Genomic DNA, 50,298 nt, shown 5'->3' on the forward strand with positions numbered 1-50,298 from the left:
CCGCCCATTTTGCTATTCGTTTTAACGAGGATCTTAAATGTTATCATCAACGGAAGCTAATGTTTCCTTTTTAAGCTTGTTTTAATATCGATGTGTCAAGATAGTCAGGTTTTAATAAAAGATACTGAGGCTGATTGTATGAGGCATCCAATATTTCACAAGTTTATTTCGAAATTATTAAATTCCCCCAATTCTAAATGGGATTAGAATTATTATTTTGGTATCATTAAATCGAAGTTACAGAGCGAGCTTGTGAAACGGATAATCTTAATCTGTTGAAATATTTTATCATTGCCACAGAATATCATGTCTATCAGCCTCTTTTTTTACGGACGGTAAATCCCCCCTAATAGAAGAGCGCTTCACATACTGCAGCTAAATTTAACCAATTAGTAATAGTAAAATATTTAATTGAAGAAGAAAAAGGATGTGACCCAAACCAGTTGTTGCCTGGTGGACTCACGCCGTTTCAAGAGACAGCTTATGTGGGTCAGCTGAAGTTGTTAAGTATTTAATTTCTCATCCAGAAATTAGGCTGGATGAGGTGGGAGAACAGGATCACTAGGATCGCTTCGGCACAGCGTTGTTATAATGCATTCTACGCCTGTAAGCAAGTAGAAGCGGGTTTAACCGAAGCTGGCGCGAAGGTTAATAAGGGCGCCCAGCGAGCAGTCACTGGAATAACTCGAGCTCCGATAAAAACAGCCGCAACGAGATTTGGGGCGGCACAAGAGCTGACACCATTGATGGGGGCGGTTAACTGATTATTTTCTCTCAGGGGTGTGAAAAATAAGAAGGATGCGTTAGTTCAACGGGAGATTCTGATCATGCTGTTGGACGCCGGTGCGGACCCGAATCTAAACCCGTTGCTATGACATTGCTACAACGTGTTATTCAATATCACGATCTCGAGATCATAACGTAATTGATTCATCACGGAGCGGATGTGAATCAAAAAGGACGTAACGGAGCTATTGCATTGATGATAGCGAGTCAAAGGTGACTTGAGGAGGTTGTTGATCAACTCATTCAAGCAGGTGCAGATGTTAATCTAAGCACTACATTGTAGTACTCCTTTGTGCTTTGCATGTAATCGGGAGTCTGTGCGCATGCTGAGAAGTCTCATGAGGGGGGCAAATCCTAATGCGTCAATAGTGATTTATCTACGCAATAGGTTTTTTGAGGGTAATCCGGGAGAGCGTCCTAATTTTTGACTCCACTTAGAATGCTGAAATGTAAACTGGATGCGCTTTAAAATAGACGCCACCTGACCGGTGTGCAGGAAGGACAGCTGGCTAATTTAAGTGAGATTTATGATCTTTTATCACGGTGGGTAATTAAGAATAACCGTGCAGTTAGCAGCACCCAGAAATCCTGATTAAGAAACTATCAATGAATCATCTCACTCCCCGGGTAAGTACGTGTAAATTTATGTGACGGAGACGAATATATTGAATGATTTTCACGGGAATGAAACATTAAGGTCGAACACGGCATTGAATAGCCGCGAGTTGGACCTTCTGTTGGGCGAGTTGTTTCAGAAGCGAAGGAGTTAGGTAAAGAACGCGCATGGCGACAGCCCCGCTGTCGAGCTGCAGAATCAAGGTATTGCCTGAGATATTCATCACATGACAGTGAGGTACGAGTTCTTTGGGGAGAAAGCGAGCCAGTAGCTTTTCGAGTGTCGCGATTTGATTGGCTTTTTGGGCAATCGTTTTGAGGTGCCCTGTTTGAAAACAGCGACTGATTCGCTTAGGATCCTCGGGCGGTATTTGGTTCATTTTATTAAAGAAAATTCCACTTTTTTGTTGAATGATATACAATGCCGTCTATGCTTGGCAACATTATCAGGAAAGCTTTCGGTACGCGTAATGAGCGTTTGCTCAAAGGCTATTCCAAAATAGTATCAAGAATTAATGCCCTAGAGCCAGAAATCCAGGCCTTTTCCGCTGCCGACCTTCGCGCTAAAACCAATGAATTCAAAAAACGCTTAGTCGATGGAGAAGGGCTCGATGCTTTATTGGCGGAAGCGTTTGCGGTGGTTCGGGAAACCAGCGTTCGCACGCTCGGGCTTCGTCATTTCGACGTCCAAATAATTGGTGGCTTGGCTCTCCATGGTGGAAAAATTGCTGAAATGCGTACTGGTGAAGGTAAAACCTTAGGTGCTACGATGCCAGCTTATTTGAACGCATTGACGGGCAAGGGCGTTCACATCGTCACGGTAAATGATTATTTAGCTAAGCGTGATGCTGAATGGATGAAGCCTATTTATGAATTCCTCGGCTTGACGGTGGGCGTTAACGTGCCTGGAATGGAGCCAGTTGAGAAACAAGTGGCTTACGCGGCTGATATCACTTACGGCACTAATAACGAATTCGGTTTCGATTATTTACGCGATAACATGGTTTTTGATTTGGATCAGCGCGTGCAGCGGCCATTGCATTACGCGATCATTGACGAAGTGGATTCAATTTTAATTGATGAAGCTAGAACGCCCTTAATTATTTCAGGACAAGCGGAAGAATCATCGGATCTTTATGTAGAGATAAATAAATTCATCCCTCAATTAAAATTGCAAAAAATGGAAGAGGGGCAAAAAGAAGAGGCAGTTCCCCATGAAAATCGAGGGGATTATACGCTGGATGAAAAAAATCGACAGGTTTATCTGACTGAACAAGGGCATCGTACGATCGAAGCGTTAATGATAAAGCAAGGGCTTATGCAGGCCGGAGAAAGTTTATACGATGTCTCTAATATATCGTTGATGCACTATGTTTATGCTGCTTTACGCGCACACACGCTTTTTTATCGAGACGTTCATTACATTGTAAAAAATAATGAAGTCATTATTGTAGATGAACATACGGGCCGTTTGATGCCGGGACGTCGTTGGTCGGATGGTTTGCATCAAGCCATAGAGGCAAAAGAAGCTGCAACTATTCAATTAGAAAATCAGACATTGGCTACTATTACGTTTCAAAACTATTTTCGCCTTTATGAAAAATTATCCGGTATGACTGCCACCGCGGATACCGAAGCCTTCGAGTTGCAAAAGATTTACGGACTGGAAGTGGTTGTCATCCCCACGAATAGACCCATGATTCGCCGCGATGAACCTGATCAAGTTTACTTAACGGCGGATGCAAAATTCGATGCGATTGTTAATGAAGTCAAGAAACGTCATGAGAAAGGTCAGCCGCTGTTGATTGGCACGGCATCGATTGAAGCATCAGAATTAGTCGCATATTTTTTGAAAAAAGCGAATATTAAACATGAAATTCTCAATGCAAAAAATCACGAACGCGAAGCCAAAATTATTGCTGAAGCGGGACGTCCTGCTGCAGTGACTATCGCCACGAATATGGCGGGTCGAGGAACTGATATTGTTTTGGGTGGTAATTTGGAAGCGGAAGTAAGTGAATTAGATAACCCGACGGAAGAAGAAATTCAAAAACGAAAAGCCGATTGGCAGGAGCGTCACGATGCGGTGATTGCAGCCGGTGGTTTGCATGTGCTGGGGACGGAACGTCATGAGTCGCGGCGTATCGATAATCAGCTTCGTGGTCGATCCGGTCGGCAGGGAGATCCCGGTTCCTCGCAATTTTATCTCTCTATGGAAGATAATTTATTGCGTATTTTTGCGGCGGAACGGATGTCTAACATGATGCGTCGTCTCGGTGTGAAAGAAGACGATGTGATTGAACATCCGTGGATTACTCGTGCGATTGAAAAGGCTCAACGTCGTGTCGAAGGAATGAATTGTGACATTCGTAAGCAGTTGTTGGAATATGACGACGTTGCCAACGATCAGCGTAAAGTGATTTATCAACAACGTTTCCAGTTACTTCAGACGGATGATATTTCTGAGACGATTGAAGCTATTCGTGAAGAAGCGGTAAGCGAAATGATTAGTTCGTTTGTGCTGCCACAGAGCCTGGAGGAAGAATGGGATATACCCGGGCTAGAAAAGCAAATTCGTGAGGATTTTGGTTTGGCTTTGCCGATTGCGGAATGGCTTGAAAAGGATGAAACGCTTCACGAAGAAACGCTTCATCAACGCATTATTGATGAAATTACTAAAGATTATAAAGCAAAGGAAGCAAAAACCGATCCCAAGGCCATGCGTGAAGTAGAAAAGACGCTGATGCTGCAATTGTTAGATCATCATTGGAAAGAGCATTTAGCGGCGATGGATCATTTGCGTCAAGGCATTCATTTGCGCGGTTATGCTCAAAAAAGTCCTGCACAAGAATATAAACGCGAGTCTTTTGACTTATTGACGCAAATGCTTAGGCAGATTAAATACGAATTAACGGCGACTTTGTCGAAATTAGAAATCGCAACCGAAGAGCAGGTCGAACAACAACAGCGTTTATACCAACAGTCTGCGCCGGAGCTACAATACCATCATGCGAAAATGACCGCACTACAACCGGAAAAAGAAGTAGCTGTTGCCGAACAAGAAGAAGCAACCCAACCTTTTGTGCGCTCTCAACCCAAAGTAGGTCGTAACGAATCTTGCCCCTGTGGCAGCGGAAAGAAATACAAGCAATGTCACGGAAAATTAAGCTAGTTTCTGTTGCTGTCGGCATTGTCATCAATTCTCAAAATGAAGTTTTGGTTTCGCTGCGCCCAAAGCAAGCAATCCAGGGAAATTTATGGGAATTTCCAGGCGGAAAAATAGAAGTTTTTGAAGATAGTTATCAGGCGCTGTGTCGTGAATTAAAAGAGGAAGTGGATTTGACGGTGATGGCGGCCGAAGCGATTATGAAAGTTCAGCATTGTTGTGGCGATTATGAGGTTGCTTTAGAAGCGTGGCGGGTAATTAAATTTGAAGGTGAAGCGCGAGGATTAGAAGGACAATGTATTCGCTGGATGCCGATTAAAAATATATCCGAGTTGCCTTTCCTCGAAGCGAACCAAACCATCATCAGCTACCTAATAACACGATATTATTACCCATAAGCCACACCAATTTCAATTTATGAGTTGTTATCTCTGACTGCGCGGGAATGATGGACTTTACACCCCGTTTAACAACAAGTAGCCCGTATGCAGCGAAGAGGAATATAGGGAAAATACCATTAAAAATTTCATATTATTTCGATTTTTAAATTCGACAGCAGTTTAATTTGAAAGAAATTTCTTCGGCAATTTCCTTCGTATTCTTATCGTTGACATGCAGCGGTAGAAGGCGAATAACAAGGTGGTGCTTGCCAGCACAAATTTCCGGATAAATTTTTTTTCAACAGGTAAAGTTAATTGAATTAATTGGCAAGGCGAAGTGGCATTTAACATTTGTTGATAAAATCCTTGACAAGCGACTATATTTTGTGGCGAGCTGACTTTCGCGAATTATTTGTAAAATGGCTCTCACGATATTAATTAGTGGTTCAAATTCTTTGGCCCAATTTTGCAAATCCTTGATGCGATTCTCGCTGGGTTGTTGTAGCCATAGCGCATAAGCAGGTGTGGTGAAATTGCAGGGGCCGGCGGGGGGATTCTATAGATGAGAACGAATTTGAGTTAAAAAAGCATTTTCGCGGAGAGGCTCACCGATTTTGCGTGCTGTATGATGTAAGGAACAACGTAACGATCTAATGTGTCTAACAAGCCTTGTAATTTATGATTATCCACCTCTGGTGAGTGTTTTAATTGTAAAAGCCTCGATGTTTGTTGAGTTAGAGTTTGTGTTAATTTTGTTTTTAAATCGGGTCGGTCGATCACGTTTAATGCTTTGAGTAAAGCTAGCATAGCTAGATGACTTGCGGCTGGGGCGGGTTCGGGTATACGCTCATGAAGCTGACGAAAAAGATGTTCCAGCCAAAGGCAGATTCGCATCGGCTCATTAAGCGGTTGTTCGTAAGTAATCGTTGTTGCGAGCATTGCCGGCCTACTTATAAGCCATCGATGTCTCATCATAACACATTTTTTGGGTTATCGTGTCATTGGCGAAATGAACGGTGATTTTGAACGAAAAAGGTGGGGTTTGTGGAGCGATAAGGGTTAATATCGAGCCCGCCCCGTCGGGTGTAGCGTGCTTGAACGGTTAGTTCTCGCGGGCGACATTGTCGCAGGATATCCATAAAAAAACGCTCTACACAAGCTTCGTGAAATTCTTCATGATTGCGATAGGAAATAATGTACTTTAGAAGTTGGGCATGATTGATTTTAGGTCCTGTATAATGAATCTCGATACTGCCCCAGTCAGGCTGTCCCGTAACCGGGCAATTGGATTTAAGGAGATGGGAATAGAGAGTTTCGGCGACTATTTCTTGGGTGGTCGATAGTAAGTTTGGATCGGGGGTATAAGTGTCAATGGCTATATCTAAGTTGTCCAGAAGGCTTTCCTTTGAGGAATAGGTCGCTGGTATCTCGGTTTCGTGCAGGATTAAATTAACCGTGACAGATTCGTTGATGCGTTTGCTAAGATCGCGTTTCATGGTTTCCCAAACGGCGGCTGCGTCGCCAAAACGTTCGTTGTTAAACGAATTCAAATACAGTTTAAATGATTTAGATTCAATTAAATGGGAGGAAGTGGCAGGAATTATAAATTCACCCCTGGCGGCAAAAGGTTTCCCTTTTTCATTTAACCAAGACAGCTCATAAGCATTCCATAGGTCATAACCATAAAAAGGCAGTGGATCGCTAACGTTAAACGTTTTTCGATTTAGCGCCCTTGGGATAGGCAATAATAAATGAGGGGCGTATTCCTTAGGATACACCGTTGTTTTCCCAAGTTCGGATTTTTCGTGTAAGACTCGTAAAGTGCTCATTAGTAGCCTTATGGTGTTGTTTGTGTTTGTGCGATTTGCAAATACTTATAGTGTAGATCAAAAACTGCTTTGCGCAAGACAGGGATCGTCTGATCATTAACAATCATGTCATCGGCGATAGTGAGCCGTTTTTCGCGTCGGTTCTGTGATTGTAGGATAAGTTGAATTTGTTGATTAGAAAGTTGATCGCGCGATTTTGTACGTTGTATTTGCAGCGTTTTTGGCGCATCCACTACCAAGATTCGATCGATAAAATCGACCGACTGCGACGCCTCGGCAAGTAAAGGGATCGCTAAAATACAATAAGGCGCTTTGATTTTTTTAAGTTGGGTTTTCATTTTCGCAATGATAATCGGGTGTAATAAATGCTCAAGCCATTGTCGATCGTTAGGATTTTTAAAAATCAGTTCTCGTAATTTAGTGCGATTTAAAAATTTTCCCTTAGTAAGCACTGCATTTCCAAAATGATTGACAATTTTTTTAAACGCCTCCTGATCAGGTTTTGTTATTTCATGAGCGATTTGATCAGCGTCGATGACAGGAGCGCCTAATTCTGCAAAGTAGTTGGCAACAGTACTTTTCCCGCTTCCAATGCCACCAGTTAATCCAATCCGTAACATGGCACCTCCTTTATAAATAAGAAATTAATTTGTGTGTTAGAACCGGACTCGATAAAAGGCTGATCCAACCCGCTACAGCAATAAAAGGGCCAAAGCAAGCGCCCAACATACTGACTATTTTAAAATTGCCACAGGCCATTCCCTCTTTTTTACGAATTAATTGATAAAACGGGGCGGTAATCCATAGAAATCCGTAATCTAGTATAGCGTCAAATATTGCTTGGTAAGGTGATGCGAACATACAAGAGAGGCTAAGAGAAAGAGAAAACCATAAAGTAGGGAGTGTGATTGCGTCGGGTAAGAGTTGCGTTTTTAAATCAATAAGAAAAAGCAAAATTAATACTCAGGTAAGTAGTAATTCTGCCAGCGCTTGCCAGCTTATCTGATAACGAATCGCAATAGCCACTGATAAAATGGCGCACAGTAATTCAAGTATGGGATAAAGCGGCGACATTTTTTCATGACAATAAGCGCAGCGACCGCGCAAGGTTAAGTAGCTTATTAACGGCAGGTTATAGCGAATTTTTAGAATTTTTTGGGATCGGGGGCATTGGTAGCGTGGGGTTGCTAAATTAAATTTTGGTTTGGGTTCGACAGGTAAATTAAGGTATTCCTGGCACTCTCGCCACGAACGCGCGGCGAGCAAGGTAGGATGGCAGACGATGAGCACGTTAAGAAAACTGCCCACGATCAATCCGGTGACGGCGATTGCAAGGATCGCTATATAAAAATGAAATTGTAAAAAAGAAATAATCTGCATTTCTGTTTTTCGCTTGAAAGTTGCTCCTAAAGAGCGGAGCCAATTCGGAATACGGATAAATACATAGCGACAATTAGTCCGCCGATTAATAATGCTAATACTATCATGATAGCTGGTTCCAGGCACTTGCTGAGACGATCGTAACGCTCGTCTATTTCTTCCTGATAAATAGCGGCCACTTTATTCAACATTTCGTTGGGTGTTCCGGAATTTTCACCGATCTGAATAAGCTGGATTGCCTGGGGGGAAAAGCCGCAGCGTTCAATGGTGCTGCTAAAGGAGAGGCCTTCGCTAATCCAACAAGTCAGTTTGTCCGTGGCTTGTCTTAAAGCGTGGTTACGGATTATATGATTAGCGGTGATTAACGCTTTGCTTAAAGGGATACCTGCTGCGCTCAGGGTCGCTAGCACTTTTACCCAAAGGGTTATCATTGTATTTTGAATACCCTTTCCAATGAGTGGAATTTTTATTAATGCGTGATCAACGGACGTGGAGAATTTGTCTGAATGTTTTTTTGCATACATAAAAACAAATAGAAAAAGGAAAAAGCTAAAAAAATAAGTAGTCCATAAGCGCGCACGCTGTGGGCGAGATTGATGATCACTGGAGTGAAGCAACAAGGCAGTTGCGAACCAAATTTAGAAAAAGTATTTTGGAATTGCGGGATGACGAACTCCAATAAACCAATGGTAACGCCTATGGCAATTGAAAGAACGGTTAAGGGATAGCGGATTGATTTTTAAATTTTCTTCTTAAAAATAAACAAACCTTCTTCATAATGAATTAATAATTTTAATAATTCGCCAAGCTCCCCACTTTGCTCACCGGCATGAATTATTTCCCGGTGAACGGTATGGAAATAGTGGGGGTAAATTTTTAACGTCTCAGAAAGGCTTAGACCGTTTTTGATTTTGCTCCAAATGGCTAAGATTAACTGGCGCAATGGGTCTGAATGAAATCCTCCCGGCAATAAAGCAAGTGCTTGAACGAGCGGGATTTCAGAATTTATCAATAAATTTAGTTGACGAAAAAAGTCCAAAATATTTTTTGATCTTATGCTATTTTTCGAGTATTTAAGCATAGTTATTTTCAGATTGAATCACCCGGTAAATTTCGTTGAGGTTTGTAATACTCGATTTTGCTTTATTCAAAGCTGCCTGCCACAAAGTTTGCATACCCTCTTGTATGGCGCAGGCATTAATTTTTTGCGCCGATCGTTTTTGTAAAATAAGTTCGATAATAGAAGGAGTAATAGGTAGAATTTCATAGATTCCCATATGCCCATAACATCTTTTTAAACAAAAGGGGTAGGAAATCTTCGTTGCTTGGCAATGAACGCAAAGCTGTCTGATGAGTCGCTGAGCAACCACGAGCTTTAACACTTTAGTAAGGTTGAACGGCTCGATTTCCATATCGATTAATCGTGTAATGCATTCGACGGCGCTATTGGTATGTAAGGTGGATAAGACTAAATGATCTGTATGTGCAGCGCGAACAGCAACGGAAGCAGTTTCAAAGTCATGAATTGCGCCCACCATGATAACATCGGGATCTTGTCGTAAAAAAGCGCGTAATACAGCGGCGAAATTAAGTTCGGCTTTTGGGCGAATATTAGCTTGGTTAACCCCTGCTAATTGTATTTCAATGGGATCTTCTACGGTGGAGATATTTTTTTTTGAGTTGAGTTAAGCTGATTAAGCGCGGCATAAAGTGAAACCGTTTTTCCGCTTCCCGTGGCTCCTGTGATAAGAATCAACCCTTGGGGTGTTTGATTTTTTTCATGATGAGTTGCTTCGGTTTTTCTTCTAAACCCAACTCTTCAAATTTTAATAAATGATGAACGGGGTTCAGTAAACAGATGAAGATTTTTCCCGAATAAAGTCGGACAGCTACTAAGTCGGCAGTCACGTTTAAGATTGCTAAACGTTGTAAAATGAAAGCGCCCATCCTGCGGCAAACGTTTTTCAGAAATATCCAATGCAGCCAGTACTTTTAGCCGGCTGGTCATTGCCGATGATTGTGTATTCGGCAAGGGAGTAGTAGTATGTAGAACCCCATCGATACTCATTCGAATTCGGTAATGTTGTTGCATCGGTTCAAAGTGAATATCTGACGATTCTCGATAGATGGCGTCCGTGAGCACTTGATTTACTAACTCAATAATCGAAGATTCGCCTCGTGAAGCTGTCTCGTAAATTTGATGACTCGCGAAATTATTTATTAACGCAGCGAATGATTTATAGGGGGTAAAAACAATTTTGTATTGTTTATTAGCCTGAAATTGGAGTTCTTCGATTAAGCGAAAATATAGCGGATCGCTAATAGCTAGCTTGGGTGATTTTACTGCAAGGGGAATGAAAGCATAGCGCATTAAATATTTCCGTGGTATTTCATGAAAAAGCGATGGGTTCAGTTGTTGAATCTCTAAGTTAATTGCTTCTAAAGCAAAGTAAGTTGCGTAGACTTCTGCTATTTTTTCTGAGGATGCTATTTTGTCGGTAACTAAATAGTACAGCAACGGTGATTGTGCCCCCGCCACCTATTCAATAGCACTGGCAATTTGGCTGTTAGTTAACGCGTTTGTCTGCAATATAAAGATGAGCGAGGCCCTTGACCTTAGTTTGCATAACCAGCCGCCACGCCTCCGCCGCTGGAGACCCAAGTCAACCCTTCGCGTTCGGGGGTCGTGTTAAGATGTAATTGTCTTTCGCTTCAATCCCATATTTTACTTGAGGCGTGATTGTGATTACGCCATTTTGAATTTCGATGGCATCGACCAATCCTGTTCCACTCCCCGCCGGTATAGCAGGAGGCACGCCATTATCGCCCGCTGAGCATTCTGAAAGCTCGTTTGTCATTTGGTAACACTCTTCGACCCCTCCTAGTTTGTAGGGCGCCCTGGCCTGGACGACTTCCTTAAAACGAGCCCGCCGAGTGTAGGTATGATAAGAAGAAATAGCGATTATAATCAAAATACCAATGATAGCAATCACGATTAGTAATTCCATTAATGTGAATCCCGCCGTTCGATTTCTCTGCATAATAACTTCCCCAAAAACGAGATGCCTTTATAGGCGAAGGAGAATGAAGTTGCAATACAGGGTTTTGATGATTGCGGTATCCGCCAACTTGACCTCCCGCCCCGCTTACGTGATGATAAGCATCACGCCGGCCGGTGTAGCTCAGGCGGTAGAGCAACTGATTCGTAATCAGTAGGTCCGCAGTTCGAGTCTGCGCACCGGCATTCGAAAGCGGCAGTCAAGATGAGTTGTTTGATGTGAGGGTAAAAAGTGTGCATCAAAGTCCAGCTTGAAAAATTTAAATTATCATTAAGGGTTAAACAATCAAAAATGGATAAAGAAAAAAACACTTTTTGTTGAGGATCTCGACTCAATATGTAATATAGAAGAGAATCCGTTCGAACGAGTAGAGATCCTGCTTTTGATGCAAGCGATTATGTTCGCCTCGGAGAAATGGTGAACCATCATTTAAAGCCGTTAAAAGTGAATCTGAAAACCCGTCAAAGCGTGGAACTTTGATGGATTTTTTAAAATCATCAGATTTCAGCCCGTAGGTTGGGCTGGGCTTGCAAAGCTCAACGGCTAAAATACCCGATGGGCTTGGATTTTATGCCAGAATTAAAACTCTTGGATGAAAACATTATTAGTGCTTTTGAAGTGACTGAATAAGCTTGGCAGAATGATGCCTTATCAACTATAAGAAAATGCTATAAAATACGCTACTCTATCTCCCGGCTAACGTTTTCCACTTCTCGGTTTAGGTACCTGGAAATCACCGGAAAACGAGCTTTACACCGCTATACGCAAAATCATTGAGATCACTTATCGTCATATCGACTGTGCTCCCATCTATTTTAATGAGTCAACCATCGGTAACGCGTTAAAGGATGCAATCAAGGTGGGTGATGTGGTACGCGAAGAATTGTGGAATAGTGACCACGCGTCTGAAGATGTAGAACTCGCTTGTAAAAAAACGTTAAACGATTTACGACTGGATTATTTAGATTTGTATTTAATAACATTAGGCCGGTGACACAAAAACATTCGGTGGGTTATAAAATCCCTGAAAATGCGGACGCTTTTATTCCATTAAGCAAATTACCTATCGCTTCTACTTGGAAAAGTATGGAAAATTTGGTCGGGCAAGGATTAACAAAGTCCATCGGTGTTTCTAACTTTTCGATTAGCCGAATGGAAGAGTTATTAAATCAAGCATCCTTTAAAACTACAGTTAATCAGGTCGAAAGTCATCCTTTTTTAGCGAAAAATGAACTATTAAATTGTTGTCGAAAAAATAATATTATTATGACTGCTTATTCACCACTCGGCTCAACCGATCGTCCGGAAACGCGCAAAGCTAAAGATGAACTTTCTTTATTCGAAAATCCAGTAATAAACGCGATTGCCAAAGTACAAGCCACACCGATACGCCGTTGTTGGCCACCCGAGAGTTCATCGGAATAACGCTGTGTAAACTTTTGAGGATTTAAATGCACCATTTCGAGCAATTCAGCAGCACGTTGGATGCACTTAGCTTTCGGATAATGCAGCAGTTTTAACAAGATAGTCAGATTTTTTCCAATTGTCATATGAGTGAATAATCCAATTTGCTGAAACACATAACTGATGGAGCGACGCAGTTCGCTCAGGTTGTACTCCCTAACATCTTTTCCTTCAATTTTAATTGTTTCCGAGGTGGTTCGATAAGTCGATTGATCATTTTCATGAGAGTGGTCTTACCACTTCCTGAAGAACCCAGTAAGACAAGGGTTTCAGCATCTTTGGCTTCAAAGGAAACCGAATCAACAGTGGGGGATTTGACCGAGCGGTAGAATTTCGTAATGCGGTCGGGCGTGATGATGATGCTATTGTAGCGGATGGAGCGGATTGTAAACAGACTCTAAATTTTAATAATTAAATTTTCACCCCAATAAACCGCACCTAAAATAGTGGATTTTTCAGCGCCGGTGACGCTGGGTAAATTGCCGGGTTTTTTTTCTAAGGTTTGTTTAGCAAGCCAAGCGAAACAAACGGCTTCAAGCCAATCGGGATGAACACCGATTTCTTCTGTCGTGCTAACACGCAGTGGTTTGCATAATACTTTTAAACGATTAACCAAATGATGATTGCGGGCCCCGCCGCCGCATAACCACAGACTTCCCGAATCCATAGAGAAATTTCGACAGTTATTGGCAACGCTTCTTGCCGTTAATTCAACGAGCGTTGCCTGAATATCGACGGGGTCGAATTTTTCGCCATTCAAATTTTTTTTAAGCCAATTAAGGTTAAAATATTCGCGACCGGTGCTTTTGGGGGCGGGGTTTGAAAATAAGGGTCTGCTAACAATTGTGCTACTAATTTTTCTTGCACACATCCACTCGCAGCCCACTGCCCTTGATCATCGTAATCTTTATTTAAATTGATTAAGCACCAGGCGTCCAACAAAGTGTTTCCTGGCCCCGTGTCAAAACCAATGGTAGATTTTTCAGGGTCGCGTGGAAGAAAGGTGAGATTGGCAATACCGCCAATATTCAAAATCAACCGGTTTTCGCTTTGATCGCGTAAGAGAAATTCATGAAAAGCAGGCGCTAACGGCGCTCCTTGCCCCCTTAAAGCCATATCACGACGTCGAAAATCGGCTACTGTCGTAATGCCAGTGAGGGCGGCAATGGTGTTAGGGTCGCCGATTTGGAGAGTAAAAGGATGTTTCCCTTTGGGTATGTGTCGAATTGTCTGCCCGTGACTGCCAATGGCCTGAATGGAATCCGGGAAGACCTTCGCTTTTTTTAACAGCTTTAAGACAGCTTTGCCAAAAAGCCGTCCCAAGGCAACGTCGGTTTCTCCCATGTTGAGAATGGAATTATCGGTGCCGATGGATAAAGCAACAAGATTTTTTTTCAATTCCGTCGGGATAGGTTCCTCATGCGTTGCAATGATTTTCAGTGGATCGAATTGAACGAGAGCGGTATCAAGCGCATCTATGCTCGTGCCGGAAATAAGACCGATATAGCGTTCTTTTGGCACGCGGTTAACTCGGATGTTTCATTTTCATGTTATTCACCGCTAATTCATTGTATTGATGGAGATGCAATTGAGCTAACAACTGTCTAACTTCTTTGTGAAAACGGTTTTTATAATTGCGCGGAATGGATTGGTCGGTAGGCAGTTTCATAGCTAACCAATCTTTGACTTTACCATTGATGAAAAATCCAAAATGAAGGTGAGGACCGGTTGCCCAGCCGGATTCACCCACGTATCCGATGATTTGCCCTTTGTGCACCCACTGGTGGTGTTTAATTTTCGCAAAACGTGACAGATGCCCATACAGCGCCAAATAATCATGTCCATAACTAATTTTAACGGTCCTTCCATAGCCGCCATTTCGTCCAATAAAAATGACACGCCCTTCGCCGATGGACTTGACTGGCACTCCGAAACGTGCGGCAAAATCGACCCCCAAGTGAGGGCGTATTTTATGTAAGATAGGGTCTAAACGATGGTAGGTAAAACGACTGCTGATGCGAGTGTAATGTAATGGCGCATGTAAGAAGCGCGCTTCAATTCCACGACCGTCCGGCGTGTAATAAGCCGTATGTGCGATCGGATAAGTGTAGCGAACAGCTCGATAGGTTTTACCACGATGGCGGAATTCTGCGGCAATGATATCGCCATCGCGATACTTTTTCCCGTTGACGTATTCAACTTGATACAAAAATTCAAAACGATCGTCGCAGTGAATATCGCGCGAAAAATTAATTTGCCCTCCAAAAATCGATTGAAGTTCTTTTTGCATCCGATAGGTCAGACCGGCTTTTTTGGCATCTTGATTTAGAGAATGATGTATGGTTACGGATTTGTAACCCAGTGCGGTGGTAATTGGTTTTTGGTTTATTTGGCTGATGAAGCGATTGTTCTCGCATTTAATGCTCAAGGTGTTGGTGAATGAGAAGGGATATTTGAGCGCAACCAATTGGTGGGGCGGTTTGATTTGAAAATAGAGCGTTTGATTAGGATGAAGAGCAGTCAACGATTTACATTGTTTAGCTAGTTGAACTAAATCTTTTTGGTTAATCTTTAAGCGATTAAAAATAGCCGCTAAAGTATCCCCCTTTTTAATAATTATTTTTTTCCAATCCGAATTAGAGTTGTTTATATTTTTTTCAATACTGATTGAGTGAGGTTCATTGAGCGTTAGTTGTTTCGTTTTCGCGGAGGCATAAGCGTAAAGTAAACTGGCGAGGGCGATGAAAAGTAGCGGAATGACAGTAAAAATTACGATTGTTGATTTCCAAGCTTTCATGAGGTTCCCTTTATTTTACCAGAAGTTGTAGTTCCAATTCTGAATTATACCACGTAACATAAAAGCACGGAATAAAATACTCCAAATTATGATTAGGAATTTAATCTGATGATTTCGTCACAAGAAGCTTTCGAAGAAATTAAACGAGGGGCTGTTGAAATTATTCATGAGAATGAATTGCTCTCCCAATTGGCGGAAGAAAAGCCGCTTCGAATTAAATTGGGGTTTGACCCCACCGCTCCCGATATTCATTTGGGCCATACAGTGGTACTGAATAAATTGCGTCAATTTCAAACTTTGGAGCACGAGGTGATTTTTTTAATCGGCGATTTCACTGCGATGATCGGTGACCCGACAGGAAAAAATATCACGCGCCAACCGCTCACGCATGATATTGTGATGGAGAATACCAAAACTTACGAAACGCAAGCCTTTCGGATTTTAGATCCTGATAAAACGCAAGTTATATCTAATTCTACCTGGATAAATAAATTAAAAGCCGATGATTTAGTGCGGTTAGCTGCCACTTATACGGTGGCGCGCATGTTGGAACGCGATGATTTTAATAAACGTTACCTGTTACAGCAACCGATTGCCATTCATGAATTTTTGTATCCCTTATTACAAGGCTACGATTCGGTGGCTTTGCGGGCAGATGTTGAATTAGGCGGCACGGATCAAAAATTTAATTTATTAGTCGGGCGTGAATTGCAAAAACACTTTGGCCAAAGACCGCAATGCGTATTAACCGTGCCTTTATTGGAAGGGCTAGATGGGATTCAAAAAATGTCGAAATCATTAAATAATTATATCGGCATCACCGAACCACCCGAGGAAATGTATGGAAAAGTGATGTCAATATCGGATGAATTGATGTGGCGTTATTATGAATTATTAAGTTTTCGACCGATGCGAGAAATTAACCGATGGCGCGAAGAAGTCTTGGAAGGAAGAAATCCGCGTGATATAAAAATCCTATTAGCCGAGGAATTAGTGACGCGTTTTCACAGTAAAGAAGCTGCAACAAAAGCGCATCAACATTTTATTGACCGGTTTAAACATCATGAATTACCGACTAATCTTGATGAAATTGAATTAACGGCTGAAAATACTCATTTGAAGATAGGTTACATTTTGCAACGCGCCGGATTGGTGAATACCACTTCGGAGGGCTTACGAATGATTACACAGGGAGCTGTGCGTATTGATGGTGAACGTGTTGAAGATGTTAAATTAGCTATCCCTCTAGGTGAAAGCCATCTTTTTCAAGTTGGAAAGCGGCGGTTTGCGAAAGTAAAGGTAATTTAACACAACCCGAACCCGCTGCCCGGGTGGTTAACTTCATTAGAAAGAAGGTGCTTTCAGTGGCTAGCGGTCCATTGAGTTGTGGTAGAATTTCTCCCATAAGGTTGCATGAGGAGTCATCGCCAAAAGGTATGTTGTCATTAATACCAAGCTTATGAAAAGCAGATCCATTTTTTTGATTGTATACTTCATCTCTTTGCCTCCGTCATCGAATCTGTAAAGCCATGAAGCAATTATCTAACATTTACTCAAACTAATCTGCTGGCGATCACCTATTTCTAATGTGAGCAATATCTGATTAAAAAATTCTAATTGATTGATTTTTATATTAAAAATATGGGTAGTATGTTATAATATTGAATTTGAGAACTGTTTCCCAAGGAAATTATTGTCATCCAGCGCACACTAGGGTATTATTTCCAACCCAGCTATGCAGTTCTTGCTCCACACTGGGGTTAAGGGAAAGCACGCGATAATTGTTGACATTGCTTGCGGGACGCGTAAAATGACTGTGCATTTCCTAATGGAAATGCGGGATTGCTCTTTAAAAATTTAGCAGCAAACGGAAGCAGTTTGTGTGGGTACTATGCAAGTAGTTGAATCACTAAGATTTATGACACACAGCCTGCTAACTGCAGTGTTTTGTGTCGAGCCTTTTCTTATACCCTTTTTTAAGGGTATGAAACCCAATATTTAATTGAAGAGTTTGATTCTGGCTCAGATTGAACGCTAGCGGCATGCTTAACACATGCAAGTCGAACGGCAGCGCGGGGAGCTTGCTCTCCCTGGCGGCGAGTGGCGGACGGGTGAGTAATGCGTAGGAATCTACCTTGTAGTGGGGGATAACCTGGGGAAACTCGGGCTAATACCGCATGACAGAAGACAGAAGACAGAAGACAGAAGACAGGTGATTGTGTGACTGCGTCACAGATTTTGAAAATTTGTCGCGAAGTGACACAATGATCTATCTTCAGTCCTCTGCCTTCTGTCTTCTGAAAGCGGGGGATCTTCGGACCTCGCGCTATAAGATGAGCCTACGTCGGATTAGCTTGTTGGTGGGGTAATGGCCTACCAAGGCGACGATCCGTAGCTGGTCTGAGAGGATGGTCAGCCACACTGGGACTGAGACACGGCCCAGACTCCTACGGGAGGCAGCAGTGGGGAATATTGGACAATGGGGGAAACCCTGATCCAGCAATGCCGCGTGTGTGAAGAAGGCCTTCGGGTTGTAAAGCACTTTCGGTGGGGAAGAAATTCTCAAGGGTAATATCCTTGGGCGCTGACGTTACCCATAGAAGAAGCACTGGCTAACTCTGTGCCAGCAGCCGCGGTAATACAGAGAGTGCAAGCGTTAATCGGAATCACTGGGCGTAAAGCGCGCGTAGGTGGATATTTAAGTCGGATGTGAAAGCCCTGGGCTTAACCTAGGAATTGCACCCGATACTGGGTATCTTGAGTATGGTAGAGGGAAGTGGAATTTCCGGTGTAGCGGTGAAATGCGTAGATATCGGAAAGAACACCAGTGGCGAAGGCGACTTCCTGGACCAATACTGACACTGAGGCGCGAAAGCGTGGGGAGCAAACAGGATTAGAGACCCTGGTAGTCCACGCCGTCAACGATGAGAACTAGCTGTTGGGAAGTTTACTTCTTAGTAGCGAAGTTAACGCGTTAAGTTCTCCGCCTGGGGAGTATGGCCGCAAGGTTAAAACTCAAAGAAATTGACGGGGGCCCGCACAAGCGGTGGAGCATGTGGTTTAATTCGATGCAACGCGAAAAACCTTACCTACCCTTGACATCCTCGGAACTTGTCAGAGATGATTTGGTGCCTTCGGGAACCGAGAGACAGGTGCTGCATGGCTGTCGTCAGCTCGTGTCGTGAGATGTTGGGTTAAGTCCCGTAACGAGCGCAACCCTCGTCCTTAGTTGCCAGTGAGTCATGTCGGGAACTCTAAGGAGACCGCCGGCGATAAACCGGAGGAAGGTGGGGATGATGTCAAGTCATCATGGCCCTTACGGGTAGGGCTACACACGTGCTACAATGGGCAGTACAAAGGGTTGCCAAGCCGCGAGGTGGAGCTAATCCCAGAAAACTGCTCGTAGTCCGGATTGGAGTCTGCAACTCGACTCCATGAAGTTGGAATCGCTAGTAATCGCGAATCAGCATGTCGCGGTGAATACGTTCTCGGGCCTTGTACACACCGCCCGTCACACCATGGGAGTGAATTGTACCAGAAGCGGGTAGGCTAACCTTCGGGAGGCCGCTCACCACGGTATGAGCCATGACTGGGGTGAAGTCGTAACAAGGTAGCCGTAGGGGAACCTGCGGCTGGATCACCTCCTTACTTTTAGTGATCGAAACTTGTACCGGTATCCACACAAACTGCTTTCAACGCTAGAAGACAGAGGACAGAATCACGGTTAAAAGGGGTCTGTAGCTCAGTTGGTTAGAGCGCACCCCTGATAAGGGTGAGGCCGGAAGTTCAAATCTTCCCAGACCCACCACTTAACAATTAATCTGTCCTCTATCTTCTGCCCTCTGTCCTCTGCTAGGGGGGCCATAGCTCAGTTGGGAGAGCATCTGCCTTGCAAGCAGAGGGTCGGCGGTTCGACTCCGCCTGGCTCCACCAAACTTTAACCTTTAACATTAATCGCTTCCAAAATTTATTTCTGGCATCAACAAACCTGTGTTGATTCCTTGACACAGGTTTGTTGATGCGTGAAACTTACACGCTGCTCTTTAACAATTTGGTGAAAAGTAAAGGCGCCATTTAGGTATTCTATGTCGTTATTGACATGGTAACCCTGGAATCATTTAGGGTTGCATGGTCAAGTGAATAAGCGCATATGGTGGATGCCTTGGCAGTAAGAGGCGACGAAGGACGTAGTAGCCTGCGATAAGCTTCGGGGAGCTGGCAAACAAGCAATGATCCGGAGATTTCCGAATGGGGAAACCCAACCTTTCGGGGTTATCGTGCACTGAATCCATAGGTGTACGAAGCGAACCTGGGGAACTGAAACATCTAAGTATCCAGAGGAAAAGAAATCAATTGAGATTCCGTTAGTAGCGGCGAGCGAAAGCGGAACAGCCCAGTTACTAAATCATTATTTGTTCTAGCAGAATGTCCTGGAAAGTTCAGTCATAGCGGGTGATAGCCCCGTACGCGAAAGAGTAAATAATGTGAGTAACGATGAGTAGGTCGGGACACGTGGTATCTTGACTGAACATGGGGGGACCATCCTCCAAGGCTAAATACTCCTTACTGACCGATAGCGAACCAGTACCGTGAGGGAAAGGTGAAAAGAACCCCGGCGAGGGGAGTGAAATAGAACCTGAAACCGTATGCGTACAAGCAGTAGGAGCATTTCTTTGGAAGTGTGACTGCGTACCTTTTGTATAATGGGTCAGCGACTTACTTGTTGTAGCGAGCTTAACCGTCTAGGGGAGGCGCAGGGAAACCGAGTCAGAAATGGGCGTTTAGTTGCAACGAGTAGACCCGAAACCGAGCGATCTATCTATGGCCAGGGTGAAAGTCAGGTAACACTGACTGGAGGCCCGAACCCACTAATGTTGAAAAATTAGGGGATGAGCTGTGGATAGGAGTGAAAGGCTAATCAAGCTCGGAGATAGCTGGTTCTCCTCGAAAGCTATTTAGGTAGCGCCTCGTGTATGACTCTTGGGGGTAGAGCACTGTTTCGGCTAGGGGGCCATCCCGGCCTACCAAACCGAGGCAAACTCCGAATACCAAGAAGTTTTAGCACGGGAGACACACTGCGGGTGATAAGGTCCGTGGTGGAAAGGGAAACAGCCCAGATCGCCAGCTAAGGTCCCAAAATCACAGTTAAGTGGAAAACGATGTGGGAAGGCTCAGACAGCCAGGAGGTTGGCTTAGAAGCAGCCATCCTTTAAAGAAAGCGTAATAGCTCACTGGTCGAGTCGTCCTGCGCGGAAGATTTAACGGGGCTCAAACTGTGTACCGAAGCTGCGACATCAGAAGACAGAAAATAGATGACAGAGAACGGAAACGTGAAAAAAGAAATAGCTAGCTTTGAAGACTTAGTAATTTTTCAGAAAGCGCATAACCTTTCTTTGAAAATTCATAGATTAAGTTTAAATATACCTAAAGAAGAGCAATATGGGTTAGCAGATCAAATTCGTCGAGCAAGCAAATCGATTTGCACAAATATCGCAGAATGATTTGGAAAAGAAAGTGTCTCAAAAGCTGAATTTAAGCGATTTATTTTAATTGCAATGGGTTCAGCCGATGAAATGCTAGTCTAGTTGAGATATTGTTTTGATTTAGGGTATCTAACACAGCAAAATTGGATAGACCTTCGCAATGGTTATCAAGATATTGCGAACATATTAATAAGGATTACACAAAAGTTGGAGTTAATTTTCATCTTTCTGTCCTCAGTCTTCTGTCTTCTGTCTTCTGATGGGTAGAGGAGCGTTCTGTAAGCCTGTGAAGGTGAATCGAGAGGTTTGCTGGAGGTATCAGAAGTGCGAATGCTGACATAAGTAACGATAATGTGGGTGAAAAACCCATACGCCGAAAGTCTAAGGTTTCCTGCGCAACGTTAATCGGCGCAGGGTGAGTCGGCCCCTAAGGCGAGGCAGAAATGCGTAGTCGATGGGAAACGGGTTAATATTCCCGTACTTTACAATACTGCGATGGGAGGACGGAGAAGGCTAGGTCAGCCACCCGATGGTTGTGGTGGTTTAAGTGTGTAGGAAGAGTTCTTTGGCAAATCCGGGAACTCAATTCCAAGACATGATGATGAAGTACGAACTTGTTCGTACAAAGTGATTGATGCCACGCTTCCAGGAAAAGTCCCTAAGCTTCAGGGATTGTAAGACCGTACTATAAACCGACACAGGTGGACGGGTAGAGAATACCAAGGCGCTTGAGAGAACTTGGGTGAAGGAACTAGGCAAAATGGCACCGTAACTTCGGGAGAAGGTGCGCCCTTGGTAAGTGAAGGTCCTTGCGGCTGGAGCTGAAAAGGGTTGCAGATACCAGGTGGCTGCGACTGTTTACTAAAAACACAGCACTCTGCAAACTCGTAAGAGGACGTATAGGGTGTGACGCCTGCCCGGTGCCGGAAGGTTAAGTGATGGGGTTAGCCCTCGGGCGAAGCTCTTGATCGAAGCCCCGGTAAACGGCGGCCGTAACTATAAATTAACCGTTGTAGTTACGTAAATAAACTTGGCTATATGCTGGAAACTCCGAGTATCCTCCAGTACTCATCTCAACTAAAACTGAGGTAGTAAAAATCTGCGAGGTGCGGACAATCAGCAGGAAAGATTCTTAGTAATTTTGGGAGTATCATCATGAAACTTGATGTAAAGAAAATTCCTCCTAAAATAGGTCATTATTTTGCTAGCTTTGCTGATGGGAAAGGAAGTTTTAATATTTCCTTTCGAAGATGCAATGATTATAAAAAATGCCGTGGAAAGTTTCGGTGTGTTTTAATATTTCACAACGAGATGAAGTAATTTTATCTTTTATTGAAAAGACATTTAAACTGCGGGACTGTGCGGCAGCGAAATGATGGTGTTTTGTATTATGGAGTAAACAATTTTATTGCAATTCAAGGAAACATAATCCCCTTTTTTGACTTTTATGGATTTCTTTCCGCAAGAAGGAAGCATGGTTTTTTTTAAATTTAAAAAAATTGTGTTACTTGTGGTGGAGAAAAAACATTTAACTAAATTGGGAATTAAGAAAATTCTTGAAATACACAATGAAATAAATGATGATAGGAAAAGAAAATATTCCGACGAAGAAATACTTTCATTAATCCCAAACTAAGAAAATCCTCAGAGACTACACGCCGAGCACAAATGCAAAAAGTCCAATACATGCGTGATGATATAGTCCGATCTCTATAGCGATATAGAGGGCTTCAATAAAATTTAGATTAAAAGGAGCCTATTAATCATAGCTTTTTGATTAATATAACATTAGAACGGTCCTAAGGTTTCGTTCGTAACTCGTTGCCTTAGTAAAATCTGGCTATATGCTGGAAAATCCGGTGTATCCTCCGGTACTCATCGGTAAATATTAATTTACTGAAAGTGAAAATCTGTGAGGTGCGGAAAATCAGCAGGAAAGATTAATTTTTTTGATTAGAATCCTCAGAGACTAATACGCCAGACATCTGATAAATTTCGGATGAAGATAGAGTCCCATCTGCATGGCGACATGCAGGAAAGGTAAGTTTCGCCTAACTTGCTTTTTGGTTTAATTATTATGATTAAGCTTAAGATTATAAGCGAAATTCCTTGTCGGGTAAGTTCCGACCTGCACGAATGGCGTAACGATAGCCACGCTGTCTCCACCCAAGACTCAGTGAAATTGAAATCGCTGTGAAGATGCAGCGTACCCGCGGCTAGACGGATAGACCCCGTGAACCTTTACTACAGCTTTATACTGAACGTTGAATATGCCTGTGTAGGATAGGTGGGAGGCTTTGAAGCTGGAGCGCTAGCTCCAGTGGAGCCAACCTTGAAATACCACCCTGGCGTGTTTGAGGTTCTAACCCTGTCCTGTAATCCGGGTCGGGAACAGTGTATGGTGGGTAGTTTGACTGGGGCGGTCTCCTCCAAAAGAGTAACGGAGGAGTACAAAGGTACCCTCAGCACGGTCGGAAATCGTGCATTGTGTGCAAAGGCATAAGGGTGCTTGACTGCGAGACTGACAAGTCGGGCAGGTACGAAAGTAGGTCTTAGTGATCCGGTGGTCCTTTATGGAAGGGCCATCGCTCAACGGATAAAAGGTACTCCGGGGATAACAGGCTGATACCACCCAAGAGTTCATATCGACGGTGGTGTTTGGCACCTTAACTTACATCGGGGTGCTACAGAAGTAATTCTGTACCAAAAATTCGGCTTATAACGGTGAACCCGTCAGTAATAAATTGCTATCATCTCATATCTCAATTAATTACCCGGCAACACCGTGGGAAGTCTAGCGTCTAGACAACATGCCGTTTTGGTAGGAAGCTTGCTAGGTGATGCCACACTTCGAACAAGATTTAAGGTTTAACGCCTTATTTGAAGTGAATCATTCCTATCAAAGTAAGATTTACATTGATTGGAAATATAAAAATTTTCAGTCGTATCTCTTAACTCCACCAAAAACCAGACAAGGCAATGGTAGGCAAGTTGAGTATCGATTTACCACACCGAAGTCTTCCTGTTTTTACAAACTATTATGAATGGTTTTACAAAAACAGAAAAGAGAATACCATCTGATTTAATTTTAAATCCAATGATATTAGCACTGTGGTTTGTGGACGATGCCTCATGAAGTAGAAATACACTTTATTTAAATACTCAGCAGTTCAGTAAATCTGAACAGCAGACATTGAGTGAAAAATTAAGTGAGCAATTTGAAATTAAAAGGAGTCTAAATTGCGACAAAGAATGCTATCGTCTTTAGATTAGCGCGAAAAGTGTTCCTCGTATGATTCAGCTTGTCGAAGAACATATTTTGCCGCGCTTTCGATATAATAAATTAGCGTTATGACCCTGTAACGACTGACCCAAAAGGGGAGACTATTCGCGCATTTATTCGAATGGTAATACGCCGACTCCTGTTTGTCTTAATTAGACTATGACTCAGAAGAGTCTAAGGTCAATGACAGGATGAAGATATAGTCTGTGCTATACGAAAGTATGGAATTATGCGATGTCGGCTCATCACATCCTGGGGCTGTAGCCGGTCCCAAGGGTATGGCTGTTCGCCATTTAAAGTGGTACGTGAGCTGGGTTTAGAACGTCGTGAGACAGTTCGGTCCCTATCTGCCGTGGGCGTTGGAGATTTGAGAGGAGCTGCTCCTAGTACGAGAGGACCGGAGTGGACGTACCTCTGGTGTTCCGGTTGTCACGCCAGTGGCATTGCCGGGTAGCTAAGTACGGACGGGATAACCGCTGAAAGCATCTAAGCGGGAAGCCCCCCTCAAGATGAGATCTCCCGGACCTTTAAGGTCCCTAAAGATTCGTTGAAGACGACAACGTTGATAGGCAGGGTGTGGAAGCTCAGTAATGAGTGAAGCTAACCTGTACTAATTAATCGTGCGGCTTGACTATGTAACCCTAAATGGTTTCTATTGTCTTTACTAATTTTCACCAGTTTCCTGGCGGCCATAGCGAGCGGGCTCCACCTGATTCCTTTCCGAACTCAGAAGTGAAAACGCTTAGCGCCGATGATAGTGTGGATCTCCCATGCGAAAGTAGGTCACCGCCAGGTTTTATATTAAAAACCGCTGTTGCTGTAAAAAGTGACATGGGTTTTTTGTTTAGCTTAAGAGTATTTTAAGGTTGTCTGGTTATAATCCCTAGTGTAAAAATACGAATAGGGAATTTTGTATGAGAATTGATGAAATAAATGAAACGGTTAGGTAGGCTTGCCACAGAAACGGAAAAACATAGATGCACGATAGCTATCGCTCTTCTTGGGAAAGAAGAACAACTAAAGAATAAAAGAACGAAAGTATAGTTAGCAAAAAATGCTTTGAACGAAATAAATAGCAAATTAGCAGAGCTATCCTCAAAAATTGAGCTGGAATTAAACCCTCTCTATGACTTAGCAGACTAATTTTCTGGAGGTGTAGGTACATTTGAGGCGCCCTTTTATTGTTACACGCAAATTTAATATACCCCTCAAAGGTCATAAATTTTAATATTCGACCTATGAGAATCCAGTGAAGCTTTACCAACAGGCGTGCAACTTATCAATTTATCTTTTATTCGTAAACAGACAAAAGCATTGATAGTTCCACTTTCCTTTGCTAAATATAAAAAAAGATGATCGTTTTCATAGATAAGTCGCTTAAAATACTCTTCCATGTGATTCCGGTTATATTTTGAATGTCTACCTAAATATAAAATTTTATATATATAGGGATCTAACGCGTTGGATTTGTTTTTAGTTAAATTTGTTAAGGAAACACTTCTGTAACCTGAGGTGTTTAATAATTTACTATCGCTTTTAGAGTGTGTTTTAACACTATAACGTCGTTTAGAATTATTTTTAATAATATTTTTTGGATCTAATAAATAGGCTAGCATCGTTGGCACGAACTGATAATTATTTAGCTCTAATTGTGAATAGAGCAGCTTATCAATATTAACAAAGTTCGGATATTTTAATATCAAAGTTTTCGTTATGCTAGTGGATTATTGAGCTGAACGACTTGATTAAACTTGCAAAATTTTGAAATTAGACCAAAAAAAGTTTATTATAATTTGAAAGAAGAAAGGAAGCGCTCCGCTTAAATTTTTAAATTCTGATTTCACATAGCTTACAAAAGCAGTATAATGCAAACAGATTAAAGCATTGTCATAATCAGTTTCATTTGGAGATAACCTTCAAATACCTTTCAATAGTCATCAGTTTTAGTGCTTGTTTTAATAGAAACTAAGGAATTTTTTGAACGAACGAAAGATACTGAAAATAAGCAGCACTGTTCCTTAGTGTATTCTATAGTCAGCGCGTTTTGTTGTCTGCATAAGTTAAGGTTTTTCGATAAATTACTATCATAACCGCCGGGCGGCGTTAGCTAAATTGTTCATAATTCTCAAACAAATAAAAGCATCTATTTTTTTTTTTAGTTTTTTTCTATCAAGCCTAAAAAATATGGTTTTTCAATTTCATATGCTATTCAAAATAATTAACGGTATAATCCGGATTAAATCTTGCATGCTTATCCAGATAAATTAATTGCTAAAGTTCATGAACGCGTCTAATTTGTGCTTGTGTCGGATTTTCCAACGAGATAGCTTCGTAGGCGAAAGTATTAAGTGTTTTCAAGTTGCACCTATGATCACACTTGAGGTGAAATTTAGTTTTGACGGACTTTCTAAAATCAAAAAAAAGCAAGCTACTGAGATTAGAAGGGATTTATAATTATTAAAGAGTAAATTTTTATATAAAAAATTACTAGTAAAATCAAAAACTCTCAGTATGCAAACGGGATAGGTTGAATATTCCGACGCTAAAATTTTTTTGATTTTCGGTAAATATTTTGACAACCATCCGATTGCCTATCATTTATAGATAAAAAATTTTTGGATTACTATGGAAAAGGCGACCCATCCAATCACTGTTTTAACCCCCAAAGACGCGGATCGATTTCTGGAAGAGTGCTGTGAAAAAACGGGCAGTATTGAAGCGATTTTGTTAAAAAGTGTCCTTTTCCTCTTCGTCACTAATTTGAAAGTCGGCTGGGTTATCCTCAGTAATGGGAGTGTATCGGTATTGGTAACTCTCAATAAAGGAAAATGCGAAAATATCCACATTTGCTCGCCTTACAATGCGTATATTACTTATTACTTATGCAAAAGCTTATGCCGATCATTTATTGTTTCCAAATTAAAAAAGCGTTACCGAAAATGTACTATTATGGTGCCTCGCTTAAGTCAAATAATGGACTCGACTTTATTTACCGCTTTAAAAAGTGGTGGCTTTGTATTAATTCCTACTAAAATGGTGCATATATACGACCCTGAAGACAACTGCCTAAGCAAAAGAAATGTAAAAGCCGACCTTATCAAATTGTTTACCATGATGAACTTTGTAGTGAAGACATAAAGGGCATCCGTGAATTATACGAAATGCTATTTATTAAAAAACATTCCCGTTATGCGCCCGATTTAACAATCCATTGTTTCCAAAAATTCTATCAGAATCATTAACATTCCGTGATATTCACCGCCACGGCCAAACCACCTTTCGAGGTTTCTTTATAAATAGTACTCATATTACGGCCGATTTCACGCATAGTGCCGATCACCATATCTAATGAAATTTTATGCTCTCCATCCTCGGCCAGCGCCAAATGTGCTGCATTGACAGCTTTTACCGAACCCATCGCATTGCGTTCGATACAAGGAATTTGCACAAGCCCTGCAACAGGATCGCAGGTGAGTCCCAAATTATGCTCCATTCCTATTTCTGCTGCATTCTCCACTTGAAAAATAGTTCCGCCTAAAGCAGCCGCTAAACCGGCAGCGGCCATAGAACAAGCTACGCCCACTTCGCCTTGGCATCCCATTTCCGCTCCAGAAATAGAGGCGCTTTTTTTGTAAAGCATGCCAATAGCGCCGGCCGTTAATAAAAAGTCCATGATGCCTTTTTCGCTCGCGTTTTTACAAAAATATTTATAATAATTCAAAACGGCTGGAATAATGCCAGCGGCTCCGTTAGTTGGCGCAGTCACAACACGACCACCGGCCGCATTTTCTTCATTAACAGCCATTGCATACACGTTCAACCAATTCATTGTTTGTGGATGCTTGGCGTCCGGTGGACCAATGGCGAGTAGTTTTCGGTGCAGTGAGGGGGCGCGACGGCGCACATTGAGCGGCCCTGCGAGGAAACCGTCCGCTTGACAACCTTTGTTTATACAATTTTCCATCACTGTTGCAATATGCATTAATCTCTTGAAAATGGTTTTTTCATCGCAGAGCGTTTTTTCATTCGCTAGTATAACTGCTGCAATGGAAAGCGATTGATGTTGGCAATGCGCCATCAGTTCTGCGGCGGAATTAAATGGGTAGGGAGCATCATTTTCGGTTTTTACTAATTCATTTCGCCATTCATCATTAACGATAAAGCCGCCACCAACGGAAAAATAAAGGGATTTTTGGATAAGGGCGGCATTTTTACTATAAGCTCTGAACTCTACGGCATTGGGATGGAAATCAAAAGTTTCCTGATAATTGAAAATAATGTCATCCGCAATGGAAAAATTAAGGGGATATTGATTTAATAAAGAGACTTGACCTCCAGTCTCAACGTTCCTGACCCGATCCTCGATGGAGTCCGGATTAACCGTTTCGGGACTTTCCCCTATTAACCCTATAACAACCGCCTTATCCGTTCCATGTCCTTTTCCGGTAAAAGCCAATGAACCATACAAAGTAATCGTCAATCGGTTGATATCCGATATCCGGTCCACTAATCCCCGAACAAATTCATTCGCTGCCCGCATGGGACCGACTGTGTGTGAACTCGAAGGACCGATCCCGATGGAGAATAAGTCAAAAACGCTAATCATATGAATTTAAACCTAGGCAGTGAAGGTGATATTATACCTATCTTAACATTTTTACCGAGCCGAAGTCCAAGTGATGAGAACAAGGTACGTGTAAAAAACTGCTATTTTAGAACCCTGATCCCCACAACAAAATTGACGGGCATTTCTTGACAGAGATGGTCAAATTCTATATGAACACCTAATGAACCACGAAAATCAGGAATCTTCTGGGCGCCTTTTGTTCAATCGTCGTGTCATGACGGTGCTGTTCCTCAGTTTTTCTTCCACGTTGCCGCTTGTGTTGCTAACAGGAACTTTACAAGCGTGGTACACCGCGGCGGGCGTTAGCCTTATGGTGATTGGGAGCTTGAGTCTTTTACAGTACGCTTATTTGGTTAAATTTGTGTGGGCGCCTTTTATGGATCGGTATGCACCGCTGGAATTGGGGCGGCGACGAAGTTGGATTTTGTTAACGCAAATCAGTCTTGCCGGAGCTCTGGCTATTATGGCTTTTATGAACCCGGCGCATCATCCGTGGGAATTATTTTGGTTGTCTGCCGTGGTCGCGTTTATTTCCGCTTCGCAGGATGTCGTTATCGATGCCTATCGAGTAGATGTTTTGCGCCAAAAAGAACGTGGCTTTGGGGTGTCGGTGACGACAGTCGGCGGTCGAGTGGCGATGTTGGTGGGGGGCGGATTATCGTTAATTTTGGCGGCAGATTATGGTTGGCGGGCCACTTACTTAACAATGGCTTTATTAATGCTGATCCAAATTATTCCGACTTTGACCGCACCTAATCCTGAAAAACCGGTTTATCCACCATTAACGTTGTACGCTGTTGTGGCGCCTTTTCGGGAATTGTTGACCCGTAAACATATCGTTATGATTTTGCTGCTGGTTTTAATTTATAAATTTGGTGACGCACTTGCTTTATCCTTAAACACAACTTTTTTAATGCGCGGCGTTGGTTTTAGACTTTTAGAATTGGGTTATAGTTATAAATTAGTCAGCGTAATCGCTTCGTTATTAGGTGGATTTGCCGGTGGATTTTTTATGCCACGGTTAGGGCTGTATCGATCGCTAATGGTTTTTGGGTTTTTACAAACTGTGACTAACCTTTCTTTCATGGTGTTGGCGTTGGTAGGGAAAAATTTTCCCGTCATGATAGTGTTGATTTTTTCCGATTATTTTTGTGGGGGCTTATCAACAGTAGCTTTCGTTGCCTTTTTAATAGCGCTTTGTAAGCGGGAATACTCTGCAACGCAATACGCAATTTTATCGGCATTAATGGCTGTAAGTCGCGTGGTGATTGGTCCCGTCGCTGCTTATCTAGTCAAGTATATGGGGTGGGCTCCTTTTTATTTAATCACTTTTTTTGCTGGTTTTCCCGCCTTGTTGATTTTACGCTGGCTACGGGATCGGCTTGATTTTAGCGCGGATACGCTGCATTTAAAGGAAAACCCGTCCTAAAAACCTTCTCCTCGCAGGGTAACCATATAATTGACAAGTAATTGCTCATCGCGACAAACCGGTTATTAGTTGGACAACCCGGATGTTTCTCTATCACCTAAAAATAGGTAACTCTATGAAAAAATTAAAATTTCTAACTGTTGTTACAGGCGCTTTCTTGTTTTCTAGCATTGCGCTCCTAGCGCCTCAAATAGGACTTCGTGACCTTCAGTCGGGCACGGCAGATCTTCGTGATTTTGATACTAAGGCGTTACAGGTTTTCGATGCTAAAGCAACCTTACGTGATTTTGACGTTAAGGCATTACAGGATTTTGATGGCGCGCTTTAAAAAGAACCGCCATACATAAAAATCTTCTAAAAAAACAACTCCTCACGAAGGCGTTTTTTTATGATTCGTTTCCAAATTAATTCCTTTCAATCGAATATAAAACGTCTACGCCGCTACTAAGGGAGCTAGTTTCGGTTTGAATAAACCAATTTTTGCTAATTAAATAACGGATTTGGATGACATTGATGGAGGTAGTAATTCCCCGGCTGTAGCGGATATAAATTCGTGGGGAAAGATAGCCGCCCGACGACAAAAGCGCTTTGAGTAGGGCCGCCCAGTGCAGCGATAGTCGTTTGAGATTCAATGCCAAGTTCAGTTAATCCTAAGCCTTGGGTAATCTGATCGACCACACCGCCTGCTGAGGTTTTCCCACCGCCAATGTTTAACGTATCAACCGCGTTCACTAAGAGATTCACATTGGTGGGTGTGTTTGCATTTGCGGAATGGCCAAAAATTAAAAAAGATAAAATGTCGGCTTGAGTGAGGTTTGGATCAGAAGAATATAACGTTACTTTGGGATGGTGAAGAGTACCTTCTACATCGAGACCTACCATAATCGTAGGGCCGCCGAGTTGATGAACAATTGGTGACGTTTTAATTGTGCGGGTGGCGGTGCGGGTGGCGCGAACGCTCAACATAGGGTTGTTAGTAATGGGGCTTTGAATAAACGTTACCGCTGAATGAGGGCCAATATCCAGGGTCTGTCCATGAGTCGTGAAAGTCTCCCATCGATAATGGTAATCCGGCCATTGGCTGTCATGACCTGGTTGGGCGGTTTTAATAAAGTGAGTTCACCGGCTAACCGACCCTTTGCGCCGAGAGAATCCAATAGAATTTGGTCGCCCAAAAAAATGATTTTGATATTAATATTGGTTTGCCATGGTGTTTGTTTTTCATCAGTGCCGATAAAAAAACATCTCCCGTTAACGCAGCAACCCGGCTAAAGGTAGTGGGTTTGAGGATGGCGCGAGGGATGGTGAGAGTTCCCATAATATCAATATTACAATATCAATATTACGATCCACAATGTCGATTTTTAATTCCCCGGATCCGTAAATGATGTATTGATGCGTATTTACAATTAAAAGATTTTCGCCATGCGCGGTAAGAGTGGTGGAGGGTTTCGGCGTGTCTAATCGAGTTTGACCCGTGATTTGGATCGGCTGATTTTGGGAATAACCTTCCGTCCAGTAATTTATGGTGGAACCTGTTGAATCTATGGAACCGCGAACCTGAGTAATGGAAACCTGAAGCTGTGGAAAATCGATGCTGCCTTCTTCTAATTGTAATCTGCCATTGACTGAGGGGCGTTCGATTCTGCCGCTAATAGCGAAATTGGCGACTAACCGCCCATGCAGTTGAATGGTATCCGGCAAGAATAATTTAACGATGGCAGCGTCATCGGAATTAACGGTTAAAGTGCCATTAACGGTAGACAAAGGAATCCTGTTCCAGCGCCCTTGTAAACATAAATGATTCGGTCCCGAGCACAAGCAAAACGGTGAAATAGTGGTGTGATCGGCGGTAACGGTGAGCGTTGAAGAACGATCGATATCCCACTTGCCGAGTTTTTGCGATTGGATAGTAAAATGCCTAAATACACTCCGTCAAACTTTATTTTGTAAATTGCTGTTTAATAATAAATTAACTGTGGTTCTACCCACTTCAGCATTATCAATAAATATATCGGCTTTTATATGATGAGCATGGGGCTGACCACTGGCGTCAATTTTTAACGCGGATAATCGATGAAGAGGCGTATGAACGTGTTGAGCGTTAATTGTAATTGTGGAAGATTGATTAGAGCTAGTATCAATATTCCAATGCCCTTCAAGTGCACTAATTCGGTAAGCGGGGAATATAATGTTGTGCCCCGTGGCTTCACCATTAATAATAGAAAAGCGAGGAGACTCGAAAAATCAGCCACATTAATGGTCCATGCTAAGTTCCATTGTTGGTAATGTTCACCCGCAATATGCATATAGGCCTTTTGTGTTTGTAGCATGCCGGTTAAGGTAAAATCAGGTGACTCGCCGGTTTTATGTTCGCCTTTGGTTTTGAGTTGAATTGTCAATTGTTGTGGCCAATTGCGATTAAATTTTCGCAAGTTTAAATCAACTATATCCAGATTAATATCCCACTTAAAAATAGGATAAAAATACACTTTAACAAAAGCATTAAGATAGCCATTAAGTGTGTGGGCTTCATGCGTTTGTAATTCAATCCATTGATGGGCTCCTTTTCCTGTCATCCGCCAATTGATATCTTTACTTTTTGCTTGTAGGGAAAGCTGATAATTATTGCGCGTACCTTTTGAGTGTAAATAGACATTTAACGGATAAGGCTGGGTAGTTTGCGCCTGAATATCGCCACTTAACATATGATTAAATTCAATCTGATTCAGTAAAATAGTTTTAAAATGAACGGGATCGTAGAGTGGTATTTGATACTTAAATTTTTTAAAAGACCTCGATGCATATTGATATCAAAGGGAAGACGGATTTCGTTTCTTCGGTGTGAAGAGGAAGCAGGATTTTTATATTGTCGGCATGCAATTGGGTAATGTGCAGCACACCTCTTAATAAATAAAAAAGCTGCCATTTCACTTGTAATTTAGCCACAGTAATTTCCAATCCTCTGTGACGATAGCTAAAGTTAGAAATCGCGATAGGGGCTGTGGGAATTCCGGAAGCGCTGGAATAATTGAGTTCGCCAGGAACAACTTTTTTTGCAATTCGCAAACCGATGTTTAATCCCACGGGCGTCATCATTAAAATTGTCAAAAAACCAACGAGAATGACAAGTGAAATCAGTATTCCAGTGACCCACTTAATCATAAAACTGACCCCATCGAAAATTGAATAACCCACGGCTTTTTAGGTTCGCTAATGGCATTGGCAATGGTCAGTTCAAACATCCCAACCGGCGTTAACAAAACAATTCCAGGACCGACAGCAACTTTTAATTTTTCATTAAAGAGTCGCTCACTCACATTTCCGAGATCAATGAAACCAGCGAGATAAATATTTCTTATAATTTTTTCCTGTATTTCAAAACTTCCGACGAAAAGGCTGCGCCCGGGTCCAATGGAATTGAAGCTAAAACCACGTGTGCTTCGAGCACCGCCGGCAAAAAATTGCAGGGATAAAGGTAAATTAAGGATATTTTTAATGGCAGTATAGCCCCCAGATACTCGAATGATAAAGCGGGTTCGCTCCCACGCGGTAAACAAAAACCGCGTATCTAAACGTGTTTGAAGAAAACTGGTTTTTGAAAGAACACTTTCACTCGCGCCGCTAATGGTGGCTACTATACTATAACCCCGGGAGTGGTTTAGCGTGTTGTCAGCGTGCCGGTGCTCCCACGAAATTGAAGGATACAACACCCTGGCGTTCGTCCTCGATAAATTGCGCAAATTATAACGTTCTCTTAGTGCCGTTAGTGAAATAATCTGTTGCCAATTTCCCACATTAGTTTGATAGCTCACCCTAAGTCGACCACTACGGCCTTTCCCCGTATCTTGATCTTGATCTAAAAAGCCTGCGGAAAATGTGTATAGATTGGTTGCAGAGGATTATTCCCCGGAATAATATAATTCGCGACCAGCGCGCTGTTAGAGGGTGAGGCGCGTAAATAAGTGTTAAAACGATAGCCGTAGGGATTAATCCAACGAAAATTAGTACTGACTAAAGCGCGCGGGCCTGTGTCCGTTCCAAACCCCAATCCAAAATTGTATTGCTTTTTTGGCTGCATGTCTAAATGGATTTTAACAGGAACGTATAAAGCTTGGGCCTTTTGCAGTTCCGGTGTCACGACGACCGTCGAAAAATAATCGCTGTTAGCGAGCCTTTCCCGTGTACGTCCCACTTTATCTTGACTGAAGTAATACCCTTTTCGATATTGTAAAAAACGATGGAGAAAACTTTCATGGAAGGGCGTGGCTGAGAAATCGGTCGTGCCAAAAAAGAAGCGGGGACCCGTATCAAAAACAATAATGACGGTGGAGCGATAATTTTAAATCAACAAGAATTTGGTTTCTTATCATTCGGGCTTTAAAAAAGCCGCGTCCTGCGGCGACATTAAATAAATCATTTTTAGCGGATTCGTATTTTTCTGAATCAAAAAAATCACCCGCTTTTACGGGGAAGTTTTCGTAAAGGTTCAGAAAAGCCCGGTCGTAAGCGCCAGGACCAGTGATTTGGAATTTAACCTGCGTAAACTGCATGCGTGGCCCGGGATTCACGGTAAAATGGCCAAACCAAAATGAGGATAAGGGTGGCGAATATAATCGTGAATATGAGGTTTAAAATAACCATACGGCTTTATGGCTTCTTCAATCTTTTTGGGAATTTCTTCATAGAATTTTCTAATGGTGGCCGGGACAAAGTCGTGCTTAATAGTTTCATGCTTTTCGGAAAGTCGTTTGAAGGAATTTTTTAAAGGTGTGGGGGGAAAACCAGCAATTTGTACTTCAAGCGTATTGGTGGCGGCAGGCAACTGTTGTGTCCAGGCCAGGCCTGAAAAAAAACACCAGAACAAAATAAAAATGCTACAAAGATGTTCCTTCATCTAGTGAATTATACCGCCAGCCCTTTGCTAGGGGTACCCAAGATTGTTCTTTCTTTCTCAAGACCCGTATTTCGCCTCGCTGCATACGGTCACGGTTCTTCATTGACCCAAAAAGTAGAGGCGAGAATAATAGAGCCTTATGACTGTCAAACCTGAATTAAACGAAATAACATCTTATCTGAAATTTAATCGGCAGGAATGGGGTAATTTTCGTAAAGACACGCCATTGACGCTCACGGAGTCCGACCTTGATAAACTCCAGGGTCAGATTGAAATCGTTTCGCTCAAAGAGGTCACCGAAATTTATTTGCCGTTATCCCGGCTTTTGAGTTTTTATGTAACGGCCAGACAAGCTTTACATCAAGCGACATATCAATTTTTAGGAAAACCAGAAGAACCCAAGGTGCCTTACATTATAGGCATTGCCGGCAGTGTGGCCGTGGGGAAAAGCACGACCTCACGGGTGTTGAAGGCATTATTGTCCCGCTGGCCCGATCATCCCAATGTGGAAGTGATCACGACGGATGGATTTTTATATTCCAATGCGAAGCTTGAGAAACAAGGGCTTATGAAACGTAAAGGGTTTCCTGAAAGCTACGATATGCCCAGTTTGTTGCGTGTGCTTAATGCTATTAAATCGGGACAGCGCAATGTACGCATCCCGGTTTATTCTCATCATTATTACGATATTGTTCGTGGTCAATACGAAATCGTTGATCAACCGGATATTCTAATCTTAGAAGGACTGAATATTTTGCAAACCAGTGTTAAAAAAACACTTCAGCAACTCGAGGTATTTGTTTCCGATTTTTTTGATTTTTCGTTATTCGTTGACGCGCAAGCGCAAGTGATCCAAAGATGGTATATCAACCGCGTTTTAAGTTTTTGGCGGACCACGTTTAAAGACCCGCATTCCTATTTCCATTATTTGACACAAATGTCTGAAACCGAGGTTGCCGCATTTGCGAAACAAGTATGGAATGAAATTAATAAAGTGAATTTAATCGAGAATATTTTACCCTATAAAAATCGAGCTCAATTAATTTTTGGAAAGGCGGCTGATCACTCGATTCAAAAGGTTTACTTGCGAAAAATTTAAATGGCTCATCATGCGCTTATTAAAAATCGGGAAACGGTCGCTATCATTTCGGATGATGGCTCTACACAAGCCACTTTTGTACCAACGTTCGGAGGAGCAGCATCCTCGATTATCCGTTTTGTTTTCCGTTTTGTGCACGGCTTTCGCGGCAAGGAAGCTACGAGGCTTATTTGTATGATGGTAAAATTTATAAATTGAAAATACATGGTTTGCTTGGTATGAAGCTTGGGAGGTGGAAGGTGAAGGCATGGATTTTGTGACGCTCGTGTTACGCGATAATCAACGCACGCGCGAATGTTATCCTTTTTCTTTTGAAGTGAAGTTGCTTTATCGGATAACGACGGGTAAGTTGACTTGCCAGCAGGTGTACCGCAATTTAGGTGATCGCCCATGGCTTATTACGTGGGTGTTCATCCTTATTTTTTGACCCCAGCGTCGATAGCCGGGAAAGAAAAAGTGATATTAAATTATCATCCCACGCACTGTTTTGTTTATATTATAATAAGGATCTTACGGAGATTGTCGGTGGAACAGCGCTTTTGCCGTTGCCTATTTCTATTGCTGATCCAAGGATCAATGAACAACTGACGACGATAGATGAAAATAAGGAAATAACACCGCATTACCTGAGGGTGATGCTATTCACCTGACAGCCGAGGGTGTGGACAATCCGGAACTTTTTTCTTATGTCCAGCTTTATACGATGCGGGATAAGCCATTCATCTGCGTGGAATCTTGGATGGCGTTTCCCAATGCCATGAATAGCGTCTTCGCCGCACGATTTTTGCCTCCCGGCGCCAGTGAGGAAGGGCGATTAACGCTTTGGATGGATTAGGGGTTAGGACGAACTCCACATCATTAGCTACAAATGATAAAAACTTAAGGCCGTCATCCCCGCCGCCTACGCGGCATATGGCGAAACCTAAAATTGAAACGGTTGTGATTTATGGGGTAATAATATGAATGAATTCCCGTATTTCGCTTCGCTCCATACGGGCCAGGCTACGCGTTATTGCTGGGTTTCGTGGTTGACTTTCACGCCGCAAAATCGCTGCAACGCTTGAAGGACTTCTTGGTGTTCATGACGTTTCGCAATCATCAAGGGTGTGTCATCGTACTCTGTCGTGGCATTCAGATCAGCCCCTGTCATGATTAGCAAAGGAACAACATCGGGGGAATTATAAAGTGCAGCGAAATGCAACGGCCGGATTTGGGCTTCATCCTCGAAATAATTGGGATCGGCGCCATTCTCTAACAGCCGTTTTACCGTATGAAAGTGATTGCCGATAACGGCATCAAGCAGTTCTTTGTTAATTTTGCTGTTCACCCCGTCCTCAGCTCCCATTCTCGATTTCCAGGTAATAATAGCATATTTTGGGAGAGATTGGAGACTCGAGATTAGCATTGCTTTAAGAATAAAGTGATATCTTGTTAGTTATAAATTTAGCTATCAGTGAGGTATGAAGATGATGGGATTTTTTAAAGATAATATTAAAAAGTTTCGGTTGGTAACAGGTATTGGTCGTGATGATATTGGTGAAATTTTTGCAGGTCTCCAGGTTGGGGACGAGGAAGAAAAAACTAATGCATCGCTTCAAGTAACTCTTTTCGAAAAACCGGACTTGTCGAGCCGACTCTCGATGTGGGAAACGAGCAGCGGCGCCACAAGCAAAGCGCTAGTAAAGCGTGCTAAAGGGGTGGCAGCGAAATTAAAGGGGCTTTCTTACAACAGTGTATATTATACGGTAGGATTCTATGAATATGACTAGGGGTGTGATCGGAATTTCGTTCAATCAGAAGAGATATGGAAAATGGCGTCCCCCGATGACGATTGTTTGAAGGAGAAATTTAACGATTTTGAAAATGAGATTAATTTCCTTAATTAGAGGGTAGGGACAGATCCAATAGTCTTTGTTGAGAAAATAGTCCCAAAAGAGGCTGCAATCGTAAAGCGTTAGAAAAATATGAAGAGCTGGCGGCGGAATATGCAACGAAACACATTAAGGGAGTCAATGAAGTATGCTTCGAACTAGCAACGTTACTGACGACCCTCGTTGAAGATTTTAAAAGACTTCAGCGTTTGCTTCAGGAGCATCAAAGAACCATTGTTGTCCCCTGTTCGAAAATGTCACAAGAGAGGAAGGTATCCTTAATATAATCACAGGATATTTAAGTTTTTAAATGCGAATAACTTTCTAACGCGCCATTTCACCGAAATGGCGCGTTAGTTGAGCAGGGGATCGTTGTTTTCTGCTTAAGAGTTCCGGTATGCTATCGCCAATGAAACACATACGCACTCGTTTTGCCCCCAGCCCGACCGGTTATCTTCACATCGGCGGCCTTCGTACCGCCTTGTTTAGCTGGTTATTTGCTAGGCAGAATAACGGGGTGTTTATTTTGCGGATTGAAGATACCGATGTGGCGCGTTCGACTCAAGCGTCGGTTGACGCTATTTTAGAAGGCTTACGCTGGCTACAAATTGACTGGAACGAAAGTCCTTATTATCAGTCTCAGCGGATGGATCGTTATCGGGAGGTGATCGAGCAGTTGCTCAAGAGCGACAGTGCTTATCGTTGTTATTGCTCTAAAGAACGCTTGACTGAGTTGCGTAATACGCAGTTGAAAAATAAAAAAAAGCCCCGCTACGACGGTTTTTGTCGCGATAAAGCACCCCGACAGTCAAATAAGCCTTTTGTGATTCGTTTTCGCAATCCAGTAGAAGGTGCGGTGGTTTTTGATGATCTGATCCGCGGAACAATTTCTATTGATAACCGTGAGTTGGATGATTTAATTATCGCCCGTAGCGATGGGGGGCCAACCTATAATTTAACGGTAGTTGTTGACGATTGGGACATGAAAATTACTCATGTTATTCGGGGCGATGACCATATTAACAATACGCCGCGCCAGATTAATATCTTACGCGCATTAGGTGCAGAGTTGCCGCACTATGGTCATGTTCCCATGATTTTAGGCCCTGACGGTAAACGCTTGTCAAAGCGCCACGGCGCCATCAGTGTTTTGCAATATCGTGATGATGGTTATCTCCCTGAAGCCTTGATGAATTATTTAATTCGATTGGGCTGGGCGCATGGTGATCAAGAAATATTTTCGCGCGAGGAAATGGTTCAACTTTTTGATATCAGCGCTGTTAGCCGATCCCCAGCTGCATTTAACCCTGAAAAACTGCTCTGGCTGAATCAGCATTATTTGAAAACAGTAAGTCCGACCATAATCGCCGAGGTATTTGCCACCCGGTTAGAAAAGGCTGGAGTGGACTTGCGCAACGGCCCTTCGCTTGAACAAGTCATCGCTTTGCAAGCTGAACGCACTAAAACACTCCAGGAAATGATGCAGCGGAGCCTTTATTTTTATCAAGATGTCACGAGTTATGATGAGAAAGTGGCTTGTAAGCATTTGCTCCCAGTGATTGCAGAACCCTTACAGCAACTTCACGACCGGCTCGCCAGCTTGCCAAGCTGGAAAAAAGAAGCTATCCATGAAGCGGTCGTGGAAACCGCACAGACGCATCAGTTGAAGTTAGGAGAATTGGCTCAGCCGATTCGAGTCGCGTTGACAGGCAATACGGTTTCGCCCCCCATCGATGCGACCTTGTATTTAATCGGTCGGGATTCTGCTCTTAAACGCTTGAATCACGCCATTTGTTTTATTCACCAAGGCATGGACTAGACAAGAAGCAAAGTCCATCATGGGCTATAGTTAAGAGAATCCAGAACCAAGGAGAGGGACAATGGAAATTTCAGTTTTTCTGGCTCGGGTAATCGGCCTCTACTTTGTGATCATCAGCTTATTTAAGTCATCCGCCATAAATCGGCAGCTTCGATGCTAAAGGATTTTGCTATTCAGCGGGGAGTTTTATTATTAAACGCAATTATCACTCCCATTATCGGTATTTTGTTAGTGGTGAGCCATAACTTGTGGGTAGCCGATTGGCGAGTAGTGATTACAATTATCGCCTGGTTAATTTTAAATTACAGGCATTGTTCGGCTTTTCACTATTGACGCCACAAAATTCATTTTAAAATGGTGGCTTAAACGCTCCGACCGCCTCATCGTAGCAGCCATTCTCTACTTGATTGTAGGTATTTATTTACTTCGTATCCATGGGTGCAGGTATTTAAACGGTGGAATTCGCCCTTAAACGCCCTTTTTCAATTGTACGACTTGACCCGACTACGCTGTTACGTGATCATAAGCAACTCAGTAATGTCTAGCAAGTAGCCATACGCTGGCGTAGCTCAGTGGGTAGAGCAGCTGATTTGTAATCAGCCGGTCGTAGGTTCGATTCCTATCGCCAGCTTTTTAAATTAAAGGTCCATTCCGAAGAAATATGAGTATAATTAATATTAAGAGCGTGCACTTTCTTAGAAATTTAGATCCTTAGCAAATCAAATGGAATTTAGTAAAAAAAGTTGGCAAGGATCTTCGCTTTTATTGCTTGCTCAGTTAATAGTTGGCGTTGGCATTGTAGGGTGTAAATCACTTTTGCAAATGATTCCGGCTGTTATCATTTTGGCCATACGTTTTACGATAGGATCGACATTTTTGCTACTTGTCCATTTGGTGGTGAGTAATCAAAAGTTTTGTTCATTAAAGCAATTAACACGTCTCGATTCGGGGTTTATTATTTTGCAAGCACTTTGTGCCGGTGCGTTTTTTAATATTTTACTTTTTCTTGGATTAAAATATACGAATGCCAACGTTGCTGGAATTATCACTAGTACTAGTACTTTGCCTGCGATTGTAGTGATTTTTTCTATTATCTTTCTGAAAGAAAGAGTTACCATTTCTACACTTCTGTGCGTTGGATTTGCTCTGATTTGTTGTGATAATTATTAAATTTCAGAGTTTGCAGTTCGGAGGTAGATATCAAATTTATGGCGATATACTAATATTAGCTTCACTCATTCCCCGAGGCCGCTTATTATATTCTTTCTAAACTTCGCCCTAATAAATTACCTGTATTTCTAGTATCTGCTTTAATGAACGAGATCAATGTTGCCACTTTTTTTATTTCTATTTCTCCGAAATTAGAGCTTTCTGATGCAGTTTATCCCTGAGCAATATATATTGCTATTTATTGTGGGTATAACCTCAGCATTGTTTTATGTGTTTTGGTTTTCAGGATGTAATCATGTCCCTAGCTCATTAGCGGGATTAATAACAGCATTTATGCCTATTACTACATTAGGAATCACTTATTTATTTTTAGTTGAAAAAATAAGGGTATTACAATTATTAGGTTTTTGGCTTGTGATTTTATCGATCGTTTTCAATGCAAGCAGATTATTCGGCGGTCAACCATTGAAATAGCTATGTTAAATTAATGTTTATCAAACTTTTGGGGGAGGCAATCTATCACAGATATCGTTTGGGGAATAATTACTGAAAAAACTTGGGATTTCCAACGAGCAGTCGAAGAAATTTCTAGAATTTATTCCATCTATTTGACTCTTCGTCAGGCATTTCCAACCGACAACTCGGTACTCGAGCAAGTGGCACGACCTTTCCAGCAAAATGCTGCCGGGGGGATGTCATTAGAAGAGTTTAAACGTACTCACATTCGTATTCTACATCCACCCCCCCCTCTTCAATTTGTGGTACCAGCAACGACATTTTTCCAACAACCGGTATGGGATAGCCAACCGGAGGCAGTCCATTGAGTTTTTAAAAAACTATCAGTTAAATTGAATCGTCGAGAGACCAATAAGGAACAAAAGGAAAATGAGCGGTTAACCGCCGATTAATCATATAGTGTTAGTAGTGTTAGCACTAACGTAATGGATAAGCGATAGATGCGGTTCTGATTGATTAGCACAGAGCTCCTTACGCTGTGCTATAGTTAACCTGAGAGGCTAGAAAATAAGGAGAATTGCGGTGACGGTACATCAAGAAAATCAAGCGAATAGCACTCAGATTAAAAACCTGGATGCTTTTTACAAGCACATTAAAGTCAACAAGTAGATACACGAGATTGCGAAAAAAGTGAATGCACTAACTTTGCCGTGGAGCAGATAGACTAGCAATGCGCGCCGAGCAACCGAAATCGACAGATAATTTTCTTTATTATCTGTTACATAACCCTAAATTTAGAGGGGACGTGTTTCTATTTACTTTTCAAGTCCGTGTAAAAAATTAGCTAAAAAGATAATTCATGCGAACAAGAACCGCCTTCCTCTCGCACTCAGTGGATCGCTTGTAATTTCGATAATACCAATCTTCAAGATTAACTGGATGCCTTTTACTCCAGTGACGTGTGTGTTTTACTGTATGACAAATCACACAGTGAATAAACTTTTGAGAGGTATACGGAACGTGTTCGACTATTCTTGGATAAAACAACCGATGATATCCTCAAAAATATTTTTTGAGTCGATATTGCGGACTATTTTGACAATATTTTTCATATCTCTCCGAAAAGAATACAATCGCTTCATCAATATTTTATTGAAATATCCAATCAATCACGCGTCATGCGAGTGCAGAGCGAATTGGGCAGTCGTGTTACGATTGATTTGACCACGCGTGATCTATGGACCAATTTAGATGGCATTAAATTATCGAGAAGGCGTGCTGAGCGAAATTGTCACTCACATTGAGGATATAAATGGGATCTTTGTTTTTATCGGTTTTTTATTAAGCCTTATTCCGTTTGGCGAAAAATATCGGGTTATCCATGAACCCATAACCTTTGAGATTGAAAGAGGTATGATCGTGGGTTGTAAAACTGCACATTCGGAGCCGTTGAAGGATTTAGAATATTATTTTCAGAATGCAAAAACTTATCGAAAAATTGAAGAAATTGGTATCGGTACTAACGAAGGTTTGCCAACATTGAAAGGAACAACGGGCGTTTTTGAAGAGCGCCACGTGGGATTACACTTCGGTTTAGGTGGAAAGAAAGACAACAGCATTCATTTAGATTTAGTGATCTCCGACAGCCAAATTTACTTTGATGATAAAGTTATTTTAAATCAGAAACTCCGTTTTTAACAGCGATTTTTAATGAAAGGGATCGGGTACTGATCTTATCATTACCCACAATTGGTAAAAACTAAAAACTTAAACCCACCATTCCACCTCCCTCGCCGTCCCCGCGCAGGTGTGGACCCGGCGCACTGCGTGCGCAGTGCGCTAAAAGCGCGTCTGGACTTCTCTGCGGATCAGGAAGTTTAAAATGGAAATCGCTGTGACTTGTGGGTAATGATAGGGTCCGTACCTTAACTTCCATTTTATATTGTCTCTTAACGTAGCGAATATTTACGCTACGTTCTTTTTTACAGCATAATACCTGGCAGTGAAAAAACGAGAGATTAGTGGTGAGTCGAATGATTTATGATGAGAGTAAAGGAGAATTTAAATTTCAAGCAGGGCTGCCCGATCAAACATTTATTGCCGCGGCTGATTCTTTTAAAATGTGGTTAGTTGTAAATAAAGTGCTCGATAGAGTGTATGCTGGTGTGAAGTCTTCGGAAGTCAAAAGCGAAGACGATAACTTACGGGAAAAAATCACCTTTTTAAATAATAGACACCATAACCTTTTCCCATTGAGGGCAGAGGAGAAAAGCCGAAAGGTGGATTCAGGTGGTATGCTTCGTCAAACTTCATTCATAACTGTACACGAAGATAAACTTCTCATTCGTAATTTTGATGAGGGCCTGATAAGAAAATTTTACGGAGTGTGGAAAATGTTTTTTCACATAACGAGGAAGAAGCCCCCAGATTTAGCTTTTAATCAGAATAGATCAAAATGGGGTCAGGTACGGATTTAGTGCTTGTTAGCACCAATGAAGGAGAAGAGCTAAGTGTCCGTACCTGACCTCTCCATTTTCTATACTGTTGGGCTTCGTGAGCTCAGCCCAACTTAATAAGCTGTTATCGCTTAAGCCTTCTTCAAGCAAATAAGCTTCTTCATCGGCTCTACGATTTTTTTGTTACAAAATAAATTCGAGTCGGCTAAAACAACGGGGTCGTGTCTAACAGGGTCCAAGGAACAACAGCAGCAACAGAAGAGAGAAATGAAGAGATTCAAATGCTGATAAAAAAGGCTGATACTACCTAAAGCTGCTCCCGATAGACCTAGCCGCTTGCTAGCGAGTTTTTCGATTGTGCTGCACTAGCAACACTGGCGATAAGAACTGTCAGCAGTGATAATTCCACTAAAATAATTCGGATGTTTCTGTTTCTGGAGAGCCGATAATACGATCGGAAAGCGCCTCTGAATTCTTGACTATTTTGGCCGAATTGAGTTAATGCTTGTCGAGCAGCTCGTTGAGTCTTTGGGTCGGTTGGAGGTTCTGTAGGACTCTCCGTTGAGATAACGTAAGTGTTTTTAACCAATTTCAATGCTATTTTATAAGGATGGAAATCGCGAAGTAATCCGTCATTAAAAATAAATGCCCGCTCCCAAGCGTGATTAAGCTGCATCATCTTCGTCTTTGCGGTGGGGTGTAAAAATTTTAATAGACATCCTAATTGCTGACAGAGACAGTCCCCGTTTAACCACTGCTTTTGCTTTACAAAATGGCGTTCTCTTCTCTTCATTTTCTGCAAGGAACGGGTTAGCACTAAAGAACAGCTTATGTGAATCTCCTTCCATATAGTGACCATCAGAAAGAAATGCAGTAGTTAGAAGCTTGAAATTGCGATTGACCCAGCCCATACGAGAAAGTTCAGTAGGCGTTAACTGTAAAAGGATCAATTCTGCGAGCACTTCAGGGGGGGCGCAAACCCTTTGCCATTTTCTTTTGTTTTTTCATTTGTATTCATCTTTAGGAAATTAATAATACAAAGGTTATTTTAATATCCAAAAATTAATTCAATCTTAACGGGCTAAATCACACCTGGTTTTTTGGACAAAAATCGGTAGCCCGTATTCCACTTCGCTCCATACGGGCTACCGCTGGTAATCAAAGATCCAGTCCCTACCTCATTAACCCTAGCAAAAAAAGTTAGAAGACTAGAAATTGCAGACAAGCAGGAACTTCTATATAATGACCCGACAATCATTCAAGGTGGGGGTTTTATGTCTAATTTATCAAATGCCTATCAGCCGAGACGGTCCGGCGTTCAAAGCCTTACAGTTGCTCATTTCATGAGCAAGGTGTACTTATGGATGGTCCTAGGTTTAGCGCTTTCAGCAGGCACGGGGTATTATATTTTTTCTCATAGTTATCTTTTTAATAAAATCGTTCACACGCCAGGGCTCTTTTTCGGCTTAATTATCGCGCAATTTGCGGCGGTTATTGGACTCACGTGGTCAAATCAGCGGTTGACGGCTACGTTAGCAGCGTTGATTTACGTGCTTTATACGGTATTGACAGGAGTCAGCCTAAGTGTTGTTTTATATGCTTATACGAAACAAAACGTCTTCGATGCGCTGGCCGTCACCAGCCTTGCTTTCTTGGGGCTGAGTGTCTTTGGGTATGTAACGAAGCGTGATTTGGGGCCCATCGGAACGTTTTGCATTATGGGTCTATTTGGAATGATTGGGATGATGCTCCTTGCTTTTTTCATCCCCGGGTTACGTTCCAATACCATGCAGCTCACTATTTCGGCCATTGGTGTATTGGTTTTCTCAGGCTTAACCGCTTATGACACTCAACGCATTAAGCTTTCTTACCTGCAATCGGGCGGCTGGGGTGAAGGCAAACAATTAAAAGGGGCTGTTAATGGCGCTTTAATGTTGTATTTGGATTTCATCAACTTATTTCTTAACTTGCTGCGATTTTTTTCGCGACGATAAATTGAAAAAAGGCGCCGGTTTGAAGGTGCTTTTTTTCTTCTTGTGCATGAAGGACATTTCTTTTTTAATAAAAAATGACGATAGTTTAGATAACATATGTTATTTTCTATTAAAAGCGATACCTGCCTTGGTCATGAAACCGAGTAAATTTGTATGAGCTTCGGAAATTTTGAGGGGGTCGTTACGATTAAAGGCTTCAGGATGTGACTGATAGCCGATTACTGGGGAACCGGGTATTGACTCAAATGCTTCTATGCTTTTTTCTTCTGGCTCCATTAAACGATCATGCTGAGCGCTTTTGGGGGGGCGATCGCATCATCATTGCGCACTTCGTGCGCTGATCCTTACCGAAGGTGGTAACCCAGCGGCGTCATCGGCTGCCAACCAATTAACGCTATTTACAGGAATGCGCCGAGGAGGAGTATGCATTTTGCCAAACATCGCTTTTTGAAGCAACGATGTTCTTTCAATAGTTATGTTGTGAATGAGTTTATTATGAGTAACATGATCGGAAGAATCTCTTGGCAATTGTGGAGCATTCCATCGCGGTAATTATGTTCATTCACTGCTTTTAAATTCCCTCCAAGTGTTTCCCATAAAAGCCATGAACCTTCGTATATGGCTAATATAGCTCTCCCTCGTCGTAAAGCATTTTAATTAAATATTTTTTCATAGCTCCTCGTTCTAGGTTCATGGACTTGCGGTCGTTTAGCAGCAGTTTTGCGCGCTCGTCCTGGAATAAATAAAATATAGCCGCAAGCGATTAAAAGTGTCTGCAACAGAAGGCAACGGGGCCCAACCTTTGGTTATTGAAAGTAAGCAAGAGTGTAGTTTGTTTGATGTAAACGTAAGGCATTGAGATTCCAATCGGGGGCTAGATGAATTTCTGTATTAAACCTTGTAGCCTTGCGAATCGTCCAGTGATCATAAAATGCCTCTGCCCCATTGGCTCGTCCCGATAAGAAATTTGTATATTATGGGGGCTTAACGTTAATAAGTTTTGAAGATGTTCAATGGGTTTTGAATAATAACTTTCTACAAGGCTCACATCCGATTGAAAGATAATTTTTAATAAATCAAAAGAACTATTATTCATAATTAACAGCCCAACTGTAAAAAATCCTGAAAATTAAGTCCCCTATATTCATTCTATTGGATTAATACATCGATTAAATTTCTTCCGTCTTCGGTATCGTCAGAAAATGAAAGTTGCTAGCCGTTATTTGCGGATAATTCGACTATGTATTCGTAACTTTCCAGTGTTATTGTAGTAATTAGGTAAGAGCGGAGATCTTCGGAGATTGCAGTTTTAACCGCATCTTTAATTAAAAAATCGGCAATTGATAATGCAGTTTTATCGATCGCTGATGAAAATAAATTTGTCAAATCAACGTGCAGCGTAACTTCGGAAGGCGGAGTATCGATCGCCTCATAGGTTGTTTGAAATTTGGGAAGGTCGTCTTCATCTAAGGCATGGTAAAGCTGGATTATTAACTCTTCAATGTCTTCTTTAGAAGAGTTTTCTGTGTCGGTTGTATTAAAACTATAATTACTATCGTCACTCGAGCTTCTTGGCATTTTTAGCTCTCCTTGGGTAGAACATCGGCTTAACAGATCTAGAATATAATCAGTTTAGATAGCGGGGTAATCGTAATCATATATCGAGGATAATCATGACCATTCTCTCGGTTGTCATAGTGGATACATTCAGCGGGTTAAGTGAAGGTTAAAACTGAAAGTACAGCGGCTTGCACTTTAAGGAGTGGGCGCCATCAACGCTTTTAAATTAACTGTATTTAATTTAAAAAGATAATTGGGTAATTCATCCAAATAAGAAATTTGAAAATATTTTCTGTTGGCGAGTGAAGTTAAAGAAGGATCTTCTGGGTATTGGAGCAGGATAGGAAAGAAAACCGCTTCACCAACAACAGCGCGACGCGTGGGCGGATTCGGGTTCAAATCCCAAAGATTTGATAAGTCATGGCCATCGTCGTATGGTAGGGGCCATTGGGATTCGGATAATTACCGATAAATAGGACAATATGTCCTCCAATATAAACAAGAGTGATTAGTTGATGAGCCTTTTCTATTAAATAAGTTAGCCTTTGCTCTTCGTTATCCTTGGACATATCCAACATTTTTCCTGCATACACTTGAGCTGAAGAATGCCTGGGTAACCAAACACCGAACGGCGTAAATAAACTTTTCAATTCGGCGGAGCAGTCGTTATAAAAATACATGCTACCCTATCCATAAGGACGACCGATTAAGGTCGTAATGACCGTGGCTATATTGATGGGGCGTAGGTTCGGAATGGCATAAGAACAGCATTGGCTGTGGAAACGGTGGAAAAATTGATAGCGGCAGAGCCATTCAAAGTGGGGACCGGAATCATTATTTTAATTTTTTCTGCTGCCTGGGTAGCTGGAAATACGGAGCCTACGTAAGCTAAAAACCGAAATTGGTCTTGATCATCGATAATATTAGTTTTCGTATGAATAATGGCAGCTAATTGTTTTTTAGCGGCTGTCGTCCATGTGCTGATAAAAGCTTCATCCATATGGGCAATTCCATTTCTTTTGACCCAAGCAATATAGTGTGGTGTGACCACTAACGACCAAGCGAGATCCTGTGTTTTACAAAGAATATAAACGGACGTGCCTGCCCGTAGTGCTGACATTTGTAAATTATCAAAAGGGTAACCTTGACCAGCAAGGTGGTGATCGTAAAAAGCTACGTTGGTAGTAGGAAGTACCCGGGGCATTTAAATTAGTCACCGCAATCCCGCGGTTACTGGATTGATACGCCAATTGATCTAATCGTTCAGGATCGATATTAGCGGAAAGTGCTTCGATCCACCTGGAAGAATAGGGCCTGAAATTTTCACCATAGTTAATTTTTTCTGGTAGTTTATCCTTGTTGGAGAAAGAAGCAATAATATTTTCTTCAATCGATTTTAGATTATCGGGCGGTGATTGGTGTAAAATTTTGTTGATGTAATCCTCGTTCCACGGAGAAAAAGGGCCAAAATAATGGTCATAAAACAATTGCAAGTGTTTTTCTTGGACCGCTGGGGTAATTAAAGGTTTATCGTAATTAGGGTCGTCGGGTTGTACCCAGGAAGAAAGCGTTTGATCGTAATTATCTAAAGGAAACAAAGAAATCGTGCTATCGTCAGCCGCACAGTAATTTATTTTTAGTAAAATAATGCCAAAAAATAATAAAGAAAAAAAGGTAGAAAATACGCTTTATGTTAAAAAATGAATTGCACTTTTTAAGTGCACTCAATGAGTTAATCATAAGCAAATTCCCAAAAACAGGTTTTTACTGTAAGTCGTCATCACACTGTCTCTCATGTGACGCCGTGGCTTAAACTAAGCTGAAGATATATTATCTCGCACTTTTTGAGTTTTATCAATTATTATAAATCACAGAGCTCTATACATGACGAAAGCAGTTCAGTTGATGAAATAGTGAGAAAAGCTGCTGAGTGTTGAGTAGAATTTCTGATGTTATTGAAGGATAAGGAGTTCTCGATGAAAGACATCAGCGGGTTAGTAACTAGTTTAAAATAGATATTTAGGGCGGAACAAAGCGTGAAAGAGTTGCTTTGTGCGCATGCTGTTAAGTTTATTTGCGGTAAAAATGATTAATTTAACTGAGATTGCCTTAGCCTTTGGAGGGGGAGCGAAAGTCAGCTCGCGTTGTCGACGACTTCAACGATTTTGTGGCTTATTCCAGATGGACTTTCTGAAAATCGCCCGCTGGATTTTAGCGCTGCGCTTGGATCGGCGCAGGAGTATTATCTCGTGATAGACCGAACCAATTGGTATTGTGGCAAACAGAAAATTAATATTTTTATGCTGAGTATTGCTTACGAAGGCATGGTTATTCCTTTATTTTGGGAAATTCTTCCCAAAGCGGGAAGTTCTAATTTTAACGAACAAAAGGCCTTAATTCGGGGCTTTTTAGAGACTTTTAAATCGGTGAAGATCAAGGGATTGTTAGCAGACCGTGAATTTGACAGCGGTGAATTTTTTACATGGCTGGCAAAGCAAGCGATTCCATTTTATATGTGGTATTAAAAAAGGTCTTTGACATGGCGGTTTGGGTATTTGGTCAAAAGGTTTTTTTGGCCGGCTCCCGCTCAGAGCGAGGAAAGTTGATGATCGTGAAGACCTCAATATTCTTATTTCTGCTACGGCTTAGAGCATGTCAGGGACATTGTTTTCAACCCC

Annotated in this window: 29 protein-coding genes, 4 tRNA genes, 3 rRNA genes and 19 pseudogenes; 30 read left to right on the forward strand and 25 right to left on the reverse strand. The window is 42.0% G+C overall.

Going from position 1 to position 50,298, the window contains the following annotated elements; translation table 11 throughout:
* The first annotated feature begins 395 nt into the window (after positions 1–395).
* Both OWO34_RS09445 and OWO34_RS09450 read left to right on the forward strand, forming a co-directional pair.
* Positions 396–515 (forward strand): hypothetical protein, encoded by a 120-nt coding sequence (locus OWO34_RS09445; protein WP_323808251.1) that lies wholly within the window; start codon positions 396–398, stop codon positions 513–515.
* A 588-nt stretch (positions 516–1,103) separates the two neighbouring features.
* Positions 1,104–1,214, forward strand: coding sequence for a hypothetical protein (locus tag OWO34_RS09450; RefSeq protein ID WP_323808249.1), 111 nt, complete (start codon positions 1,104–1,106; stop codon positions 1,212–1,214).
* A 264-nt stretch (positions 1,215–1,478) separates the two neighbouring features.
* Here the strand turns inward: OWO34_RS09450 and OWO34_RS00695 are convergent, their stop codons facing one another.
* Positions 1,479–1,823, reverse strand: a complete 345-nt coding sequence (locus tag OWO34_RS00695; protein ID WP_267256202.1) for a DciA family protein — start codon at positions 1,821–1,823, stop codon at positions 1,479–1,481.
* Positions 1,824–1,831: 8 nt separating this feature from the next.
* Between OWO34_RS00695 and secA the strand changes: the two genes are divergently transcribed.
* Both secA and OWO34_RS00705 read left to right on the forward strand, forming a co-directional pair.
* Complete coding sequence (gene secA, locus OWO34_RS00700; RefSeq protein WP_267256224.1) at positions 1,832–4,573, forward strand: preprotein translocase subunit SecA; 2,742 nt, start codon at positions 1,832–1,834, stop codon at positions 4,571–4,573.
* Positions 4,552–4,965: a (deoxy)nucleoside triphosphate pyrophosphohydrolase gene (locus tag OWO34_RS00705; protein WP_267256203.1), complete on the forward strand. Its 414-nt coding sequence runs from the start codon at positions 4,552–4,554 to the stop codon at positions 4,963–4,965. The genes secA and OWO34_RS00705 overlap by 22 nt, the downstream gene beginning before the upstream one ends.
* Positions 4,966–5,110: 145 nt before the next feature.
* On the opposite strand, the pseudogene zapD reads toward OWO34_RS00705, so the two are convergent.
* From zapD to OWO34_RS00740, 8 genes and pseudogenes are all read right to left on the reverse strand, one after another.
* Positions 5,111–5,922: pseudogene (gene zapD / locus OWO34_RS00710) on the reverse strand (cell division protein ZapD).
* 23 nt (positions 5,923–5,945) lie between these two features.
* Positions 5,946–6,776, reverse strand: coding sequence for an NADPH-dependent 7-cyano-7-deazaguanine reductase QueF (gene queF / locus OWO34_RS00715; protein ID WP_267256204.1), 831 nt, complete (start codon positions 6,774–6,776; stop codon positions 5,946–5,948).
* 8 nt (positions 6,777–6,784) lie between these two features.
* Entirely contained in the window at positions 6,785–7,396 is a 612-nt protein-coding gene (coaE, locus tag OWO34_RS00720; RefSeq protein ID WP_267256205.1) for a dephospho-CoA kinase, read from the reverse strand.
* A 10-nt stretch (positions 7,397–7,406) separates the two neighbouring features.
* A pseudogene (locus tag OWO34_RS00725) lies at positions 7,407–8,156 on the reverse strand (prepilin peptidase).
* Between the two features lie 26 nt (positions 8,157–8,182).
* Positions 8,183–9,237, reverse strand: a pseudogene (locus OWO34_RS00730) (type II secretion system F family protein).
* Positions 9,230–9,823, reverse strand: coding sequence for a GspE/PulE family protein (locus OWO34_RS09645; protein WP_407647509.1), 594 nt, complete (start codon positions 9,821–9,823; stop codon positions 9,230–9,232). Before OWO34_RS09645 ends, OWO34_RS00730 begins: the two are co-directional and overlap by 8 nt.
* Positions 9,811–10,695 (reverse strand): annotated as a pseudogene (locus OWO34_RS09650) (GspE/PulE family protein). The gene OWO34_RS09645 and the pseudogene OWO34_RS09650 overlap by 13 nt, the downstream one beginning before the upstream one ends.
* A 77-nt stretch (positions 10,696–10,772) precedes the next feature.
* A pseudogene (locus OWO34_RS00740) lies at positions 10,773–11,197 on the reverse strand (pilin).
* A 130-nt stretch (positions 11,198–11,327) separates the two neighbouring features.
* Here OWO34_RS00740 and OWO34_RS00745 point away from each other — a divergent pair.
* The 3 genes from OWO34_RS00745 (at position 11,328) to OWO34_RS00755 (ending at position 12,640) form a co-directional block, all read left to right on the forward strand.
* Positions 11,328–11,400: transfer RNA gene (locus tag OWO34_RS00745), tRNA-Thr, on the forward strand.
* Positions 11,401–11,987: 587 nt separating this feature from the next.
* Positions 11,988–12,209, forward strand: a complete 222-nt coding sequence (locus tag OWO34_RS00750) for an aldo/keto reductase (protein ID WP_267256225.1) — start codon at positions 11,988–11,990, stop codon at positions 12,207–12,209.
* Positions 12,206–12,640: an aldo/keto reductase gene (locus OWO34_RS00755; protein WP_407647508.1), complete on the forward strand. Its 435-nt coding sequence runs from the start codon at positions 12,206–12,208 to the stop codon at positions 12,638–12,640. Before OWO34_RS00750 ends, OWO34_RS00755 begins: the two co-directional genes overlap by 4 nt.
* Here the strand turns inward: OWO34_RS00755 and OWO34_RS00760 are convergent.
* The 3 pseudogenes from OWO34_RS00760 to OWO34_RS00770 all read right to left on the reverse strand — a co-directional run.
* Positions 12,640–13,073, reverse strand: a pseudogene (locus tag OWO34_RS00760) (ATP-binding cassette domain-containing protein); the annotation flags it as partial. The gene OWO34_RS00755 and the pseudogene OWO34_RS00760 sit on opposite strands and share 1 nt — an antisense overlap.
* A gap of 10 nt (positions 13,074–13,083) precedes the next feature.
* Positions 13,084–14,200: pseudogene (locus OWO34_RS00765) on the reverse strand (anhydro-N-acetylmuramic acid kinase).
* Between the two features lie 4 nt (positions 14,201–14,204).
* Positions 14,205–15,561 (reverse strand): annotated as a pseudogene (locus OWO34_RS00770) (peptidoglycan DD-metalloendopeptidase family protein).
* Positions 15,562–15,584: 23 nt separating this feature from the next.
* On the opposite strand from OWO34_RS00770, the gene tyrS reads away from it, so the two are divergent.
* Positions 15,585–16,784, forward strand: coding sequence for a tyrosine--tRNA ligase (tyrS, locus tag OWO34_RS00775; protein WP_267256206.1), 1,200 nt, complete (start codon positions 15,585–15,587; stop codon positions 16,782–16,784).
* Positions 16,785–16,827: 43 nt separating this feature from the next.
* Here the strand turns inward: tyrS and OWO34_RS00780 are convergent.
* A pseudogene (locus tag OWO34_RS00780) lies at positions 16,828–17,014 on the reverse strand (hypothetical protein); the annotation flags it as partial.
* 461 nt (positions 17,015–17,475) lie between these two features.
* Here OWO34_RS00780 and OWO34_RS00785 point away from each other — a divergent pair.
* The 5 genes from OWO34_RS00785 to rrf all read left to right on the forward strand — a co-directional run bounded on the left by OWO34_RS00785 (position 17,476) and on the right by rrf (position 25,037).
* A 16S ribosomal RNA gene (locus OWO34_RS00785) occupies positions 17,476–19,124 on the forward strand.
* Positions 19,125–19,207: 83 nt separating this feature from the next.
* Positions 19,208–19,284: transfer RNA gene (locus tag OWO34_RS00790), tRNA-Ile, on the forward strand.
* Positions 19,285–19,333: 49 nt separating this feature from the next.
* Positions 19,334–19,409 (forward strand) — tRNA-Ala (locus OWO34_RS00795).
* Positions 19,410–19,606: 197 nt separating this feature from the next.
* A 23S ribosomal RNA gene (locus OWO34_RS00800) occupies positions 19,607–24,877 on the forward strand.
* A 46-nt stretch (positions 24,878–24,923) separates the two neighbouring features.
* A 5S ribosomal RNA gene (gene rrf / locus OWO34_RS00805) occupies positions 24,924–25,037 on the forward strand.
* Together the 16S, 23S and 5S rRNA genes with 2 tRNA genes alongside form the textbook arrangement of a ribosomal RNA operon.
* Positions 25,038–25,428: 391 nt before the next feature.
* Here rrf and OWO34_RS00810 read toward each other — a convergent pair.
* Positions 25,429–26,146: pseudogene (locus OWO34_RS00810) on the reverse strand (hypothetical protein); the annotation flags it as partial.
* A 721-nt stretch (positions 26,147–26,867) separates the two neighbouring features.
* Between OWO34_RS00810 and OWO34_RS09655 the strand changes: the two are divergent.
* Both OWO34_RS09655 and OWO34_RS09660 read left to right on the forward strand, forming a co-directional pair.
* A pseudogene (locus OWO34_RS09655) lies at positions 26,868–27,119 on the forward strand (hypothetical protein); the annotation flags it as partial.
* A gap of 30 nt (positions 27,120–27,149) precedes the next feature.
* Positions 27,150–27,478: pseudogene (locus OWO34_RS09660) on the forward strand (hypothetical protein); the annotation flags it as partial.
* A gap of 2 nt (positions 27,479–27,480) precedes the next feature.
* Here OWO34_RS09660 and OWO34_RS00820 read toward each other — a convergent pair.
* Positions 27,481–28,848 (reverse strand): L-serine ammonia-lyase, encoded by a 1,368-nt coding sequence (locus tag OWO34_RS00820; protein ID WP_267256207.1) that lies wholly within the window; start codon positions 28,846–28,848, stop codon positions 27,481–27,483.
* A gap of 181 nt (positions 28,849–29,029) precedes the next feature.
* Here OWO34_RS00820 and OWO34_RS00825 point away from each other — a divergent pair, with 181 nt between their 5' ends.
* On the forward strand, positions 29,030–30,298 hold the full coding sequence (locus tag OWO34_RS00825; RefSeq protein ID WP_267256208.1) for an AmpG family muropeptide MFS transporter: 1,269 nt from the start codon (positions 29,030–29,032) through the stop codon (positions 30,296–30,298).
* 115 nt (positions 30,299–30,413) lie between these two features.
* Positions 30,414–30,626, forward strand: a complete 213-nt coding sequence (locus tag OWO34_RS00830; protein ID WP_267256209.1) for a hypothetical protein — start codon at positions 30,414–30,416, stop codon at positions 30,624–30,626.
* A gap of 76 nt (positions 30,627–30,702) precedes the next feature.
* Here the strand turns inward: OWO34_RS00830 and OWO34_RS00835 are convergent.
* A pseudogene (locus OWO34_RS00835) lies at positions 30,703–33,463 on the reverse strand (translocation/assembly module TamB domain-containing protein).
* Positions 33,460–35,195 (reverse strand): annotated as a pseudogene (locus OWO34_RS00840) (autotransporter assembly complex protein TamA). The pseudogenes OWO34_RS00835 and OWO34_RS00840 overlap by 4 nt, the downstream one beginning before the upstream one ends.
* Positions 35,196–35,334: 139 nt before the next feature.
* Between OWO34_RS00840 and coaA the strand changes: the two are divergent.
* Together coaA and OWO34_RS00850 are read left to right on the forward strand one after the other, a co-directional pair.
* Positions 35,335–36,294, forward strand: coding sequence for a type I pantothenate kinase (coaA, locus tag OWO34_RS00845; RefSeq protein ID WP_267256210.1), 960 nt, complete (start codon positions 35,335–35,337; stop codon positions 36,292–36,294).
* Positions 36,295–37,098 (forward strand): annotated as a pseudogene (locus OWO34_RS00850) (aldose epimerase family protein).
* A gap of 205 nt (positions 37,099–37,303) precedes the next feature.
* On the opposite strand, the gene OWO34_RS00855 reads toward OWO34_RS00850, so the two are convergent.
* Positions 37,304–37,699 carry an ankyrin repeat domain-containing protein gene (locus OWO34_RS00855; protein WP_267256211.1) on the reverse strand — a complete coding sequence of 132 codons (396 nt, stop codon included), beginning with the start codon at positions 37,697–37,699 and terminating at the stop codon, positions 37,304–37,306.
* 61 nt (positions 37,700–37,760) lie between these two features.
* Between OWO34_RS00855 and OWO34_RS00860 the strand changes: the two genes are divergently transcribed.
* From OWO34_RS00860 to OWO34_RS09455, 9 genes and pseudogenes are all read left to right on the forward strand, one after another.
* Positions 37,761–38,063 (forward strand): hypothetical protein, encoded by a 303-nt coding sequence (locus OWO34_RS00860; protein WP_267256212.1) that lies wholly within the window; start codon positions 37,761–37,763, stop codon positions 38,061–38,063.
* Between the two features lie 511 nt (positions 38,064–38,574).
* A complete protein-coding gene (gene gltX / locus OWO34_RS00865; protein ID WP_267256213.1) occupies positions 38,575–39,984 on the forward strand; it encodes a glutamate--tRNA ligase in 1,410 nt (469 codons plus the stop codon).
* Between the two features lie 61 nt (positions 39,985–40,045).
* Positions 40,046–40,436: pseudogene (locus OWO34_RS00870) on the forward strand (hypothetical protein).
* 106 nt (positions 40,437–40,542) lie between these two features.
* A tRNA-Thr gene (locus tag OWO34_RS00875) sits at positions 40,543–40,615 on the forward strand.
* 92 nt (positions 40,616–40,707) lie between these two features.
* Positions 40,708–41,154 (forward strand): DMT family transporter, encoded by a 447-nt coding sequence (locus OWO34_RS00880; RefSeq protein WP_267256214.1) that lies wholly within the window; start codon positions 40,708–40,710, stop codon positions 41,152–41,154.
* 204 nt (positions 41,155–41,358) lie between these two features.
* Positions 41,359–41,628, forward strand: a complete 270-nt coding sequence (locus OWO34_RS00885) for an EamA family transporter (RefSeq protein WP_267256215.1) — start codon at positions 41,359–41,361, stop codon at positions 41,626–41,628.
* 12 nt (positions 41,629–41,640) lie between these two features.
* Positions 41,641–42,006, forward strand: a pseudogene (locus OWO34_RS00890) (hypothetical protein); the annotation flags it as partial.
* 855 nt (positions 42,007–42,861) lie between these two features.
* The gene (locus OWO34_RS00895; RefSeq protein ID WP_267256216.1) at positions 42,862–43,308 is read left to right on the forward strand and encodes a M29 family metallopeptidase; all 447 of its coding nucleotides are present in this window, start codon (positions 42,862–42,864) and stop codon (positions 43,306–43,308) included.
* Positions 43,309–43,634: 326 nt separating this feature from the next.
* A complete protein-coding gene (locus OWO34_RS09455; RefSeq protein ID WP_323808250.1) occupies positions 43,635–44,087 on the forward strand; it encodes a hypothetical protein in 453 nt (150 codons plus the stop codon).
* A 108-nt stretch (positions 44,088–44,195) separates the two neighbouring features.
* Here the strand turns inward: OWO34_RS09455 and OWO34_RS00910 are convergent.
* The 3 genes and pseudogenes from OWO34_RS00910 to OWO34_RS00920 all read right to left on the reverse strand — a co-directional run.
* A pseudogene (locus OWO34_RS00910) lies at positions 44,196–44,347 on the reverse strand (hypothetical protein); the annotation flags it as partial.
* Between the two features lie 47 nt (positions 44,348–44,394).
* Positions 44,395–44,745, reverse strand: coding sequence for a hypothetical protein (locus OWO34_RS00915; protein ID WP_267256217.1), 351 nt, complete (start codon positions 44,743–44,745; stop codon positions 44,395–44,397).
* Positions 44,732–45,028, reverse strand: a complete 297-nt coding sequence (locus tag OWO34_RS00920; RefSeq protein WP_267256218.1) for a hypothetical protein — start codon at positions 45,026–45,028, stop codon at positions 44,732–44,734. The genes OWO34_RS00915 and OWO34_RS00920 overlap by 14 nt, the downstream gene beginning before the upstream one ends.
* 312 nt (positions 45,029–45,340) lie before the next feature.
* Between OWO34_RS00920 and OWO34_RS00925 the strand changes: the two genes are divergently transcribed.
* Positions 45,341–46,060: a Bax inhibitor-1/YccA family protein gene (locus tag OWO34_RS00925; protein WP_267256219.1), complete on the forward strand. Its 720-nt coding sequence runs from the start codon at positions 45,341–45,343 to the stop codon at positions 46,058–46,060.
* A 99-nt stretch (positions 46,061–46,159) separates the two neighbouring features.
* Here the strand turns inward: OWO34_RS00925 and OWO34_RS00930 are convergent, their stop codons facing one another.
* The 4 genes and pseudogenes from OWO34_RS00930 to OWO34_RS00945 form a co-directional block, all read right to left on the reverse strand.
* Positions 46,160–46,336, reverse strand: coding sequence for a hypothetical protein (locus OWO34_RS00930; protein WP_267256220.1), 177 nt, complete (start codon positions 46,334–46,336; stop codon positions 46,160–46,162).
* Between the two features lie 42 nt (positions 46,337–46,378).
* Positions 46,379–46,588: a hypothetical protein gene (locus OWO34_RS00935; RefSeq protein ID WP_267256221.1), complete on the reverse strand. Its 210-nt coding sequence runs from the start codon at positions 46,586–46,588 to the stop codon at positions 46,379–46,381.
* 684 nt (positions 46,589–47,272) lie between these two features.
* Positions 47,273–47,638 (reverse strand): hypothetical protein, encoded by a 366-nt coding sequence (locus tag OWO34_RS00940; protein WP_267256222.1) that lies wholly within the window; start codon positions 47,636–47,638, stop codon positions 47,273–47,275.
* 177 nt (positions 47,639–47,815) lie between these two features.
* Positions 47,816–49,416 (reverse strand): annotated as a pseudogene (locus OWO34_RS00945) (SH3 domain-containing protein).
* A 348-nt stretch (positions 49,417–49,764) separates the two neighbouring features.
* Between OWO34_RS00945 and OWO34_RS00950 the strand changes: the two are divergent.
* Positions 49,765–50,145, forward strand: coding sequence for a hypothetical protein (locus OWO34_RS00950; protein WP_267256223.1), 381 nt, complete (start codon positions 49,765–49,767; stop codon positions 50,143–50,145).
* Positions 50,146–50,298 lie beyond the last annotated feature (153 nt).

Source organism: Coxiella endosymbiont of Ornithodoros maritimus, assembly GCF_907164965.1.
Lineage (GTDB): Bacteria > Pseudomonadota > Gammaproteobacteria > Coxiellales > Coxiellaceae > Coxiella.

Bases quoted from the DNA above. Each gene is read 5' to 3' on its own strand.
- secA (WP_267256224.1), top strand. From the start codon at position 1,832: ATGCTTGGCAACATTATCAGGAAAGCTTTCGGTACGCGTAATGAGCGT.
- OWO34_RS00705 (WP_267256203.1), top strand. From the start codon at position 4,552: ATGTCACGGAAAATTAAGCTAGTTTCTGTTGCTGTCGGCATTGTCATC.
- queF (WP_267256204.1), bottom strand. From the start codon at position 6,776: ATGAGCACTTTACGAGTCTTACACGAAAAATCCGAACTTGGGAAAACA.
- coaE (WP_267256205.1), bottom strand. From the start codon at position 7,396: ATGTTACGGATTGGATTAACTGGTGGCATTGGAAGCGGGAAAAGTACT.
- tyrS (WP_267256206.1), top strand. From the start codon at position 15,585: ATGATTTCGTCACAAGAAGCTTTCGAAGAAATTAAACGAGGGGCTGTT.
- OWO34_RS00820 (WP_267256207.1), bottom strand. From the start codon at position 28,848: ATGATTAGCGTTTTTGACTTATTCTCCATCGGGATCGGTCCTTCGAGT.
- OWO34_RS00825 (WP_267256208.1), top strand. From the start codon at position 29,030: ATGAACCACGAAAATCAGGAATCTTCTGGGCGCCTTTTGTTCAATCGT.
- OWO34_RS00830 (WP_267256209.1), top strand. From the start codon at position 30,414: ATGAAAAAATTAAAATTTCTAACTGTTGTTACAGGCGCTTTCTTGTTT.
- coaA (WP_267256210.1), top strand. From the start codon at position 35,335: ATGACTGTCAAACCTGAATTAAACGAAATAACATCTTATCTGAAATTT.
- OWO34_RS00855 (WP_267256211.1), bottom strand. From the start codon at position 37,699: ATGCTAATCTCGAGTCTCCAATCTCTCCCAAAATATGCTATTATTACC.
- OWO34_RS00860 (WP_267256212.1), top strand. From the start codon at position 37,761: ATGATGGGATTTTTTAAAGATAATATTAAAAAGTTTCGGTTGGTAACA.
- gltX (WP_267256213.1), top strand. From the start codon at position 38,575: ATGAAACACATACGCACTCGTTTTGCCCCCAGCCCGACCGGTTATCTT.
- OWO34_RS00880 (WP_267256214.1), top strand. From the start codon at position 40,708: ATGGAATTTAGTAAAAAAAGTTGGCAAGGATCTTCGCTTTTATTGCTT.
- OWO34_RS00885 (WP_267256215.1), top strand. From the start codon at position 41,359: ATGCAGTTTATCCCTGAGCAATATATATTGCTATTTATTGTGGGTATA.
- OWO34_RS00895 (WP_267256216.1), top strand. From the start codon at position 42,862: ATGGCATTAAATTATCGAGAAGGCGTGCTGAGCGAAATTGTCACTCAC.
- OWO34_RS00915 (WP_267256217.1), bottom strand. From the start codon at position 44,745: ATGATGCAGCTTAATCACGCTTGGGAGCGGGCATTTATTTTTAATGAC.
- OWO34_RS00925 (WP_267256219.1), top strand. From the start codon at position 45,341: ATGTCTAATTTATCAAATGCCTATCAGCCGAGACGGTCCGGCGTTCAA.
- OWO34_RS00930 (WP_267256220.1), bottom strand. From the start codon at position 46,336: ATGGAGCCAGAAGAAAAAAGCATAGAAGCATTTGAGTCAATACCCGGT.
- OWO34_RS00940 (WP_267256222.1), bottom strand. From the start codon at position 47,638: ATGCCAAGAAGCTCGAGTGACGATAGTAATTATAGTTTTAATACAACC.